Source organism: Herbaspirillum sp. Her4 (assembly GCF_057961335.1).
In genome coordinates this window covers 114,329-171,311 of record NZ_CM176330.1, presented here as the reverse complement: position 1 = coordinate 171,311, position 56,983 = coordinate 114,329, and the positions used below count along the sequence as shown (strand labels likewise).

General features: G+C 62.1%; 52 protein-coding genes and 1 pseudogene (2 of these 53 cut by a window edge). 27 read left to right on the top strand and 26 right to left on the bottom strand.

Features of this window, described 5'->3' with window-relative positions:
- Positions 1-655, bottom strand: a protein-coding gene (locus ACWFUC_RS00775; protein WP_489623220.1) for an IS3 family transposase whose coding sequence is annotated in 2 segments (ribosomal slippage) — positions 1-403 and positions 403-655 — 1,089 coding nt in all; it reaches 433 nt to the left of the window's first position. Because the reading frame shifts where the segments join, the coding sequence is not laid out codon by codon here.
- 41 nt (positions 656-696) lie between these two features.
- Between ACWFUC_RS00775 and ACWFUC_RS00770 the strand changes: the two genes are divergently transcribed.
- Both ACWFUC_RS00770 and tssA read left to right on the top strand, forming a co-directional pair.
- The gene (locus tag ACWFUC_RS00770; protein WP_489623840.1) at positions 697-996 is read left to right on the top strand and encodes a DUF6708 domain-containing protein; all 300 of its coding nucleotides are present in this window, start codon (positions 697-699) and stop codon (positions 994-996) included.
- A 392-nt stretch (positions 997-1,388) separates the two neighbouring features.
- On the top strand, positions 1,389-2,516 hold the full coding sequence (tssA, locus tag ACWFUC_RS00765; protein ID WP_121045733.1) for a type VI secretion system protein TssA: 1,128 nt from the start codon (positions 1,389-1,391) through the stop codon (positions 2,514-2,516).
- A 92-nt stretch (positions 2,517-2,608) separates the two neighbouring features.
- On the opposite strand, the gene ACWFUC_RS00760 is transcribed toward tssA, so the two are convergent.
- The 6 genes from ACWFUC_RS00760 to ACWFUC_RS00735 form a co-directional block, all read right to left on the bottom strand.
- On the bottom strand, positions 2,609-3,415 hold the full coding sequence (locus ACWFUC_RS00760) for an OmpA family protein (RefSeq protein ID WP_489623839.1): 807 nt from the start codon (positions 3,413-3,415) through the stop codon (positions 2,609-2,611).
- Positions 3,416-3,418: 3 nt separating this feature from the next.
- The gene (tagF, locus tag ACWFUC_RS00755; RefSeq protein ID WP_489623838.1) at positions 3,419-4,405 is read right to left on the bottom strand and encodes a type VI secretion system-associated protein TagF; all 987 of its coding nucleotides are present in this window, start codon (positions 4,403-4,405) and stop codon (positions 3,419-3,421) included.
- On the bottom strand, positions 4,402-8,265 hold the full coding sequence (gene tssM, locus ACWFUC_RS00750) for a type VI secretion system membrane subunit TssM (RefSeq protein WP_134223442.1): 3,864 nt from the start codon (positions 8,263-8,265) through the stop codon (positions 4,402-4,404). The genes tagF and tssM overlap by 4 nt, the downstream gene beginning before the upstream one ends.
- A gap of 29 nt (positions 8,266-8,294) precedes the next feature.
- Positions 8,295-9,842, bottom strand: a complete 1,548-nt coding sequence (locus ACWFUC_RS00745) for a hypothetical protein (protein ID WP_489623836.1) — start codon at positions 9,840-9,842, stop codon at positions 8,295-8,297.
- A gap of 67 nt (positions 9,843-9,909) precedes the next feature.
- Positions 9,910-10,167, bottom strand: a complete 258-nt coding sequence (locus ACWFUC_RS00740; RefSeq protein ID WP_034334647.1) for a PAAR domain-containing protein — start codon at positions 10,165-10,167, stop codon at positions 9,910-9,912.
- Between the two features lie 68 nt (positions 10,168-10,235).
- Complete coding sequence (locus tag ACWFUC_RS00735) at positions 10,236-11,075, bottom strand: M15 family metallopeptidase (RefSeq protein WP_489623835.1); 840 nt, start codon at positions 11,073-11,075, stop codon at positions 10,236-10,238.
- 220 nt (positions 11,076-11,295) lie between these two features.
- Between ACWFUC_RS00735 and ACWFUC_RS00730 the strand changes: the two genes are divergently transcribed.
- The 7 genes from ACWFUC_RS00730 (at position 11,296) to ACWFUC_RS00700 (ending at position 20,504) form a co-directional block, all read left to right on the top strand.
- Positions 11,296-12,210, top strand: a complete 915-nt coding sequence (locus tag ACWFUC_RS00730; RefSeq protein WP_489623834.1) for a hypothetical protein — start codon at positions 11,296-11,298, stop codon at positions 12,208-12,210.
- 78 nt (positions 12,211-12,288) lie between these two features.
- Positions 12,289-15,234 (top strand): type VI secretion system Vgr family protein, encoded by a 2,946-nt coding sequence (locus ACWFUC_RS00725; protein ID WP_489623833.1) that lies wholly within the window; start codon positions 12,289-12,291, stop codon positions 15,232-15,234.
- Positions 15,231-16,160 carry a DUF4123 domain-containing protein gene (locus ACWFUC_RS00720; RefSeq protein ID WP_489623832.1) on the top strand — a complete coding sequence of 310 codons (930 nt, stop codon included), beginning with the start codon at positions 15,231-15,233 and terminating at the stop codon, positions 16,158-16,160. The genes ACWFUC_RS00725 and ACWFUC_RS00720 overlap by 4 nt, the downstream gene beginning before the upstream one ends.
- Positions 16,150-16,593 carry a hypothetical protein gene (locus ACWFUC_RS00715; RefSeq protein ID WP_286869164.1) on the top strand — a complete coding sequence of 148 codons (444 nt, stop codon included), beginning with the start codon at positions 16,150-16,152 and terminating at the stop codon, positions 16,591-16,593. The genes ACWFUC_RS00720 and ACWFUC_RS00715 overlap by 11 nt, the downstream gene beginning before the upstream one ends.
- A 74-nt stretch (positions 16,594-16,667) precedes the next feature.
- Positions 16,668-17,159 carry a DUF3304 domain-containing protein gene (locus ACWFUC_RS00710; RefSeq protein ID WP_489623831.1) on the top strand — a complete coding sequence of 164 codons (492 nt, stop codon included), beginning with the start codon at positions 16,668-16,670 and terminating at the stop codon, positions 17,157-17,159.
- A 16-nt stretch (positions 17,160-17,175) separates the two neighbouring features.
- Positions 17,176-19,341: a T6SS phospholipase effector Tle1-like catalytic domain-containing protein gene (locus ACWFUC_RS00705; RefSeq protein ID WP_489637420.1), complete on the top strand. Its 2,166-nt coding sequence runs from the start codon at positions 17,176-17,178 to the stop codon at positions 19,339-19,341.
- A 68-nt stretch (positions 19,342-19,409) separates the two neighbouring features.
- Complete coding sequence (locus ACWFUC_RS00700) at positions 19,410-20,504, top strand: T6SS immunity protein Tli4 family protein (RefSeq protein ID WP_489625583.1); 1,095 nt, start codon at positions 19,410-19,412, stop codon at positions 20,502-20,504.
- Here the strand turns inward: ACWFUC_RS00700 and ACWFUC_RS00695 are convergent.
- Positions 20,502-20,845: pseudogene (locus tag ACWFUC_RS00695) on the bottom strand (methyl-accepting chemotaxis protein); the annotation flags it as partial. The gene ACWFUC_RS00700 and the pseudogene ACWFUC_RS00695 sit on opposite strands and share 3 nt — an antisense overlap.
- Between ACWFUC_RS00695 and ACWFUC_RS00690 the strand changes: the two are divergent.
- From ACWFUC_RS00690 to ACWFUC_RS00670, 5 genes are all read left to right on the top strand, one after another.
- Entirely contained in the window at positions 20,732-21,502 is a 771-nt protein-coding gene (locus ACWFUC_RS00690) for a contractile injection system protein, VgrG/Pvc8 family (RefSeq protein WP_489623829.1), read from the top strand. The pseudogene ACWFUC_RS00695 and the gene ACWFUC_RS00690 overlap by 114 nt on opposite strands.
- A gap of 49 nt (positions 21,503-21,551) precedes the next feature.
- Positions 21,552-21,935: a hypothetical protein gene (locus tag ACWFUC_RS00685; RefSeq protein ID WP_489623828.1), complete on the top strand. Its 384-nt coding sequence runs from the start codon at positions 21,552-21,554 to the stop codon at positions 21,933-21,935.
- Between the two features lie 63 nt (positions 21,936-21,998).
- Positions 21,999-22,487, top strand: coding sequence for a DUF3304 domain-containing protein (locus ACWFUC_RS00680; protein ID WP_489623827.1), 489 nt, complete (start codon positions 21,999-22,001; stop codon positions 22,485-22,487).
- Positions 22,488-22,503: 16 nt separating this feature from the next.
- Positions 22,504-23,340: a hypothetical protein gene (locus ACWFUC_RS00675; RefSeq protein ID WP_489623826.1), complete on the top strand. Its 837-nt coding sequence runs from the start codon at positions 22,504-22,506 to the stop codon at positions 23,338-23,340.
- The gene (locus ACWFUC_RS00670; RefSeq protein ID WP_489623825.1) at positions 23,331-24,155 is read left to right on the top strand and encodes a hypothetical protein; all 825 of its coding nucleotides are present in this window, start codon (positions 23,331-23,333) and stop codon (positions 24,153-24,155) included. The genes ACWFUC_RS00675 and ACWFUC_RS00670 overlap by 10 nt, the downstream gene beginning before the upstream one ends.
- 93 nt (positions 24,156-24,248) lie before the next feature.
- Here ACWFUC_RS00670 and ACWFUC_RS00665 read toward each other — a convergent pair whose 3' ends face one another.
- Positions 24,249-25,772 carry a methyl-accepting chemotaxis protein gene (locus ACWFUC_RS00665; protein ID WP_489623824.1) on the bottom strand — a complete coding sequence of 508 codons (1,524 nt, stop codon included), beginning with the start codon at positions 25,770-25,772 and terminating at the stop codon, positions 24,249-24,251.
- A 286-nt stretch (positions 25,773-26,058) separates the two neighbouring features.
- Here ACWFUC_RS00665 and ACWFUC_RS00660 point away from each other — a divergent pair, with 286 nt between their 5' ends.
- Positions 26,059-26,322, top strand: a complete 264-nt coding sequence (locus tag ACWFUC_RS00660) for a DUF4148 domain-containing protein (protein ID WP_204727124.1) — start codon at positions 26,059-26,061, stop codon at positions 26,320-26,322.
- A 21-nt stretch (positions 26,323-26,343) separates the two neighbouring features.
- Here the strand turns inward: ACWFUC_RS00660 and ACWFUC_RS00655 are convergent, their stop codons facing one another.
- The 14 genes from ACWFUC_RS00655 to ACWFUC_RS00590 form a co-directional block, all read right to left on the bottom strand.
- Complete coding sequence (locus ACWFUC_RS00655; protein WP_034334628.1) at positions 26,344-26,829, bottom strand: MarR family winged helix-turn-helix transcriptional regulator; 486 nt, start codon at positions 26,827-26,829, stop codon at positions 26,344-26,346.
- Positions 26,807-28,582 carry an acyl-CoA dehydrogenase gene (locus tag ACWFUC_RS00650; RefSeq protein WP_489623823.1) on the bottom strand — a complete coding sequence of 592 codons (1,776 nt, stop codon included), beginning with the start codon at positions 28,580-28,582 and terminating at the stop codon, positions 26,807-26,809. Before ACWFUC_RS00650 ends, ACWFUC_RS00655 begins: the two co-directional genes overlap by 23 nt.
- Positions 28,583-28,596: 14 nt before the next feature.
- Positions 28,597-29,148 carry a DUF3237 domain-containing protein gene (locus ACWFUC_RS00645; protein WP_134134490.1) on the bottom strand — a complete coding sequence of 184 codons (552 nt, stop codon included), beginning with the start codon at positions 29,146-29,148 and terminating at the stop codon, positions 28,597-28,599.
- Between the two features lie 214 nt (positions 29,149-29,362).
- On the bottom strand, positions 29,363-30,118 hold the full coding sequence (locus ACWFUC_RS00640; protein ID WP_121045751.1) for an ABC transporter ATP-binding protein: 756 nt from the start codon (positions 30,116-30,118) through the stop codon (positions 29,363-29,365).
- Positions 30,115-31,908, bottom strand: coding sequence for a branched-chain amino acid ABC transporter ATP-binding protein/permease (locus ACWFUC_RS00635; RefSeq protein ID WP_489623822.1), 1,794 nt, complete (start codon positions 31,906-31,908; stop codon positions 30,115-30,117). Before ACWFUC_RS00635 ends, ACWFUC_RS00640 begins: the two co-directional genes overlap by 4 nt.
- A complete protein-coding gene (locus ACWFUC_RS00630; RefSeq protein ID WP_034334616.1) occupies positions 31,905-32,945 on the bottom strand; it encodes a branched-chain amino acid ABC transporter permease in 1,041 nt (346 codons plus the stop codon). Before ACWFUC_RS00630 ends, ACWFUC_RS00635 begins: the two co-directional genes overlap by 4 nt.
- Before the next feature lie 88 nt (positions 32,946-33,033).
- Positions 33,034-34,179, bottom strand: coding sequence for an ABC transporter substrate-binding protein (locus ACWFUC_RS00625; RefSeq protein ID WP_121045754.1), 1,146 nt, complete (start codon positions 34,177-34,179; stop codon positions 33,034-33,036).
- Between the two features lie 84 nt (positions 34,180-34,263).
- Positions 34,264-34,683 (bottom strand): acyl-CoA thioesterase, encoded by a 420-nt coding sequence (locus ACWFUC_RS00620; RefSeq protein ID WP_489623821.1) that lies wholly within the window; start codon positions 34,681-34,683, stop codon positions 34,264-34,266.
- 16 nt (positions 34,684-34,699) lie between these two features.
- Positions 34,700-35,464: an SDR family NAD(P)-dependent oxidoreductase gene (locus ACWFUC_RS00615; RefSeq protein WP_034333388.1), complete on the bottom strand. Its 765-nt coding sequence runs from the start codon at positions 35,462-35,464 to the stop codon at positions 34,700-34,702.
- A gap of 27 nt (positions 35,465-35,491) precedes the next feature.
- Complete coding sequence (locus ACWFUC_RS00610; protein WP_489623820.1) at positions 35,492-36,745, bottom strand: thiolase family protein; 1,254 nt, start codon at positions 36,743-36,745, stop codon at positions 35,492-35,494.
- A gap of 13 nt (positions 36,746-36,758) precedes the next feature.
- Complete coding sequence (locus tag ACWFUC_RS00605; protein ID WP_121045757.1) at positions 36,759-38,621, bottom strand: feruloyl-CoA synthase; 1,863 nt, start codon at positions 38,619-38,621, stop codon at positions 36,759-36,761.
- 154 nt (positions 38,622-38,775) lie between these two features.
- Complete coding sequence (locus ACWFUC_RS00600) at positions 38,776-39,555, bottom strand: crotonase/enoyl-CoA hydratase family protein (protein ID WP_121045758.1); 780 nt, start codon at positions 39,553-39,555, stop codon at positions 38,776-38,778.
- A gap of 304 nt (positions 39,556-39,859) precedes the next feature.
- Positions 39,860-41,035, bottom strand: coding sequence for an ABC transporter substrate-binding protein (locus ACWFUC_RS00595; RefSeq protein ID WP_489623819.1), 1,176 nt, complete (start codon positions 41,033-41,035; stop codon positions 39,860-39,862).
- A 271-nt stretch (positions 41,036-41,306) separates the two neighbouring features.
- Positions 41,307-41,564: a hypothetical protein gene (locus ACWFUC_RS00590; protein WP_489623818.1), complete on the bottom strand. Its 258-nt coding sequence runs from the start codon at positions 41,562-41,564 to the stop codon at positions 41,307-41,309.
- A 32-nt stretch (positions 41,565-41,596) separates the two neighbouring features.
- On the opposite strand from ACWFUC_RS00590, the gene ACWFUC_RS00585 reads away from it, so the two are divergent.
- Complete coding sequence (locus ACWFUC_RS00585) at positions 41,597-42,712, top strand: porin (RefSeq protein ID WP_489623817.1); 1,116 nt, start codon at positions 41,597-41,599, stop codon at positions 42,710-42,712.
- A 194-nt stretch (positions 42,713-42,906) separates the two neighbouring features.
- Here ACWFUC_RS00585 and ACWFUC_RS00580 read toward each other — a convergent pair whose 3' ends face one another.
- A complete protein-coding gene (locus tag ACWFUC_RS00580; protein WP_489623816.1) occupies positions 42,907-43,848 on the bottom strand; it encodes an IclR family transcriptional regulator domain-containing protein in 942 nt (313 codons plus the stop codon).
- Positions 43,849-44,208: 360 nt separating this feature from the next.
- On the opposite strand from ACWFUC_RS00580, the gene ACWFUC_RS00575 reads away from it, so the two are divergent.
- The 7 genes from ACWFUC_RS00575 (at position 44,209) to ACWFUC_RS00545 (ending at position 50,345) form a co-directional block, all read left to right on the top strand.
- Positions 44,209-44,883, top strand: a complete 675-nt coding sequence (locus tag ACWFUC_RS00575) for a 3-oxoacid CoA-transferase subunit A (RefSeq protein WP_489623815.1) — start codon at positions 44,209-44,211, stop codon at positions 44,881-44,883.
- Positions 44,880-45,521, top strand: coding sequence for a CoA transferase subunit B (locus ACWFUC_RS00570; RefSeq protein WP_088756063.1), 642 nt, complete (start codon positions 44,880-44,882; stop codon positions 45,519-45,521). The genes ACWFUC_RS00575 and ACWFUC_RS00570 overlap by 4 nt, the downstream gene beginning before the upstream one ends.
- 40 nt (positions 45,522-45,561) lie before the next feature.
- On the top strand, positions 45,562-46,764 hold the full coding sequence (pcaF, locus tag ACWFUC_RS00565; RefSeq protein ID WP_121045763.1) for a 3-oxoadipyl-CoA thiolase: 1,203 nt from the start codon (positions 45,562-45,564) through the stop codon (positions 46,762-46,764).
- A 252-nt stretch (positions 46,765-47,016) separates the two neighbouring features.
- On the top strand, positions 47,017-47,883 hold the full coding sequence (locus tag ACWFUC_RS00560) for a branched-chain amino acid ABC transporter permease (RefSeq protein WP_276838490.1): 867 nt from the start codon (positions 47,017-47,019) through the stop codon (positions 47,881-47,883).
- Positions 47,880-48,887, top strand: a complete 1,008-nt coding sequence (locus ACWFUC_RS00555) for a branched-chain amino acid ABC transporter permease (protein WP_489623814.1) — start codon at positions 47,880-47,882, stop codon at positions 48,885-48,887. Before ACWFUC_RS00560 ends, ACWFUC_RS00555 begins: the two co-directional genes overlap by 4 nt.
- The gene (locus tag ACWFUC_RS00550; protein ID WP_134134499.1) at positions 48,884-49,651 is read left to right on the top strand and encodes an ABC transporter ATP-binding protein; all 768 of its coding nucleotides are present in this window, start codon (positions 48,884-48,886) and stop codon (positions 49,649-49,651) included. The genes ACWFUC_RS00555 and ACWFUC_RS00550 overlap by 4 nt, the downstream gene beginning before the upstream one ends.
- Positions 49,644-50,345: an ABC transporter ATP-binding protein gene (locus tag ACWFUC_RS00545; RefSeq protein ID WP_252696382.1), complete on the top strand. Its 702-nt coding sequence runs from the start codon at positions 49,644-49,646 to the stop codon at positions 50,343-50,345. Before ACWFUC_RS00550 ends, ACWFUC_RS00545 begins: the two co-directional genes overlap by 8 nt.
- A gap of 12 nt (positions 50,346-50,357) precedes the next feature.
- Here the strand turns inward: ACWFUC_RS00545 and ACWFUC_RS00540 are convergent, their stop codons facing one another.
- Positions 50,358-50,867, bottom strand: a complete 510-nt coding sequence (locus ACWFUC_RS00540; RefSeq protein ID WP_134134500.1) for a MarR family winged helix-turn-helix transcriptional regulator — start codon at positions 50,865-50,867, stop codon at positions 50,358-50,360.
- 326 nt (positions 50,868-51,193) lie between these two features.
- Between ACWFUC_RS00540 and ACWFUC_RS00535 the strand changes: the two genes are divergently transcribed.
- From ACWFUC_RS00535 to ACWFUC_RS00520, 4 genes are all read left to right on the top strand, one after another.
- Positions 51,194-52,243 carry an aromatic ring-hydroxylating dioxygenase subunit alpha gene (locus ACWFUC_RS00535; protein WP_134223421.1) on the top strand — a complete coding sequence of 350 codons (1,050 nt, stop codon included), beginning with the start codon at positions 51,194-51,196 and terminating at the stop codon, positions 52,241-52,243.
- A gap of 9 nt (positions 52,244-52,252) precedes the next feature.
- On the top strand, positions 52,253-53,209 hold the full coding sequence (locus ACWFUC_RS00530) for a PDR/VanB family oxidoreductase (RefSeq protein ID WP_489623813.1): 957 nt from the start codon (positions 52,253-52,255) through the stop codon (positions 53,207-53,209).
- Between the two features lie 62 nt (positions 53,210-53,271).
- Entirely contained in the window at positions 53,272-54,459 is a 1,188-nt protein-coding gene (locus ACWFUC_RS00525; protein ID WP_489623812.1) for an ABC transporter substrate-binding protein, read from the top strand.
- 426 nt (positions 54,460-54,885) lie between these two features.
- Complete coding sequence (locus ACWFUC_RS00520) at positions 54,886-55,506, top strand: HD domain-containing protein (RefSeq protein WP_489623811.1); 621 nt, start codon at positions 54,886-54,888, stop codon at positions 55,504-55,506.
- Positions 55,507-55,874: 368 nt separating this feature from the next.
- Here the strand turns inward: ACWFUC_RS00520 and pcaCD are convergent, their stop codons facing one another.
- Positions 55,875-56,983 carry the 3' portion of a bifunctional 4-carboxymuconolactone decarboxylase/3-oxoadipate enol-lactonase PcaCD gene (pcaCD, locus tag ACWFUC_RS00515; RefSeq protein WP_489623810.1) on the bottom strand. Its footprint extends 154 nt past the window's final position, so the window shows 1,109 of its 1,263 coding nt (coding positions 155-1,263); its start codon lies off the right edge, out of view; it ends in the stop codon at positions 55,875-55,877.

Sequence of the window (56,983 nt, the reverse complement as noted above, 5' to 3'; positions counted from 1 at the left end):
GCAAGCTGGTCGTGCATGAAGTCCATCGACCAGGTCTGGTTGCAGCCACTAGGTACAGCAAGCGGCCTAGGTACTGCGCGGACCAACCGCTTGCGCGGTTTGATACGCAGGTTCAACTCCTGTTCGCGATAGATACGGTAGACGCGCTTATGATTCCAGCCAAAGCCACGGACGTTGCGCAGATACAGGAAACACAGACCAAAGCCCCAACTGCGGTGGTTATCGGTCAGTCGGTGCAACCAGTTTGCGATCTCTTCATTCTCTGGCTTACGCTTGCTGATATAGCGATAACAGGTTTCGCTTACCTTAAACGCCTGACAGGCAAGCTTGATCGGCACACCACGTTCTTCAACAACGCGCTTGGCCATCTCGCTGCGACGAGATGGCCTTACCAGTTTTTTTCGAGCGCCTCTGCCACAATCTCGGCCTTGAGCTTTTCCTCGATGTACATTTTGCGCAGCCGGGCGTTCTCCGCTTCGAGCTCCTTCATGCGCGCCATCATCGATACATCCATGCCGCCGTACTTCGAGCGCCATTTATAGAACGTCGCTGTGCTGATGCCTAGTTCGCGGCAGATGTCCGGAACACCAAGGCCTGCTTCAACACGCTTGATCGCCTCGATAATCTGGCTGTCTGTGAACTTCGATCTCTTCATTTGTAGAACTCCTCTGTGAGAATATTCTACTTCTGGCGGCGTTGGTTTTAAGGGAGGATTACTGGCCTGACGCCCTCCCGGGACTGGAAAGCAAAACCCGTGAGACAGGTTTCTTGTACAGCCTTTTTTCTTACATGCCTTATCTCTTGCCTGGCCCGACGGGACGGCGTTATCGCCAGATGATGCGCTGGTATGACTATCTGCTGGCGTTCATCTCGGTTTGGTTTTTCTGGATTTGGTTGCCTCTTGGTATTTGCCATTACGTCGCAGTGACATGTGCTCCGGAGCCTAAATGGCCTGCCGAGATCGATGCAGAAAGCCGATCACTTCGGTTGACATGACATGGTGCTATTGGCTCTCATCTGCTCGATGCAGAAAGTCGTCGGAGCTCAGTTCGCTATCAGAGAGAGAATATTAAACGAAGTAGAGAATGACCGAAGAAGGGCATTGTGAACGCATTTTCAAATATTAAAAAAATGACTACGGAAAACTGCGAAGTGAAGATCAATGAATGAATCCGTGTAGAAGCAGTTTTTGGCAAATTTTAAGCACCGAATACCTCGCGCATTGACTCATCGCCCCGCACAATTTTTCGTTTATTGCCTCGTCCGCGCGAACACCCGCCCCCAACCCTTGTCCAACCCCCTCCAAGGCCCGTCACTTCCAGCACGCGCATGCTGAAACAACGGGGATCATCATGACAAGAAAATAACTGATCGGGATCGCATCGACCATGAAACTGCCCACCCTGAAATCCTTGCTCGGCGTCAAGCCACCCACCTCTGCCGTCGACCCGCTGCTCAAGCCCATCAATGACAACCATCCCGGTGGCGAAGACCTCTCCTTCACCGCCGACCTGGACGCCATTGCCGAGGCGCGCCGCTTTGATGATCCGACCCTGGACCAGGGCGAATGGGTCACCGACATCAAGGAAGCCGACTGGATCTTCGTCGAGCAGCGCTGCGCCCAGCTCATCGAAACCCGCAGCAAGGACCTGCGCCTGGCCGTCTGGTACAGCGAAGCCGCCTGCAAGACGCGCGGCCTGCGCGGTCTGGGGGATGGGTTCCTGCTCGTGGCCGGGCTGTTCGACCAGTTCTGGGATCATCTCTATCCGCTGTCGGAAGACGGCGACCACGACCGCCGTGTCGGCAACCTGACCTGGCTGCTGTCGCGCTCGGTGCAGATGTCGCGCGAAATACCCCTGACCGAAGGCCGTGGCAGCGCCTTCTCCCTGCTCGACTTCGACGCCGCCCGCACCCGCGCGGCCAATGCTGAACGGATCGCCAACGAAGGCGGCCAGCCGGAAGAGGGCATCAAGCTGGCCGTCATGGAATCGGCCCGCAAGCGCAGCTCACATGCCTTCTATGAAGCCATGCTGGCCGATACCCAGTACTGCCTGCAATGCCTCGAACAACTGGAAAAATCCGTGGATCAGCGCCTCGGTGTCGATGGTCCCGGCTTCTCCTCCGCCCGCGAGGCGATCACCCTGGTTCACGACACCATCGCCCGCTTCGCAGCAGATACCGGCCTGCGTTCGGTAGCTCCTGCAGAGATCGCCGTGGCCGATGAAAATACGGCTGCAGTGGCCGCGCAATTGAGTGAGCAAGGCAGCCCTGTTGCAGCGCCGGTCCAGCATCAGGGACCGATCCGCACGCGTGCCGAAGCCATTGCCCAACTGCGCGCCGTGGCAGAGTTCTTCCGCCGCACCGAGCCCCACAGCCCGGTCGCGCACCTGGCCGACAAGGCCGCACAATGGGGTGAGATGCCCTTGCACGCCTGGCTCAAAACCGTCATCAAGGACAACGCCGCACTGTCCCACGTCGAAGAACTGCTGGGATTGCAACCGCCGCCACAAGACTGAACATCGCCTGGCGACGCGCCCAAGGAAAAAAGGAACCGCAAAACAAGCGGTTCCTTTTTTTCATGCCGGGCGAGATTCGCCCGCGTCTTGTCTTACTTGGCAATACGGAATTCGATCCGTCGATTCTTGGCACGCCCTTCAGCCGTATTGTTGGAAGCGACCGGACGATCCGGACCCTGGCCCGAGGTCGTCAGCAGACTTTCATCGACCCCCTTGGCACTCAGGTAGGCCTTGACCGCATCAGCCCGTGCCAGTGACAGCGAGATGTTGCTGGCGCGCAGGCCTTCATTGTCGGTGTTGCCGATGATTTCCACGTGCCGGCCCTTGAGCTTGAGCATGGTCGCAGCGATCTCATCGAGGATGCGTTTGCCTTCGGGCGTCAGGGTGGCCTGTCCGCTTTCGAAGGCCACCACCCGGTTGGCCAGTGCGTTGTCCAGCAGACCCTGTTCCGAAGTGGAGACCCGCAAGCCATTGTTCACGGTATAGGAAGAATTGAGGCTGCTGGCCATGTCGCTGGCGATCTGCTGACGCTGCGCCTCATTGGACACTTCGCCCGAAATGCTGACGCTGGTGCCATCGATCTTCAGCTGGCCACGGCTGACGGCCTTGAGGTTGGGCGAAATCAGCTTCTGCACGTGATTGTTCCAGTTGGCCGGCAACACCACCTGGCCGACCGCAATCTGGTCGACCACGCGGTCGGCGCCATAGACTTCGCGCAGGCGCGCCAGCGCGGCCGCCTTGCTGGCTTCATCGGGGACGGTGCCGGTCACCAGTACCTGGCCCGGTGCAGGCGTGGCGACCGGCGGCGCAACGTTCTGTGCATGAGCGACCGAGCAGGCGAGCCAGGCCGCGCTCAACAGTGCCAGCCGGCGGGTTTGGGAAAAAATGTTCGTCTTCAAGATTCAGGCTCCGATGAAAGCTTCGCGGAATGAGGCCAGGGCCGAGGTCAGCGAGAGGTCGGGATGGGCCAGGTAGCTGGATAGTTTCTGGATGCCGTAGTCGCTGCCCACATGTTCTTCCACCCAGTCCGCATCGTCGAAGGGGATGTTGTGCTCGGCACCGGCCTGGATGTCCATCACCGAATGCAAGGTGCGCGGCGAAGCGCCCGAAAAGCCGAGGAACATGGCCGGCTGATCATCCAGCCGCGTCAGGAACAGCGCCAGCTCGAAATCGGCCCGGGTGAGGAAGGGCGTGATCAGGTGCATCCAGAAACTGGCCACCAGGCTGCGATACATCGGGTCGCGCGGCAGCGGCAGGATCAGGTTCTTGTCCAGACGACTGGAGGTGCTGGCCATGACCGGCTGCAGCAGCAGCCCCAGCGCCAGCAACAACTGGCGCAGATTGCCGGTGAAGCCGGCCTCGGCCAGCATCTGTTGCAGCGAGCCCGTGGTCTGCAGATCCAGGAAGTCGGCAAAGGCCGCCGCGTAGCCGGCGCTGTTGATGTCCAGTTCCAGCGTGGTCGACGCCAGGGTCTGCAGCGGCTGGGCCGGATCGGGTGCCGTCAGCACGCCTTGCGTGAGCGATTCCAGCCGCGACCAGAGACGCGAGAGGATCAGCGGACTGTTGCTGACGAAAGCGACCGGATCCTCGATATCGAAGGCGCTCATCGAGATGAACGGGAAGCGTCGCTGCGACTGGTCGCCGCTGGCACGCAGGTGGCCCGCCACGGCACGCCGGCTGCGTGGTCCCATGACCACGAAGTGCAGCGGCTTGACGCCGTCGTAGATGATCTTCCAGCGCGCATCGCGCGACAGCAGCTCCATGGTCTGCGCCAGCCAGTTGTCCAGCAGCGTGATCAGGGCGGCGTTGTCAGTGGCCTTGATGAAATCCCCGCGCGCCGGAATCTTGCCGAAATAGCCGATCTTGATGGGGGTGCCGGTTGCACTCATTGCTTAGCCCCTGTAGTCATGGATTGAGTTTGCGATTGCACTTGCGCTGCCGGTGCGCCAGCGGGCGCAGTGGCCGGCGCTGGCGTCGGCACCTGCGCCGGGGCAGGCGTCGGCGCTTCCGGTGCGCCGCCAGCGATGGTTTCCGGCAGCTTCAGGCCACGCAGAGCGGCCGTGCCGCGGGCGGCACCGTTGCTGTTGCCGGAGACTTCGGCGCTGCTGATGATCTTGAGGTTCACCACCACCGTCACACCGTCATTGGTCCACGACAGTTCGAAGGCACCGTTGTCCTTGCGCTTGCGCTGGGCCGTGTTGATCAGGCGTTCCAGGCCGAAGCGTCCGGGCTGGTTGGCCACTTCCACCGTGCGGCCGTCATAGGTCACGGCCGTCACCTTGGCACCCGGAGCGCCTTGCGGATTGGGCCACACGAAGTTGGTCCACTGCGCCTGGGTGTTGCGGTAGCGCAGTTGCTGGCCATCGATCTCAATGGTGTATTCCAGCGCGCCCGGTGCCGGCTGGGGCTGGATCTGGAACACCGTCTGCGCTTCTGCAGCACCGCCGCCCGCACCAGCACCGCCCGGGGCGCTGATCCAGTCGGCGAAGCTGGTGGTGATGGCCGGCGACAGGGTGATGCCCATGTCGGCCCACTTGCGCGGCGACAGCGTGTCGCCCCGGCGCACCACCAGCGGACCCATGGCCGTGGTCACGAACTTGGAGATCGCACCGTTCTCGCCAAACACGGTTCCGATCTCGCCGCTGTTGGCTTCGATCTTGGAATTGGGCGAGAACGGATACTTGGCGGCCAGGTTGTTCTGGAACGGTTCGTACACCTGAGCACGCCAGATCTTGTTGACTTCGCCTTCGGTCGGACGCACCAGTGCATTGAAGCCCTGCACCAGCGGACGGACCAGCAACGGGCGCAGCGTGGTCTTCTGCTGGTCGTTCAGGCCGGGCAGCATCTCTTCATCGACGAACTTGAGCGAGTCCGACAGTTCCGAGCCATTTCCTTCCAGCGTCTGCTGCATCAGCTGCTTGGCGCCGGGGCCGGTGTCGCCCTGGTTCTTGATGGTGTTCAGGCGGGTACGCAGCTTGGAGAGATTCTCCATGTAGCCGCGCATGAGTGAATTGCCCTTGTCCTTGCTCACCACCAGGCGTGCCACGCCGGCGAATTCGCGCCCCACCGGTCCCATCGGGATGGCGGTGCTGCCGTCGGTATTGAGCTGGGTCGGTACCGGGGCCGGCGAGCGGCGCAGGATGGTTTCCTTGAACCAGCCCATGAAGCCCTTGCTGGCGTTGGCCAGACCGGCATCGACCAGGGACGGGTTGTCCCACGAGGTTTCGTCGTAGACGGTGTTGATCACCTTGTTGAGCGGCGAGGTCAGCGGGTCGCCCAGACGGTTCATGGCATTGGTGGCGTCGTCCAGGTTGCGCAGTTCGACGATGCTCACGCCCTGCAGGAATTTCTGCCACTCGCGTGCATATTCGGTCTTGTACTGCGACACCAGCGCCTTCTGGATCTGCTCGGGACTGCCTTCCAGCGTCAGGTCATCCTTGGTGGAGGTCTTGAGCACCCAGTCGGCGCTCTGCAGTTCCTTGTTGGCGGCTTCCTTGAAGGCATCCTGCACGAACTTCTCCCATGCATCGCGGGTGAAGGTGCCGGGGATGGCGTAGCTGCCCATGACCAGTTCCTTGTCCTTGTCGCCGACGATGCGGGCCACGGTCATGGAAGCGAAGCGGGTGGCGGCGCGTGCCTTCACATCGGCATACACGCGTTCACGCGCCGGCATGCCACGCACCACGCGGCGCAGGTTCTCTCGGGTCTGGTCGACCAGGGTCAGCTTGCTTTCCACGGTCGGCCAGGACGGATCATTGATCTGCTCCAGCGAGAAGCTGATCAGGCGTTCAGCGCTGCGGATCATCTGCTCGCGCGGCATGGTGCCGCGGTTGGTCTCCAGCCAGCCGCGCCAGAAGCGGGTGATCTGGTCGCTCAGATGGCTGGATTCGGCACGCGACTTGTCAGACAGCATCAGGTAGGTCTTGAGCGCGTTGTAGGCATCTTCCACACTGGTGGCCGAGCTGTCCTTGTAGGTGCGCAGGGCGTTGGCCGCCTGGGCCGCATTGTCGGCCACCGTCGTCACGCCTCCGGCTTGTGGCGGCTTGGCCATCGGTTCCAGTTTGCCGGAATTGGCGTTGACTTCCATCAGGTAGGTTTCGATGTTGGAGGACACCGGCTTCAACATGATTTCCTTGATGCCGGCAAAGTATTCCTCACGCAGCTTGCGCTCCAGCAGATCGCCCTGGTACAGCCCCAGGCCCACCGAGATCGGGCGGCTGGAACGATAGCGATCCAGCTGCTCGATGCGATCCTGCAGGATCTCCAGCGCTTCGAAGCGCGATTGCAGGTCCAGGCGCTTTTCCTGCAGCTTGACGGCCTTGTCCATGTCGGCCTGCACATTGGCCACCAGCTGGCGATTGCCCATGTAGGACCAGCTCCAGCCGCCCAGCAATGCCCCCAATACGGTCACCGCCGCGAAGAAGGTGACGTAGCGCATGCGGATCTTGTTGCGGCTGGTGTACTGCGCCACCAGCTGCTTGTCCGCGAAGATCACCTGCTTGAACAGGTTGTGCAGGAAGAAACCGTGCTGGGAGAAGATCTCGCGCTGCGGCTTGTGTTCGAGGGTCAGGCCGAAGCGATCGGCGATGCGCTGCGAAGAGGCGCTGACGGTCGCGCCTTCCTGCAGCGCGCTGGTGAAGTAGAAGCCGCGGAAGACCGGCTTGAACTGGAAGGGATTCTCCTCGAACAGCGTGGTCACGAAGGAACGCAGCACACCCTTGATGGACGAGAACTCCAGCGGGAAGGTCAGTACGCCCGGTGCCAGGTTTTCGCCGCGCTTGACGGACATGTTGGCCAGGCTCATTTCCTTGAGGCCGGCGTAGAGCTCGTCGAAGCGCTCGTCAAAGAAGCTGCTGACCTCCTGTCCGCTGCGCTTGCGGTCATAGGCGAGCGTCGCGCCCCAGACGCGATCGCGTTCGCCGCGTTCGGTGTCGAGGAAGAATTCGTTGAAGCCGGTGATCAGGTCGGCCTTGGTGAAGACCACATAGACCGGCGCAAACACTTCCAGCTTCTCGGTCAGCTCCTGCACGCGCTGGCGCAGGTTCTTGGCCAGGTTGATGGCGAATTCCGGACGGTTGCCGGTCAGCTCTGCGATGCTCACCGCGATGATGATGCCGTTGATGGGTGCCTGCTTGCGATAGCGCTTGAGCAGGCCGAGGAAGCTGAACCATTCATTTCGGTCTTCTTCGTACACCGAGTAACGGCCCGCGGTATCGAGCAGGATACCGTCGGTGGTGAAGAACCAGTCACAATTGCGTGTACCCCCCACCCCATGGACGATCTTGCCGCCCTTGTCCGCAAAGGGGAACTGCAGGCCGGAGTTGGCGATGGCGGTACTCTTGCCGGCCGCCGGGTTGCCGATGACCATGTACCAGGGCAATTCATACAGTGCGGCGGCACCGGATTTCTGTCCCAGCTTGGACGTCTTGATGGTGTTGATCGCGTCCAGCATGCGCTGGCGCAGTGCATTCACGTCGTCACGCCGCGCACCGTCGCTGCTGGCGGGGGCGGCTTGCGAGGCTTGCTGTTCCAGCACGTTTTCCAGCTTGCCGGCGGCGCGCCGGACTTTCCAGCGCTTGTAGAGCCAGAACCCCAGCCAGACCAGCAACAGCAGGCCGAGCAGGGCTGCCGCCCAGATCAGGGCCACTTCGAGCTGGTCGGCACCGATGAAGAGGAAGGCCGCCAGGGCGGCGAAGCCGAGGAGGATGAGGACGCGCGTGTCGCTGAGGATGTGCCAGAGTCGTTGCATGATGTGAGCGCTTTGGTGTGGAGTTCTTGTTATACGGTCGCTGAAGCAGTGACGGGAGATGCCGGGGTTGCGGTGGATGCAGCTGAATCGGAAACGGGGGCCGGTGCCGCCGCAATCGCGGGTGCACGGCTGAGGGCGACTACGGCACGCTGATGGGCGTCCTCGTTGCAGACGCACAGGCTGGGCTGATCGCTGTCGTCGGTGGCGGCGTGCGCCAGCACCAGTGCCGACAGCGCCGTGGCCAGGCCGGCCGAACCGCAGCTGGCACCCAGCTTCACGCACTGGCTGCCGAGGTCGAGTTCGGGCAGCACGGCGTAACCCAGCTTCATGATTTCATCGGTGCGGCTGGCTCGGTAATCGCCATCGCTGACCAGCAGGGCGAGTTGATCGGGCACGATCGCCGCATCGCGCAGCGCGCCCTGCGCCAGCTGGATCAGCAGGTCGCCCGGTACGCGGCGTGCCTGGTCGACGGACTGTTCGTGACGGCCCAGGCTGGCCCGGTGCAGCAGTACCGGATCAGCAGTACCCATGGCCAGTGCTTGGGTGGTATCGGCCAGGATCAGTCCGGCTGCAGCTTCTGCCGGGGATTTGCCGATGCTCTGTGCGCCTTGCAGCAATTGCTTGTCCTGCTGCCACGCTTGCACGATGTCCGGATCCAGATTGGACTGGGCCGCAATGACCATGGCGAGGTAGGACGAGGCGAGGTAAGGGGAGGGCTGTTGCGTACGCGGATCGCGGCTGGTCGCCACCAGCCGGTCCAGGTGCAGCAGGGGATGTGCATTTTCACCGGCGGCGGCCGGCAGGACGTTGAGCTTTTCCGGTGGCCAGCCTTGCTGGCAGACTTGTTCACCCAGCCAGCGGGCGGCCTGCATGCGTTGCTCGCTGCTCCAGGTGGGGGGCAGCAGCACCAGCAGATGCAGATGCGGCAAGCCGACTTCCTCCTGACGATGGCGCGGCGCGTCTTGATATTCTTCCAGCAGGGGATGCCACTGCAGCCGATCGCCCAGCTCGCGGGCGATGTCTGCGGCCAGCGCCAGGCTGCGCCAGTGTGCATTGTCCTGTGGTGTCAGCGCCTGCTCGGGGAAACGCTGCTGCTGCCAGGCCTGGTAGATTTCGCGTGTTTCTTCACCTTGAACATCGGAAATGCGCCCGGCGAGTATGGGCATGCCCTGATCGTTCACCAATTCGCCATCCAGGGGCAGGCGCAGCGATTGCGACTTGATCTGTTCGAGCAGGTCGGCGGCATCGGCGCCGAAGGGCGAGCGCAGGGCGGTGGCCACGATGGCCAGGGTCCATTTGCGTTCGGGGGAATGGCCGGGTTCGGTCACGGCTGCTGCCGGGGGCGGTGCGGCGGCTGCAGCGGCGGCCTTGGCAGCAGCGGCTGCGGCCATGGCGCTTCTGCCCTTGGCAATGCTCCATACCAGCAACAGGAAGACGGCCGGCAGCACCAGCAGATAGAGAATGACGTCACCGCCATCCGGCATGTGGTTGGCACCGGACCAATAGGTGATGAACATCACCCAGGTGACCAAGAAGACTGCGACGGTCAACAGACCCCGCTTTATCCATGTGCTCATCAGCGTTCGCTTTCCGGATTCTTTTTGTTGTAGTAAGCCCTGCCCCTGTCGTGATGGGTGGTGTCGCTCAGAGTGTCGTGGTGGCCTGGCCGGCAATGAGCACTGCGCCGCACGCGGTCTTGTCGCCGTCGCGCGCCACCGGTGCGCCATCCACCACCATGGTGGGATCGCCGCTGACGATGGTGGTGGTGCCATGGCGGGGACAACTGACCTTGTCGCCGATGCGCGCCACCAGCTTGTTGCCGACCAGGGTCTGGCCGGAACCTTCGATGACGCTGCCACCGTGCGAGGTCTTGTCTCCAAGGACGATGATCGGCTTGCTCATGGTGTATCCCCTTGTATTTCTACGATCTGTCTTTCGTCGGACGGCGACGTACAGGGCCGCGTCCAGCTCTATTTCTTCATCACGCCCGGCATGCGGTATTCGGTGTGGCCGAAATCCATCAGCTTCCAGCGGCCGCCCCAGGTCAGACCCACCGACTCGGCGACCTCGCCATAGAGGCGATAGCCTTCCATGGCCCATGGATCCTTTTCGCTGATCACCAGCTTGCCATTGCGCACAAAGGCGCAGTCGCCGGCCAGGCCGTACTGGTGATAACTCTGGAACGCGGCTGCATTGGTGACGTTGCTGCCCATCCCCGCCAGCATGGTCTGGCGCTCCGGACTGCGATAACCCTCGATGAGTGCCATCTCGTAACCATGCTTTTCCTTCATGATCTTGAAGACCAGGAGCAGGCGTTGGGCGTATTCAGGATTGAGCAGTTGCCAGTTGCGGCTGGCGTTGACCAGCATCGGACGGACCTGGATCACCTCAGCAGTGGTAAACATGTCCGGCGGCAAGGGCGGCGGTGGTACGAGTTGCTCACCTTTTAAAAGTTCCGCGATTTGAGAATTGGTTACGCGCTGGGTGTCGTCAAAACCCTGCAGCATCGATTTGCCGCTTAATAGAAATGCAACGATGGCTGGACCAATCAGCAAGACAGCAATCGTTGACACAATTACGTAATTATTGCGCACGTAGTCGACACTCGCTGTCAGGGAACTCCGGACGCTGGATGTGGTCCCTGCAATCACCTCATCGCCTCTTCTGTTCCAGCGTTCCCAGCGGGATCGCAGGCCGGCAAACCGGGCGTTCAGGAAGCGTAATGTCAGCACTCTGCCGGATGGAAACAGCAGCAGCCACATGGCGAAGCCGGTGACCAGCAGATAGGCGGCGATGAGAAGGAACAGCACGACGAATCCCCTTTTTATTCTGGCCGGCGCTGGGTGGCACTGCGGTGCGGACGCCGACACGTTTCTGGAATTGAGCCGGCGCGTCAGCGAGACCGAGAGCGACTGGCAGGAAACGGAAAATTAATAAAAATCAAACAACTTGTTTCAAGTTGCACAACACAGGAGTACGGCCTTGCAGCCTCCGAACCAAGAGAAACCTGCATCCAGAAGACCGAGCTTGATGCCTGCATCCGACACTTCGTCTGCGGATGAAGTTCGCATACTCAATTCGATTTCGGATGGAAAGACCAAAGCCCGCAGCAGCAGCGGGGAAGCGCGCAAGCCGCGCCGTGTGCTGTTGATCGTGCTGCTGCTGTTGCTGCTGGCAGGTGGCGTCACACTGGCGGCCCTGCGCATGAACAGCCATGACGCCGCGAGCACCCCCGTGCAGGCTGCGGCGGCACCGCCGGTGCCGCCTCTGGCTTCTGCCGCGCCGACCACCACCCCGGCACCGGGTGCCGTTGCGGAGCCCGCCACCGGTGCCGCCGCCGCACCGGCTGCGGCACCCGCCGATACCGCGGTCATCAATGACACCAACGCCCCCGCGCCCGAGGCGGCGTCATCTTCCGCAACCGCAGCGCGTGGACCGGACCAGTTGACTTCGGCTCTGGAGGATGGCGTCAAGCCACCGCCGGCGACGCTGAAGAACGCGCTGGAAGCCAAGCCCGAGAAATCCGACAAGCCCGCCAAGCCGGCCGCCCAGCACGAGGACAAAAAGAAGAAGCCGGCCAAGGCAGAGAACCGCAACGACAGTGATGTCGATCTGATCAAGGCGCTGGTCGCCCGCTCCGGCGAGGTCGAGAAGAAGCGCAACGCCAATGGCAGCAACAATGGCGGCACTGCCGCCAACGCTGGCAATGGCACCAGTGCAGATGGCAGTTCGCAGAAGTCCGCCCAGGCGCACGCCAACAACACCAAGTCCAAGGAAGCCCGCAACGTCGACGTGGTGGAGCGCAAAAATGGCGAAAGCACCGCCTCGCTGCTGCAGCGCTGCCATGCGCTGGGCTTCGTGGAAGGAGAATTCTGCCGCTGGCGCATCTGTTCGGGCCGTTGGGATAGTGATCCCGCCTGCAAAGTGCCGCAGGCCGATAACTGAACCGGGCTCAGCTTGCGTTGCGCAGTGTGGCCCCTCCCGATCTGAAACGTGTTCCTTATTCTGACCAACCGGTGACCGATGTCTGAGCTGCTGAACCAGCTGGTGCAATTCACCAGCGAGACCCGTCTCTACCGCCTCTCCCTGGGAGAGGGCGTCGCTGTCGGCGACCTGCTGGTGGAGGCCTTCGCCGCCTCGGAAGGCTTGCACGCCGTCGGGGTACGCGAGGTGATCGTCCTGAGCCTGAATGCCGGACTGTCGCTCAACACCCTGATCGGTCAGCGCGCCAGCTTGCAGGTGAGCCTCTCGGATGGCTCCAGCGCCAGTTTCTCGGGGCTGGTGAACGAAGCCGCCAAGCTCGGCAGTGAGGGCGGGTTTGCCCGTTACCGGCTGCGGCTGGTGCCGTGGATCTGGCTTCTCAGCCAATCACGCAACAGCCGCGTGTGGCAGGACAAGAGTGTTGTCGAGATCATCGAGGATGTCTTCGCTGCTTATACCCCGCATGCCGACTGGCATTGGTCGGACGACGTGATGCCCTTCCTGCAGGACCTGCCGCCGCGCAGCTACACGGTGCAGTACCGTGAGAGCGATCTCGACTTCGTGAGCCGCGTGCTGGCGGCCGAGGGTTTGTCGTGGCGTGTCGAGGAATCCGGCGAGGCCAGCGCCGGCCATCGTCTGGTGCTGTTTGCGGATTCGTCACGCAATACTGCTTTCCCTGAAGACGCCAGCAGTGCTGCCGGCCTTGGCGGGCAGGGTATCCGTTTCCACGCCGGCGGCGCACGCGAGGAGCAGGACAGCATCCAGGCACTGGCCGCGCGCCGCGCCTTGCAACCGGCGTCCTTCACCTTGCTCTCCTACGATGACAAGAGCAAGCAGGCGGTCGCCACCAGCATGCCGACCCGCCATGCGTTCGGCCACCAGGATGCGCCGCGCCTGGAGAGCTATGACAGCCCTGGTCTGTATGCCTATCGCAATGCCGCGGAAGCGGATCGCTACGCCCAGTTGCATCTGGAAGCCAGTGAGGCCCGCAACAAACTGTGGCAGGCACGCAGCACGGTGCGCACGCTGCGTCCCGGCACCCGCTTCACGCTGACGCAGGGGCCGCTGGGCTTGTCTGCAGCGGCCGGCAAAGCACCTGAATACGCCGTATTGTCGGTGGTGAGTGCAGGCGTAAATAATTTACCCAAGGATGCACAGGAAGGGCTGGCCGAATTGTTCGGCCCGCTGCCGCCGCTGCTGGAAGAATGCCTGGCGGCATGCCAGTCCCTGCAACAAACCGTCCAGGGCAGTTTCCAGCCTGATTCAGTGGCCGTGAGTGAGCGTGCCGATCTCGATGCCGTGATCGCCCAGGCCCGCAAGCTCGGCTATGCCAATGCCTTCGAGGCGATCCGTGCCGACGTGGTGTGGCGTCCGGTGCTGGCGGATGGCACCGGCCTGTATCGTCACGCGGGTGCCACCGCGCGAGGCAGCCAGAGTGCCATCGTGGTCGGATCCAACGGCGAGAGCACCGCCAACGGTGCCGATGAAATCCATTGCGACCGCCTGGGCCGGGTTCGCATCCGTTTCCACTGGCAGGGCCGCAACAACGATGCCGCCGCGACCTGCTGGGTGCGCGTGGCGCAGCGCTCGGCCGGTGGCGGCAATGGCATGCAGTTCCTGCCGCGTATCGGACAGGAGGTACTGGTGCAGTTTCTGGAAGACGACATCGATCGGCCGGTCATTCTGGGCGCGCTCTACAACGGCCAGGGTGAAGGTTCTGCCGCACCCACGCCCGCAGGCGAAGCCGCGCAGGGTGGCGAGCAGGAGCGCAACAAGGTCTTCACCAGTGCCAGTGATCTTTCTCCCAGTGGCCAGGGCAATCTGGCCGGCGGCAATGCGCCGACCTGGCACGGCGGCAGTCAGGATGGCGAAGGCCATCGCAATGCCGCTGCGCAATGGGGCATCCGTTCCAAGGAATTTGGCGGCGCCGGCTACAACCAGTTGCTGTTCGACGATACCGATGCCCAGGGCCGCATCCAGCTCAAGACTTCGCAGGCGGCCTCCGAACTCAATCTCGGTCACCTGATCCATGCGGCGGACAATTATCGCGGCAGCTTCCGTGGTACGGGGGCGGAACTGCGTACCGATGCGTATGGCGCACTACGTGCGGGCAGCGGCATCCTGTTTTCCAGCTACCGGATCGAACATGCTGCGACCAGCCGCGATCCGGCGGGCGACAATGCCGGCGGCATGGCCCTGCTGAAGCAGGCCACGTTGTTGGGCAAGACTTTCAACCAGGCGGCGGTGACCCACCAGACCGTCGCCATGGCCAGCCATGTCGGCCCGGCGCAGGCCAATGCCAGCGTCATCAATGACAGTGCTGCACCCCTTGACGCCATGCGCACGGCGGCCGCCGGCATGGTCGATGTCGCGCCAGACAAGAGCGGCGAGGATGTGGCCGCCGTCAACACGCAGACGGGCGAGGGCAAAGTGCCCCAGAGCACCTCGGCGCTGATCGGCATCGCCGCGAAGGACGGCATGGGCGTGGTCGCGGGCCAGCATCTGCAACTGGCCAATGGCGAGACGGTGAGCCTGCTTTCAGGGCAGGACAGCCAGCATGTCAGTGGCAATCAATTGCGCCTGCGCAGCGGACAGGCCTTGGGTGTGCTGGCCGGGGCCGTTGCGGCGGGCGAGGGCGGGCAGGGTTTGCAGATGATTGCCGCGCAAAAGAATATTGATGTGCAGGCACAAGCCGATACGCTGGCGGTGCAGGCGCGTGATCAGGTGAGCGTGGTGAGTGCCAATGCCAGTGTGGATTGGGCGGCGGCCAAGAAAATTACCCTGTCTACGGCGGGTGGGGCCAACATCACGATCGAGGGCGGCAATATTACCGTGCAGTGTCCGGGGAAGCTCACCATTCATGCTGCGCAGAAGCTGTTCCAGGGGCCGGTGCGGCAGGAGGTACCGATGCCGGCCATGCCCAATAGCGTTTGCAAGGACTGCATCCTCAATGCAATGAAACAAGGCGCACCGGGAGTGATGGTATGAGTGATGTGCATGACGATCCGCTGGCGCTGTTGCAGTGGGCGCAGGCATGTCGTGAACGCGGCCGCCATGCCTTCCTTCTGCTCGATACGGCGCAGGCCGAGGCGAGCCATCTCAAGCTGCAGTCCATGCACGTCCCTTATGCCTCGCTGTTCGAGGGCAAGCGCGAAGAAGCCCTGCCTGAGATTGCGCCTCTGCTGCTTCCCCTCTCCGGACTGGATGAGCAGCGCGCGCTTGTGCTTGTGCGCTGGGTTTCGCAGCTGGGCTTTGCCGCACCCTGCCTGAGCTGGTATGAAAGTACGCTTGGCCTGCATGACTTTGCAGCGCATCTGCGCAACTTCCATCACGCGGGCCTGAGCGATGGACAGGCCATGATGATGCGCTGGTATGACACGCGTATCCTGCCGATCTGGATACAGGCGTTGACCAAAGATCAACTGGCGCTCTTTACCGGCGGCATGCTCAGCCTGGCTTTCGTGGACCGTTTCGGCGAAGCCCGGACGCTCTATCAGAGCGAGCAGGTGCAGCCGCCCAGCCGGGCTTTGCCGTTGGACGCACCGCTGGTGACGCTGGATGACCGTCAGTTCGGTCTGCTGGTGGATGCCGGAGATCTCGATGCCCTGCTCACGCATTTGCGTTTCGTGATCCCTGATGAGACGAATGCATTGCCGCCGCGCACGCTGGTGGAATTCGTCGCCGCCTATCAGCAGCGTGCGCGCGAAGCTGGCGTGGATGATATCGATCGGCAGACGCAGTACGTATTGCTGGCGCTCTACACCAGCGGCGCTGGCGTTGAGCATCCGGCCGTGAAGGCCTTGATGCAGAATCCGCCTGATTCCCTGGCAGGCTATTTCGATGCCTTGCAGGCTATGCCTGAGGAAGTCTGGGAAGCAGGGCCACCTCTTTGGGAGAATGAGCATGTCGCATGAGCACTGGCAGAAGCGGATTGTTTTTCCGCAGTGGGCACTGGTACTGGGAATGGTGTTCCTGCTCGCCATGTCCTGCCCGCGCGCGCATGCCCAGACCAATGACGATCTGAAGGCCCTGGTGGCCCATCTGAAGTTCGTCATTCCCGATGAAACGGCATTGGTCGAACCGAAAAAACTGGAACGCTTCGTCGCGCAGTATCAGAAGCGGGCGGTTTCTGCAGGCCTGAAGGATATCGATCGCCAGACCGCCTACGTGCTGCTGGCCTTGTACACCTCGGGCAAGGGTCTCGAACAGCCCGAGTTCAAGCAGGTGATGGCGCATCCGCCGGCTTCGTCGGATGCATTCAGCGATGCTCTCATCGGGCTTCCGCAACGTGTGTACGATAGCGGGCAGCCGTTGTGGGAGAACGCGGTCAATGGCGGCAGCCGTTAGCCCTTCGAGGAACGCTGCCAGAGCGTGGAGCCTCGCATCGTCCGATAGACTTGTCGTTACTTTGAAATATATCCATGGAATACATCACCAAGATGGCCGGAAAGTCCCTGCTCCACATGTTGCTGCTGTCTCTGCTCATCATGTTGGGCGGATGTGAGGCGAAGGCAGAGCCCGAGCTGGGGATGGAGCTGGTCGGCTATAACCATACTGTTTTTGGCATATCGGACTTTGATGTCACCGTCATACCGGGAAAACGCACCGCGGGTGGCTACATCGCAGCCGGACAGGGGGGAGGGGGCTATATCTGCTGTATCAGCGTCCCGAAGAATTGGCGTGCGGGACTGATGGCGAACGTCAATGTCCGCACCGTGAATGGTGCGGGGCAGCCGATTGAACGTTCCTGGTCAGTGCCGGTGCCGCAATATGCATCGGAACAGGCGGGCCATTTCTCGGTGCATTTCTTGCGGGACGGGCAGGTGAAAGTATTCGCTACGAACCTTGCGCTCTGGCACCCTGACTACCCGTTGAAAGGGCCAGAGGCTGAATTGAAGCCAGGATCAAACTAGTTGCGGGAGTCTGAGCATGAGTATGCTTTACACGGGCCGTGCGGTACCGAGCGATGGGCGTCGAAAATTTTCTGCCAGGGAGGCAAGCCAGCGCGCCAAGGCTCTGGCTTGCCTGCGTTCCCGGGGAAGTACTGAATGCAAAGGACAGGTCTTCGTCGGCATGTTCTTTGACGGAACCGGCAACAATGACAAGTGGGTAGAGGAAAAACAGACGGCGACACAGCGGCAGCGGAACAAGCACAGCAATGTCGCGCGACTGTACGATGCCTATCTCGATGAGCCCAAAAATGGATTCTTCAAATCTTACATGCAGGGTGTGGGAACACCTTTTGCAGAGATTGGTGACAACAGCAAATTGGGAACCGACATCGGCGGAAATGCGTTTGGCTTCATGGGAGCGGATCGCATCAATTGGGGCATCACCTTTCTGCTCGATGCCGTCTACACATATCTGACAGGAACGGGTCTTTTTGGTGACCTTGTGCAACGACGCCAACTCGTCAACTTCATGAGTTCTTCCATGCTGGCGGGGGGTAACGCCTATGCAGCGACGGCGGACATGAAAGTCGGACAGTGGAACGTGCCCGGCTATTTGCTGAACGCACCGGAGCAGATGCGCCGCGCCGACATCTACAAACAGTTCATCGACAAGCTGACGGCCGCTGTCAAATCCAGCCAGCGCAAGATCGTGCAGATCAACGTTTCGGTATTCGGTTTTTCCCGCGGAGCTGCTGAGGCTCGCGCGTTCACGCATTGGCTGCACGAACTCTTTACGCCTTCCGGCGGCGCTTTCGAAATCGCCGGTGTGCCAATTCGCATCGGTTTCCTCGGTATCTTCGATACGGTCGCCTCGGTCGGCATCGGAGATGTAACGCCGATCACCTTCGGCCACATGGCTTGGGCGCACAATACCCAATCCATTCTGCCGGCGGTTGAAGAGTGCGCGCATTTCGTGGCGCTGCACGAACAACGCGCCAGTTTTCCGCTGGAGTCCTCTACAGGGTGGAAGAATGTCGGCTATCCCGGCATGCACTCTGACGTGGGTGGCGGCTATCTGCCGGGAGAGCAGGGCAAATCCATGCCTGACTGGGGCTTGTCACCGCAGCTTTCGCAGATTCCCCTTATTGACATGCACTTTGCCGCACTCAAGGGCGGTGTACCGCTCCTGACCTTGGCCGAGCTGGCGAAAGATTCTGCCAGCGCCAAGGGTTTTGCCACTGACGCGCGTTTGGTCAAGGCCTACAACGACTGGCTGGCAGGTAACGGCATCAAGGCCGGCAGCATTCGCGAATTTACGCAGGCCCATACCCGTCAGTATCTTCGGTGGAGAGGATCTCTGCATGAGGGGAAGGGCGGCTTGCTGTTGAGCAAGCGCTTCTATCGGGATGCCGGGACCTCCGACAAGAAGGATCTGCTGGAGGCCGATGTCGAACTTGGGAAAATGATCCGTGACTGGCGTGAGCGTGGCAATCTGGATCTGGATCAGCGCATGGGGCAGATGGCCCGGAAGTATGTGCGCCGGGTCTCGCCGCTGGCGGGCGTCCTGACGGATGCGGCCAAGGAGCGCCTGACTGCGGAAGAGAAAAAATTCTACGACATCATGTGCGCAGGCCCGGTGCCGCCGGCCGCGTCGGTAACGCTCTTCGATGACTATATCCATGATTCCCGCGCCGGCTTCCGGGTGGCGGGCAAGCACGAACCGATTTTCATCACCGGTGGCTATGCCCGCTTCCGTCAGGTATTTCTGCAGGGCGAGGGCGACTCAGCCACGCGCAAGATCGGGGAACTGGTCGAGCGCAAGGTGGGAGAACGTGCTGCGGATATGGCTGAAGACGCGCGTGACATCAAGGATTACACGGTGCGTACCTATGATCGCGCCCGCGATCGCATCGTCAGCGGTTACCATGCCGTCGAGGATGCGGCCGTGCGCGCCAAACGCGAAGTTGAGGACAAGGCGCAAGCTGCCAAGCGGGAGATTCAGGAACAGGCTGAAGCGGCCAGGAAGAAATTGCAGGCTGCTGCCGAGGCGGCGAGAGACCAGGCCAGCGCATTGAAAAAGAAAACCATGGCCGAGATCAAGCGCGAAGCCGACGAGGCACAGCGTATCTATGACGCCGCCCAGCGCCACGTCATGAAGAAGTATGAGGAGCTAGGCGCGATGTGGCACAGCATCGTGGATTGACCAGACTCGATCTCCAATTGATCGCCTTTGGAGGCCGCCTGCCTCGCGCAGGCTCTTTCAGGTTTTCTATGCGACTTTGCCTGTTTTCTGTTTTAAGTGTGACGGTCTTCATGATGTGTCATGGGGCCGCCCTCGCTTCTGATGAAACTCCGTGGAGCAGGGATTGCGTTGGCCATCTGGAAATTTCCTTGCCGGAAAAGGCCGATGTTGCGGCGACCGCATTCGAGCAGCTGTTTCAGGCAAGACGTACGCTGTATAGTGAATTTGAAGATGGCCAAGTTGCAGCATATAGCAAGTATGAATATGCAGGAACGATGGAAGTGACGCGCCGTCTGTCTGCCGACGAGAACAGGCGTTTCTTGTCCGATATACGTAAAACCAGAATGCGACTTAAGGAGGATGCTGAAGGCTACAGGAAGTTGAATGCAGATGCGCCGGAAGCCGAGTACGAGGAGTACAAGCTCCATGCGGAGGATGGGCTTGGAATGCGGCGTTTTAAATTCCTTTATGCTGCCAAAAGCATGGGCCTTCATGCGGTAAGTTGGGGCTTGAATTCGCCCGATGACCGTATTCCCGAGTTCGTTCAATTCATGAACAAACTGATCAACGCGGTCGAAATGCGTGATAATTTCACCGAGCCGTCAGCTCCCGGACTTTGCATGCCTCATGTGTTCATTCCCATTGATGGTGCCGAGATTTATGGCCATTCAATTGCCACCACGTATCGCCTGAAGAGCCATCCCGACGTCACCGTGTTGCTGGAAGATACCAGCGCCAGACGTCCTTACCCATCACAAGACCCCGCGAAACTGACGGCAGTCTACAAGTCCAATTTCTTCTGGACCCAGGACTACCGAAGCTATGATTCGATCAAGAATCTGCTGACCTTGCGCCGTCACAACACGATTGAGTTTGCCGGGCAGAAAGGTGTGGAGTCCATGGTAAGCATGATTCGCAAGGACAAAGTAACAGAAGACTATGGATATCTGGTTGTCACTGACGGCGATCCAAACGCCGGAAATCAGAAGCCCGAACTGATGCTGTACGTGATCCGCGACGCCAAGAACGCTGAGAAGCGCGGTATGAAACCGATCGGAAAGGATGAGTTTTTCAAACTGGCCCGAGAGATTGCGGCTTCGGTCAAGCTGCGTTCCTTACCCTGATCGCTGGGCCAGGCTGAGCACTTCCGATGCACCACCGCAAAGCCGCGTCCCTTTTCACCTGCACGCGCGGCTTCCACCACCGCATTGAGCGCGAGAATGTTGGTCTGGAAGGCGATGCCATCGATCACGCTGATGATGTCCGCAATCTCGCGCGCCGAGGCCTGGATCTCTTCCATGGTGCTCACCACATCCGACACCGAAGCCGCCATCGCATTGGCCTCGCGTGCGTGATCGGCATTACGGCGCACGGTGGAGGTGATCTGTCCCATCGCCGCCGCCGTCTCTTCCAGCGAACTGGCATATTGCACCATGCGCGCCGACAAGTCGAGGTTGCCACCGGCCGCAACGCGGCGGAGGCAGATCGCTACGCCGAGTTGCACCTGGAAGCCAGCGAGGCTCGCAACAAACTGTGGCAGGCACGCAGCACGGTGCGCACGCTGCGTCCGGGCACCCGCTTCACGCTGATGCAGGGGCCGCTGGGCTTGTCTGCAGCGTCCGGCAAAGCACCTGAATACGCCGTATTGTCGGTGGTGAGTGCAGGCGTAAATAATTTACCCAGGGATGCACAGGAAGGGCAGGCCGAATTGTTCGGCCTGCAGCCGTCGCTGCTGGAAGAATGCCTGGCAGCATGGCAGTCCCTGCAACAAACCGTCCAGGGCAGTTTCCAGCCTGATTCAGTGGCCGTGAGTGAGCGTGCCGATCTCGATGCCGTGATCGCCCAGGCCCGCAAGCTCGGCTATGCCAATACGCTGGTGGAATTCGTCGCCGCCTATCAGCAGCGTGCGCGTGAAGCTGGCCTGGATGATATCGATCGGCAGACGCAGTACGTATTGCTGGCGCTCTACACCAGCGGCGCTGGCGTTGAGCATCCGGCCGCGACGGCTTTGATGCAGAATCCGCCTGCTTCCCTGACAGGCTATTTCGATGCCTTGCAGGCCATGCCTGAGGAAGTCTGGGAAGCAGGGCCACCTCTTTGGGAGAATGAGCATGTCGCATGAGCACTGGCAGAAGAAGATTTTTTTTCCGCAGTGGGCACTGGTACTGGGAATGGTGTTCCTGCTCGCCATGTCCTGCCCGCGCGCGCATGCCCAGACCAATGACGATCTGAAGGCCCTGGTGGCCCATCTTAAGTTCGTCATTCCCGATGAAACGGCATTGGTGGAACCGAAAAAACTGGAACGCTTCGTCGCGCAATACCAGAAGCGGGCGGTTTCTGCAGGCCTGAAGGATATCGATCGCCAGACCGCCTACGTGCTGCTGGCCTTGTACACCTCGGGCAAGGGTCTCGAACAGCCCGAGTTCAAGCAGGTGATGGCGCATCCGCCGGCTTCCTCGGATGCATTCAGCGATGCTCTCATCGGGCTTCCGCAACGTGTGTACGATAGCGGGCAGCCGTTGTGGGAGAACGCTGCGGATGCGCGGGCTCGATGAAGATTGACTGCGAACGTCTTTTGCATGAGCCGTGAATTACTTGGATATTGATAAATAATTTAAATGAAATATCTTTTCAGAATGCCCGTGGGCTCTTTTGTACGCCCCATGTTCCTTGCTCTGCTGCTTCTTCTCAATGGATGCGGAGAGCCGCCGGAACGTACAGAGGCGATGGATATGCAGGCCTTCAACCATACCGCTCACGGAATTGAAGACTTTGATGTCACCGTCATCCCCGGGATGCGTTCTGGTGGCGGTTATATTGCTGCCGGATCAGGTGGCGGTGCAGTTTGCTGCATCAGTGTGCCGCATGACTGGAAGCCGGGTCTCATGGCCACCATCCATGTCCGCACTTACAACAGTGCCGGAGAAAAGCAGGAGCCGTCCTGGACTGTGCCGGTCCCGCAATACACACCGGAGAATGCCGGTCACTTTGCGGTGCATTTTCTTCGGAGCGGGCAGGTCAAGGTCTTCGTGACGAATTTGGCCCCATGGCATCCCGACTATCCCCTCAAGGGCGAAGAGGCCCAAATGAAGCCCGCGACCAGCTAGTCCAAGGAAACTGATCATGAGCATGCTGTACACAGGAAAGGCCGTGCCATCGGATGGCAAACGCAAATTCTCCGCCAGGGAGGCTTCGCAGCGTGCCAAGGCACTGGCCTGTTTGCGTGCGCCAGGTAGCACCGCGTGCAAGGGACAGGTATTCGTCGGTTTGTTCTTCGATGGCACCGGCAATAACGACAAGTGGGTCGAAGACAAGCAGACCAAGACGCAGCGAGAGCGCAACAAGCACAGCAATGTCGCGCGCCTCTATGACGCTTACATCGGTGATACCAGCAACGGCTTTTACAAGATCTACATGCAAGGCGTCGGAACCCCGTTTGCAGAGATCGGCGATGCCAGCAAGTTGGGAACGGATATCGGCGGGAACGCATTTGGCTTCATGGGCGCTGACCGTATCAATTGGGGCGTCACTTATCTGCTTGATGCAATCCACAACTATCTGACAGGAAGCGGTCTCTTCAGCGGTAACGGGCAACGACGCGAACTCGTCAACTTCATGAGTTCTTCCATGCTGGCGGGTGGCAACGCCTATGCAGCGACGGTGGACATGAAAGTCGGACAGTGGAATGTCCCCGGCTATCTGCTGAACGCACCGGAGCAGATGCGTCGCGCCGACATCTACAAGCAGATCATCGACAAGCTGGTGGCCGCGGTCAAATCAAAGATCCTGCCAGCGCCCGGGGCTTCGCCACCGATGCGCGCCTGGTCAAGGCCTACAACGACTGGCTGGCAGGTAACGGCATCAAGGCCGGCAGCATTCGCGAATTTACGCAGGCCCATACCCGTCAGTATCTTCGGTGGAGAGGATCTCTGCATGAGGGGAAGGGCGGCTTGCTGTTGAGCAAGCGCTTCTATCGGGATGCCGGGACCTCCGACAAGAAGGATCTGCTGGAGGCCGATGTCGAACTCGGGAAAATGATCCGTGACTGGCGTGAGCGTGGCAATCTGGATCTGGATCAGCGCATGGGGCAGATGGCCCGGAAGTATGTGCGCCGTGTTTCGCCGCTGGCGGGCGTCCTGACGGATGCGGCCAAGGAGCGCCTGACTGCGGAAGAGAAAAAATTCTACGACATCATGTGCGCAGGCCCGGTGCCGCCGGCCGCGTCGGTAACGCTCTTCGATGACTATATCCATGATTCCCGCGCCGGCTTCCGGGTGGCGGGCAAGCACGAACCGATTTTCATCACCGGTGGCTATGCCCGCTTCCGTCAGGTGTTTCTGCAGGGCGAGGGCGACTCAGCCACGCGCAAGATCGGGGAACTGGTCGAGCGCAAGGTGGGGGAGCGTGCTGCGGACATGGCTGAAGACGCGCGTGACATCAAGGATTACACCGTCCGTACCTATGATCGCGCCCGCGATCGCATTGTCAGCGGTTACCATGCCGTCGAGGATGCCGCCGCGCGTGCCAAACGCGAGGTTGAGGATAAGGCGCAAGCGGCCAAGCGGGAGATCCAGGAACAGGCTGAAGCGGCCAGGAAGAAATTGCAGGCTGCTGCCGAGGCGGCAAGAGACCAGGCCAGCGCATTGAAAAAGAAAACCATGGCCGAGATCAAGCGCGAAGCTGACGAGGCACAGCGTATCTATGACGCCGCCCAGCGCCACGTCATGAAGAAGTATGAGGAGCTGGGCGCGATGTGGCACAGCATCATGGATTGAGCAGCGCGGAGGTCGGATTGATTGCCTTCAAGCGCCTGAAAGCGAACCCGTGCCAGGTCACCATCGATAGTTGCACGGTGCATCTTTCTCCCTTCAAGCCATCCTCCCCACCCCCAACCGAAACACGCTCACCGACTCCGCCAGCCTGCGCGCCTGTTCCTTGAGCGCCTCGGTGGCCGCCGCGGCTTCTTCCACCAGCGCCGCATTCTGCTGCGTCACCGTATCCATCTGGGCAATGGCCTGGTTGACCTGTTCGATCCCGGCTTCCTGTTCGCCGCTGGCGGCCGAGATCTCGCTCATGATCTGCGTCACGCTGCGCACGCTCACCACCAGTTCCTCGATGGTCGCGCCGGCATTCCTGACCAGCTGGCTGCCCGCTTCCACTTTCTCCACCGAGTTGCCGATCAGATCCTTGATCTCCTTGGCCGCCGTCGCCGAACGCTGGGCCAGGCTGCGCACTTCCGACGCTACCACCGCAAAGCCGCGCCCCTGCTCGCCGGCACGCGCCGCTTCCACCGCCGCATTGAGCGCGAGGATATTGGTCTGGAAGGCGATGCCGTCGATCACGCTGATGATGTCCGCAATCTCGCGAGCAGAAGCCTGGATCTCTTCCATGGTGCTCACCACGTCCGATACCACCAGCCCGCTGCGCGAGGCCACTTCCGACACCGAGCCCGCCATCGCATTGGCCTGGCGCGCATGATCGGCATTGCGGCGCACGGTGGAGGTGATCTGTTCCATCGCTGCCGCCGTCTCTTCCAGCGAACTGGCCTGTTGTTCCGTGCGCGCCGACAGGTCGAGGTTGCCGCCAGCGATCTGGGTCGAGGCCGTCACGATGGTATCGCTGCCGGTGCGCACGCCGCCGACCACGCGCTGCAGGCTGCTGTTCATGTCCTTCAAGGCCTGCAGCAGCTCGCCGGTCTCATCCTTGCGCGTGACCTCGATGCGGCTGCCCAGGTCGCCTGCCGCCACCGTCTTGGCGATGCTCACCGCTTCGCCGATGGGGCGCGTAATCGAGCGGGTGGCGAGCAGCGCCAGCAGCGCGGCCAGCACCACCACCACCGCGCCTACGCCCAACTCGATCACTTCGCCGTTGCGGATGGCGCCGGAGATTTCCTGGCCAGTGCCATTGGCGTTCTCGCGCGCAATCGCCAGCAGGCCCGCGAAACCTGCTCCCAGAACCTTGTCTGCACCACTGATGGACGCATCGATCTCGTTGACCGAGGCCCCGGCCGCCTTCATCCCCTGCGCCTTGGCCACGGCTTCACGGTAATTGCGTTCGCCCGTGCTGATCTTCTGCAGCAGCTCTTCTTCCTTGGGGTTGTCCACGCCCAGCTTGCGGTAGTCGCTCATGAGGCGGGCAATGGCATCCATATCCGCCAGGAAGTGCTTGTCATAGTCCTTGCCGCGCACCACGTAGTTCTTGAAGTTCTGTACGCCCTCGCCCAGCTTGATGTAGCCCTGGGTGGCGTAGTCCTGCTTGGTCAGCACCGTGCCGGAAAAATCACCCCAGTGCTGGCCGATCCGGGTCAGCGTGAGCAGAGACGCCGTAATGAGTAAGCAAGCCAGCAACGTGACCAGCAGGAAGGAGCCACCAAGACGGGTACCGATTTTCATGCCTGTTCCCTGAAAATTATTTATAAGATTTACCAATTCTGAGGGTGGCTGGTCGCGGGGAAAGCCCGATGGAGGCGGGTAAAAGCCGTGCAACTCATCATTTGTCATACCAGTGCTGGCAAATCGGCAAGATGCCTGAAAGCATTCTTTCAGCGGCCGCAACAGAGCATTGCCGGATCACCGGTTTTTCCATCGGAATGGAAACAATAGAATGTCTGCATGGGAATGAAGCATCCATAAGCGATACGCATCGTGCAGCATCCGCTTGCATTCCAGGGAGCAGAACATGAACAAGATCTTCACACGCCAACGCGTCCTGGCCGCCACACTGGCCGTAGCCGCCATCTCGGCACAGGCAGCCTATGCCGCCGAACCGGCCAAGGCCGAGCCCGCCTCGACCATCAGCATTCCGGCGCAGCAAACGCGCACCGCCGCTGCCGATCAGCAGCAACATCAAGGCCTGACCCGCGCCCAGGTCATCGAAGACCTCAAGCAATACCAGCGCGCGCACGCCAACCCCAGCTACGCCGAGCTGGTGTTCCTGCGTTGAGAATGGAATCAGAAATGCCGCTTACTGCGGCAGGAACATCTTCTGCAACAAGCCGATGAGCTGAGCGCGTTCGCCGTCCGAAAGCATCTCGGTGGCTTTGAGCTCCAGCTCGATGGCGGTCTGTTCGGCCTTGGTGCACATGCGCATGCCCGCTGGCGTGAGCGCCAGCACCTGTGAACGGCGATCCTGCGGATTGCGCTGGCGTACTACCAGGCCGCGCTGCTCCAGCTTGTCCAGCAAGGTCGCCAGGTTGGGCGGGGAGACGTTGATCGCCTTGGACAGGCGCTTCTGGTTGATGTTGGGATTGGCCTTCAGCAGGCTCAGCACCGTGAAATCCACTGGCCGCAATTCGAACTTCGCCATCCGTTTTTCGAACAAGGGCATGATGGTGATGTAGGCACGGCGGCAGTTGTAGCCGACCAGGCTCAGCAGCAGTTGCTGGTCCAGCGGCGCGCTTGGCGCTGCATCGTCGTCGGAATCGAAATCAGCCGGCTTCTTGGGCAGCATGGTGGTCCAGGTCGGTAGGAAGGGGCGGCAGCCCGGTCGCCAGGCAGCCTTCGATCACGCTGGACAACTGGTGGACTTCCGCAAACACAAAGGCGAAATGATAGCACGCGGCATCCCGCTTGCCGCCGTACCAGGCCGCGTCCGAGGCCATGGCCGAGAGCGCCCGGCGGCCGGCGCGCAGCCACATCCAGCCCAGCGCCACATGGCCGGTGAGGCGCAGCATTTCATCGGCCACGTAGTAGGGCAGTGAGGGTGATTGCACCGCCGCCGTGGCGATGCGCCGGGCGAATCCTTTTAATTTATCCACAGCATTTGCCAGCAATCGGGCCTGATCGCCAAGCAGGGTTCCCTCCTCGATGTCCGCATGCACCAGCGTGAGGAAATCATCCAGCCGCCTCCCTTCATCGCCCAGCACCTTGCGCATCAGGAAGTCGATCGCCTGTATTTCGTTGGTCCCCTCATAGATCATGGTGATGCGGGCATCGCGCATGAATTGTTCGATGCCGGTTTCGACCACATAGCCGTGTCCGCCGAAGACCTGCAGCGCACGGCTGGCGCACTGGAATCCCTGGTCGGTGAGGAAGGCCTTGATGACCGGCGTGATGAATTCCAGCCGTTCATGATGACGGCGGCGCTGGGCCGCATCGGCATCATGCTCGGCCAGATCCAGCAAGAGCCCGGCCCAGCAAGTCAGCAGCCGCGCCCCCTCGATGCGGCAGCGCTGTTCCATCAACAGCTTCTGCACGGCAGGATGGCGCACGATCAGGTCGTTGCCGGATGAGCCCGGTGCGCGCGACTGGCGACGTTCGCGCGCATAAGCGCTGGCGCGCTGCCAGGCCGCTTCAGCCAGCCCCAGCCCCTGCGCGCCCACATGCAGGCGCGCCGCATTCATCATCACGAACATCGCCGCCAGTCCGCGTCCCGCTTCACCTACCAGCCACGCCTGCGCCTGCTCGAAATGCAGACTGCACGTGGCGCTGCCATGAATGCCCATCTTGTGTTCGATGCCGGTGCAGTGCACGCCGTTGCGGCTGCCATCGTCCAGCACGCGCGGCGCCAGGAACAGCGACAGCCCCTTGCTGCCCGGCAGCGCATCCGGCAATCGGGCCAGTACCAGGTGAATGATGTTGGGCGTCAGGTCGTGTTCGCCCCCTGAGATGAAAATCTTGTCGCCGCTGAGGCGATAGCTGCCGTCCTCCTGCGGCACGGCGCGTGTGCGCAACTGCCCCAGGTCGCTGCCGGCCTGCGCTTCCGTCAGGCACATGGTGGCCAGCCATTGGCCGCTGGCGATCTTTTCCAGATAGCGCGCCTGCAGCTCAGGCGAGCCGTGCGCCGCCAGGCAGGCATAGGCCCCGTGCAGCAAGCCGGGATACATGGTCCAGCCATGATTGGCCGCGCTCAGCATTTCATGGAGCGCGCAGTCCAGCACATGCGGCAAGCCCTGGCCGCCGTGCTCGGGCGCACAGGCCAGGGCCGGCCAGCCGCCCGCGCTGAATTGCGCATAGGCGCGCTCGAATCCGGGGGGCGTTGTGACCGTTCCATTTTCGAGACGGCAGCCCTCGCGATCGCCGATACCGTTCAAGGGCGCGACCACGTCAGCGGCGAAGCGTCCGGCTTCTTCCAGTACCTGCATCATCAGTTCGCCATCGATCTCGGCGTGCGCAGGCAAGGCCCGCAAGACCTGCGGGGCCTGCAGCACTTCATCGAGGACAAAGGCGAAGTCGCGCAGCGGGGGCGTGTAGTGCATCGTCATCGGCTCCGTCCATCTCAATTGAGCAGGTAGGCGTCATACACCACCGCATTGCCCAAGCGCATGGCGTAGCCCACACCCATGGCGCGGTTGAGCCAGTCGTACTTCTTGGAGGAGGTCTCGAAGTTCATGAACAGGCGGAAGGTATAGCGCGAAGGATCGACCGGCTTGCCCTTGGCGACCTCGGCCATCACTTCCGGCGGACCGTAGCGCACGCCACGGGTTTGCAGGTAGACCAGCTCGCCGTCATCGAGCTTGAGCAGGTAGCGGGTATCGATGATGGCCAGGCCATCGGCGGTCACGGTCTGCCAGTCGGCACCGTTGTTGAGGATCTCGCCATTGATGAGCGGTCCCTTGAAGCTGCCGCCGGTGATCGGGATGATGCGGCGGCGGCCCAGGTCGGAGGTCTTGCCCAGTTCCCAGATCGGCGCCACCAGATCCACCGAGAAGCGCGCCAGGAAGGCCAGCTTCGGTTGCGGCGGCACCAGCGTGGTGTTGTCGGCGTCACTGGCCGCATGCACCTGGAAGGACAGCGTCAGGGCCGCCAGCAGCAGGAAAATCTTTTTCATGTTCGTCTCCTCTGTATCGTCATTGTTTTGAAAGACATCAGATCCCCGTTCGGACTGAGTAGCGGCAACGCCGCGTATCGAAGGCGTGGCACCCTTTGGGCAGCGGTGTGTCTTCGATACGGCCCTGCGGGCCTACTCAGTCCGAACGGTTCAATTCAAGCAGATATGGCCATCATGTCTTTTATGCATACCGTGGTGCAGAAAACGTCAAGCTTCAGGAAGCCGCCACCACCTCGGCTTCCGCCTTCTTGCCAAATCCCAGGTAGGCCTGGATCACCTGCGGATCGCCCGCCAGTTTCGCGGACTCGCCCTGCATGGTGACCTTGCCCAGTTCCAGCACATAGCCATAGTCGGCCGTCTGCAAGGCCGCGCGCGCATTCTGTTCCACCAGCAGCACCGAGATGCCGGCCGTGCGCAGTTCGGAAACGATATGCAGGATTTCCTTGACGATGCGCGGCGCCAGGCCGAGGCTGGGTTCATCCAGCATCAGCAGTTCCGGCTTGGCCATCATGGCGCGGCCGATGGCCAGCATCTGGCGCTCGCCGCCCGAGAGCGTACCGGCCTGCTGGGCGCGGCGTTCCTTCAATCGCGGGAACAGCTCGAAGACGGTCGCCAGCTGATCCAGCGGCTGTGCCTGCCGCAAGCGCAGACGGCGAAATCCCCCCAGCAGCAGGTTGTCTTCCACGCTCATGGTGGAGAACAGTTCGCGCCGCTCCGGTACCAGGGCGATGCCCGCCATCACGCGTTGTTCGAGGCTCCAGCGTTCCACCGGCTTGCCTTGATAACGCACCGTGCCCTGCGCCGGCAGCACGCCCATGATGGCGTTGAGCAGTGTGGACTTGCCCGCGCCGTTGGGGCCGATCACGGTGGCGATGCTGCCGCGTTCCAGCTTCAGGTTGATGTCGTGCAGCGCCTGCACCTTGCCATAGCTTGCGCGCAGTTGCGCAACGTCGAGGACCAGTTCACTCATTCGATTCCACCCAGGTAGGCTTCGATCACGGCGGGATGCCGCTGGATCTCTTGCGGTGTGCCTTCGGCAATCTTGGTGCCGAATTCCATCACCACGATGTGGTCGGTCAGTTCCATGACGAATTCCATGTCATGTTCCACCAGCAGGATGCTCATGCCATCGGCGCGCAGTTCCTGCAATACCTTGGAGAGCGCCTGCTTTTCCAGATGGCGCAGGCCTGCGGCCGGTTCATCGAGCAACAGCAGCAGCGGATCACAGCACAGGGCGCGGGCGATCTCCAGGATGCGTTGCTGGCCCAGCGCCAGGTTGCCCGCCTGCTCATGCATGAGGTGCTGCAGGCCGACGCGATGCAGGGCGCGCGCGGCTTCATCGAGCAGCGCCTGCTCTTCGGCGCGTTCCAGATGCAGCATGGCATTGACCGTATTGCTGAGGAAGCTTTGCCGGCTGCGCATGTGCGCACCCAGGGCCACGTTCTCCAGCACCGTCATGCCCGGCAGCAGGCGCACGTGCTGGAAGGTGCGGGCAATGCCCAGCCGTGCGATGGCACGCGCCGGCAGGCCGGCGATGTCGCGCCCGTTGAAGCTGACGCGTCCGCCGCTGGCATGCAGCAGGCCCGTGACCAGATTGAAGGTGGTGGACTTGCCCGCGCCATTGGGACCGATCAGGCCGACGATCTCACCGGCCTTGACCTTGAAGGACACGTCATTGACCGCCACCAGTCCGCCGAAGCGCTTGTTGATCTGGTCCACTTCCAGCAGCGGTGCACCACGCGCCGGACCGTTGCGCTTGTCCATCGGCGCGGCGGTCGCCACGCGCAGCGGTGCCGGGACGGCCGGGAAGGCACGCAGCCACAGCGCGCGTACCCATGGCCACAGGCCGCCGCGTGCGTATTTGAGCAACAGGATCAGGATCAGGCCGAAGACGATGCTTTCATAACTGCCACCATCGCCCAGCAGTGCTGGCAGCAGCACCTGCAACTGGTCCGACAGCAGTTTCAGTACACCCGCGCCCAGCAGCGCACCCCAGATATGGGCAATGCCGCCGACCACCACGATGAAGAGATATTCGATGCCCATCGCCAGGCTGAAGGGTGAGGGATTGACGGTGCGCTGCATGTGCGCAAAGAGCCATCCCGACACCGAGGCCAGCAGCGCGGCAAAGACGAAGATGAGGATCTTGTAGCGCCCCGTATCCACGCCCATGGCCTCGGCCATCGAACGGCCGCCCTTGAGGGCACGGATGGCGCGTCCCGCGCGCGAATCCAGCAGGTTCAGCGAGACCCATGCGGCGGCCAGCACGATGGCCCAGATCAGGTAATACAGGTGGCGTTCCTTGGCCAGGTCCAGCCCCGCCAGTTGCAGCGCGGGGATGCCGGAGATGCCGTCATACTTGCCGAGGAAGTCCACCTTGCCGAACAGGAAGTACAGGCTGATGCCCCAGGCAATGGTGGCCAGCGGCAGGTAGTGGCCGGACATGCGCAGCGTGATGCGGCCCAGCACATAGGCCGAGACCCCCGTGATGAAGAGGCCGATCGGCAGCGTCAGCCAAGGGGACACGCCATGCACGGTGGTCAGATACGAGGTGGTGTAGGCACCCATGCCGACGAAGGCCGCCTGCCCGAACGAGGTCATGCCGCCGATGCCGGTCAGCAGCACCAGGCCGATGGCCACCAGCGCATACAGGCCGATGTAGTTGGCCTGGATCACCCAGAACTGCGGCGTGGGCAGGATCGGGAACAGCGCCAGCACGACCAGCAGCGCGTAGAGAGGGAGTCGTTTGCTCATCATCATTCCTCGTCCTCGTCATGCGCGGGTGTGACCAGCGAGCGCCACAGCAGGATCGGCAACAGCGCCAGGAACACGATCACCTCCTTGAAGTCACTGGCCCAGAAGGAGCTGAAGGATTCCAGCAGGCCCACCAGCAGCGCGCCCCCTGCGGCGGCGGGGAAGCTCGCCAGCGCACCGATGGTGGCGGCGACGAAACCCTTCAAACCGATCAGGAAACCCGAGTCATAAAAAATGGTGCTCATCGGGCCGATCAATACGCCCGACAGAGCACCGATAAACGCCGCGACGGCAAACGACAACTTGCCCGCCAGCGTCGTGGAGATTCCCATCAGCCGTGCGCCCAGGCGATTGACCGCCGTGGCGCGCAGCGCCTTGCCATACAGCGTGCGCCCGGAGAACAGCCACAGCGCCACCAGCAGCGCGGCAGCGGCCACCACCACCACCACGGTCTGGGCACTCAAGGTGAGCGCTGCCAGGTTCCAGCGTTCATCCCAGAAGGCCGGGGTACGGAAGCCTTCGGCCCCGAAGAACACCAGCCCCAGTCCGGTCATGGCCAGGTGGATGCCGACCGAGACGATCAGCAGTTGCAGCACGCTGGCATCGGCCATCGATTCATAGACCACCTGGTACATCAGCGGTCCGAGTGCGGTAATGAGCAGCAGGGTCAGCAGCACCTGCACCGGCAGCGCGAATTGCTGGGGCGCGGCCCACCAGACGAGGGCGGCAATGGCCAGCGGCACGCCCAGCGTGCCCAGCAGGGTGCGCGGCAACAGCGCAGCCTGGCCTGCGCGCAAGAGCTGCGCAGCCTGCATGCCGGCCGCGCACACGGCCAGCACCAGCAGCAGCCACAGCGGACCGGGGCGCTGGCCTTGTTGCAGCATGGCCAGGGTGAGCGCGCCATAGGCGACGAATTCTCCCTGCGGGATGAAGAGGATGCGGGTGACCGTGAAGACCAGCACCAGGGCAATGGCGATCAAGCCATAGACGATGCCGTTGGTCAGGCCATCCAGGGTCAGGATGGCGGCAATGGAGGAGTCCATGTTTCGGGTGTGGTGCAGAAAACGTCAGGCTGGAAAACGGCGGCGCAAGCTGGAGACCTCGCGCCGCCGCGCGGACAGGACAGGCGGATTACGGATTGACCGCCTTCCAGTTGCCGTTCTGGATGGTCAGCATGATGCGCGCATCGTCACCCAGGCCGAAGTGATCCTTGGCCGAGTAGTTCAGCGTGCCCTGCGAGATCTGGATCGGGCCGGAGGTTTCCAGCGCCTCCTTCAAGGCGGCGCGGAAGGCGGGGGTGCCGGGTTTGGCTTTCTTCAGCGCTTCCGGGACCACCTTCTGCAGCACCAGCTGCGCGTCATAGGTATGGGCCGCGAAGAGGTTGCGGGTACCTGCGCCAAACTGCTTCTCGTAGCGCGTGACGAAATCCATGGCCAGTTTCTTGGAAGGATTGCTGTCAGGCAGCGCCTCCGGCACCACGGCCGGGCCGGAGATGACGTAGGAACCTTCCACATCCTTGCCGCCCAGACGGATCAGGTCGCGCGAGGCGGCACTGTGGGTCTGGAAGATCTTGCCCTTGTAGCCGCGCTCGATGAGCGCCTTGTGCGGCATGGCCGCACCGCTGCCGGAGGCCACCACCAGCACCGCATCCGGATTGGAACTGACCACGCGCAGGGCTTGCGCCGTCACGCTGGTGTCGGCCCGCGAGAAGCGCTCCACCGTGCCCATCTTCATGCCGGCGGCGGTGGCCAGGCGCTGCACTTCCTTGAGCCAGTTTTCACCGTAGGAGTCGGAGTAGCCGAGGAAGCCGATGGTCTTCACGCCCATCTTCTTCATCTGCTCCACCACGCCACCGGCCATGACGGCCGTGGATTGCGGCAGGCGGAAGGTCCAGGCGTCTTTTCCTTCAGCGGTCTCGATAGGGGAGATGGCCAGCTGCACCGTCTGCGATTCCAGCGCCACGTCGGCTACGGCCAGCGTGGGCGGCACCGCGGCCGAACCGATGAGCAGGTCGACCTTGTCCTCGGCCACCAGGCGGCGCGCATTCTTGCTGGCCTGGGTGGGATCGGTGGCATCGTCGAGGATGATCAGCTTGACCTTCTCGCCGCCGATGGTCTCCGGCCACAGGGCAAAGCCGTTCTTGGCCGGAATGCCCAGGCCCGAGCCCGGACCGGTCAGCGACATCACCACGCCGATGGTCAGCTCGGCCTGGGCGGCTCCTGCACAGGCCAGCATCGCTGCCAGTACCCCTGCCTTGATTGCCAGTTTGGTTTTCATCTCCGTCTCCTTTGTAGTTATGGTTCGAATGCTCGATGTGGGCGGATGCGGCTTGTTGCCGCCTCTCGCTTGCTGCCGTATTGCTTAACTGCACATCTCCCTGATGTCTTCCGGAATGGGGATGGCCTTGATGCGCGCCGGATCCTCCGGATGGCGAATGGCGAAGACGCGCACGTCGCGGCCTTCGCACAGCAGTTCGCCATCGCGCTTGATCTCGTGCTTCATGACGAAGGTCTTGTCATTCCATTCGACGATGCTGGAATGCACTTCGATGCGGTCGCCATAGGTGGCTGGGCGCACGAAGCGCGAACTGATGTCCACCACGGGCGTGCCGATGATGCCGCGTGTCTTTTCCGTATCACGCCAGGGCGGCACGCCGCATTCATGGAAGAAGTTGCGCGAGGCCGCGTCATACCAGCGGAAGAAATTGGGGAAATACACGATGCCGGCCGGATCGCAATCGCCGAATTCCACGCGCACCGGATGAATGATGGTCTTGCTCATGCGTTCTCCTCGGTGCTCAGCGCGGTGCCAGGCGCAATGCGCCATCGAGCCGGATCACTTCGCCGTTCAGCGAAAGATTGGTGGCGATATGCAAGGCCAGCTGCGCATATTCCTCGGCCTTGCCCAGTCGCTTGGGGAAGGGGATGGACGAGGCCAGCGATTGCTGCACTTCTTCCGGCAGCTTGTAGAGCAGGGGCGTGAGGAACAGCCCCGGTGCAATGGTCACCACGCGGATGCCGTGTTGCGCCAGATCACGTGCCAGCGGCAGGGTCATGGAGGTGATGCCGCCCTTGGACGCCGCATAGCCGGCTTGCCCGACTTGTCCGTCGAAGGCGGCTACCGAGGCGGTCGCCACGATCACGCCGCGCTCGCCCTCGGCCAGCGGCTCGGCAGCGGCCATACGCGCGGCAGTCAGACGGATGACATTGAAGGTACCGATCAGGTTGACGTTGACGATGCGGCTGAAATCTTCGAGCGGCATCGGGCTGCCATCTTTGCCGACCATGCGCTTGGCACCGCCGATGCCGGCGCAGTTGATGAGGATGCGTGGTGCGCCGTTGGCTTCCTGTGCGGCATCGAGGGCTGCTGTCACCGACGCGCTGTCGGTGATGTCGCAGCGTGCGGCGTGGCAGCGCAGTTCATCGGCCAAAGCCTGGGCAGCTTCCATGTTGACGTCCAGGATGGAAACGCGGGCCCCGGCCTGGACCAGCTGGCGCGCGGTCTCGGCACCGAGTCCGGAGGCGCCGCCCGTCACGAGGGCGGCTTGTCCTTGCAGTTGCATGAGATGTGTCCTTGTCGAATGAGCGGATCAGTGGGAGGCCGAAGGATTTTCCAGCAGCAGGGCGATGCCCTGGCCGCCGCCGATGCAGGCCGATGCCACGCAGTAGCGCGCACCCCGGCGATTCATCTCGCGCGCGGCCGTGATCGACAGGCGCACACCGGTCGCGGCCAGCGGATGGCCCAGGGCGATGGCACCGCCGTTGACGTTGAGCTTGTCGCGGTCGATCCCCAGCTCACGTTCCACCGCCACGATCTGTGCACCTTGCGCCTCGTTGATCTCGAAGCAGCCGATGTCGGCCACCGTCAGGCCATTGCGTTCCAGCAGGGTACGGATGGCCGGCACCGGGCCGATGCCCATGATCTCCGGCGGCACCCCGGCCACAGCGGCGGCGACGACGCGCGCCAGCGGCTGCTTGTCATGGCGGCGTACGTAATCGCCCGAGGCGACGATGGTGGCGGCCGCTGCATCGACCAGCGCCGAGGAGTTGCCACCGGTCTGTACGCCATCCGGGTAGAGCGTGCGCAGCTTGGCCAGCACCTCCACCGGCGACGGACGCGGATGGGTGTCGGTGGCGGCTTCGCTGGTCTTGCCCTGCAGCTTGATGTGACGATCGTTGTAGCCATCCAGGCGGAAGGTCTCGTTGACGACCGGAACGATCTCGCCTGCGTGGAAGCCGGCCGCCTGTGCCTTGAGCGCGCGCTCGAAGGAATACGCGGCGTATTCATCGACCTCGGCGCGGGTGATGCCATATTTTTTCGCCAGGTTCTCGGCGGTCTGCGGCATGGTGATGCCGGGGGCCGGATCGACCAGCGCTTCCCACATGTAGTCCTGGAATTCCACCGGTGCGCCCAGCTTGAAACCGGTGCGATGGCCGAAGGCGGCAATCGGATTGCGCGTCATCGATTCGCTGCCCACGATCAGCGCGGTCTCGGTGTAGCCGCGCTCGATCTGGTCACCGGCCTGGCGGATCAGTTCGAAGCCAGTGCCGCAGATGCGCTGGACCATGATGGCCGGCGTAGTGATCGGCACGCCCGCATACAGGCCGATGTGACGCGGCAGCATGTACTGGTAGGCATCGCCCGGCGCCATGTTGCCGGCTACCACCGAGCCGATGTCGGTGGCGGCGATGCCGGTACGGGCCAGTACTTCGCGCGCCACCTTGATGCCCATGTCGGTGGGCGAGAGCTGGCTGAAACTGGTGCAGTAATCCACCATGGGCGTACGCACGCCGCCGACGAGCCAGATGTCCTTGAAGCCGGAATAGAACGCTGCTTGTGCCATGTCTGTTGCTTCCTCAGTGAGCGGGGGAGAGCGCGGCCTGTGCGGTCAGCACGGCCGGGTCGGTGCCGGCGTAGAGCGCTTCCACCAGGGCGGCGCGGTGAGTCAGCACCGCACGTTGATTGATCGAACCCTTGTCGGTGATTTCGCCACGGTCGAAGGACGGTGGATCGATCAGGACCAGCGCGCGCGCCACGCGGGTTGAACTGCCGGTGGCATGGGTTTGCAGGCGCTCCAGCAGGCCCTGGAAGAAGTCGCGTACCGGTGCCGCATTGAGCACATCGGCACGCGAGGCCTCCGCAGGCAGGCGCGCCAGCTGGCGGCAGCGCTCGATGTTGGGCACGATCAGCATGCCCACTTCATTGCGGTCCTGGCCGGTGATGACGGCATCCTGCAGGTAGGGTGCACCTTCATGCGCAATCAGCGCGCGCAGCGGACCGACGCTGACCCAGGTGCCGGTGTAGAGCTTGAAGTCCTCGGCCACACGGCCATCGAACATGAAGCCGCGATCCGGATGCGCCGGGTCCAGCCAGCGCACCGCATCACCCGAGCGGAAGTAGCCCTCTTCATCGAAGGCCTCGGCCGTCTGTTCCGGCGCGCGCCAGTAACCCGGGGTAACGTTGGGGCCTCGATAGCGGATCTCGATCTTGTCGCCATTGGGGACCAGCTTGATTTCCATGCCCGGCGTGGGGATGCCGATCTGCCCGGCCTGCACTTCCAGGTCGGCCACGAAGAGCGCCGAAGGTGAGGTCTCGGTCATGCCCAGGCCGCAACACATCACGATGCGCTCGCCACAGGTGGCTTCGGCGGTGGCGTGCAGCTTGTCCCACACCGGTTGCGCCAGGGCGGCACCGGCATAGAACTGCATGCGCAGGCGACTGTAGAATTTTTCGCGCAGGGCCTGGTCTTTCTCCAGCGCGTGCGCGATGCCTTCCCAGCCCACCGGCACGTTGAAATACACGGTCGGCGAAATCTCGTGCAGGTTGGCCAGGGTGGTGGCCAGGCCTTGCGGCGTGGGCTTGCCCTCGTCGATGTACATGGTGCCGCCGTTGTAGATCACGATGCCCACGTTGTGGTTGGCACCGAAAGTGTGGTTCCAGGGCAGCCAGTCGATCAGGATGGGCGGCTCTTCGGCCAGGAAGGGGAAGGTCTGCACGATCATCTGCAGGTTGCTGCACATCATGCGCTGGGTGTTGACGACCGCCTTGGGCATCTTGGTCGAGCCCGAGGTGAAGAGAAACTTGACGATGGTGTCCGGACCGGTGGCGGCGTAGGCACGCTCGACTTCATCGCCTGCGCGGGTGGCTTCCAGTTCCGCATACAGCGTGCATTCGCGTCCGGCAGGCGGTGCTTCGGTGACCACGAATTCGATATCGGGTGCCACCGCATTGACGGCCGCGGCAAACTTCTCGCCATGGGCGGCGAAGATCAGGCCGGGCGTGAGCAACTGCACCGCATGGCGCAGCTTGGCGTAATCCTTGGAGAGCAGCGAATAGGCCGACGATACCGGCGCATAAGGCACGCCTGCATAGTGGCAGCCCAGCACCAGCATGGCGTGTTCGAGGTCGTTCTCGGACAGGATCAGCAGCGGGCGCTCGGCCGAGAGTCCGCGCTGCAGCAGCGCCTGGCCGATGCGGCGTGCGCTTTGCAGGGCCTGGCCATAGCTGATGCGGCGCCATTGGCCATCCTTGTCGCGGCGGGCCATGTAGGTGCGGTCGGGATCGACGGTGGCCCAGTGGATCAGCTTGTCGGTCAGGCGCGCAGGATAGTCGCCCAGCGGCTGCCGGGTCTTGACGATGGAGATGCCCTCAGCACCCGGCACGACGTCAACGCCGCCGATGCCGAACCTGAAGCTGCGATAGCGAGGAGGAGTGTTCATACATGTCTCTGTTGTGTCACCTGCCCGGTCGTGGCCGGGCAGGTGTGTTGTTGTGGTCTTGCGCTGTATTACTGACTTGCTGGCCGCTGTGGTGGCTCTTGTCCGGCCATGCAGGGCCGATTCTTCTGCGATGCTTTGTTCGTTGCGGTCGTGCTCAGGTCGGCTTGACCTTGTTCTGCTTGTGATCGAGGAAAGCCGCCAGGCGGCCCTTGGTATCGGGATCGCTGCCGGCCACGGCGGCCATGAGCGATTCGGTCATCAGCCCATCCTGGATCGACTGGTCATGGATGCGCGGCAGCACGTGCATGATCCCGTAGTTGGTCATGGGCGCATTGCGGGCGATGCGTTCGGCCAGCTCACGGGCCTTGTCCAGACCGGTGCCGGCGGCCACGCTGTATTGCGAGATGCCGGCCTGGTGGCCTTCTTCGGCCGTCAGCACGCGGCCGGTCAGCATCATGTCGGCCATGCGGGCCACGCCGATCAGGCGCGAGATGCGCACCGATCCGCCACCACCGACGAAGAGGCCGCGCTGTCCTTCCGGCAAGCCGTAGAAGGCGCTCGGTTCGGCCACGCGAATGTGGGCCGCCGAGGCCAGCTCCAGTCCGCCGCCGATGACTGCGCCATGCAGTACCGCGATCACCGGCACGCGGCCGAAGGCGATCTGCTCGAAGGCCGCATGCCACATGCGTGAGTGATGCAGGGATTCGGTGGTGTCGCGCTCGCGCAGTTCGGAGAGGTCAAGGCCGGCGCAGAAGTGTTCGCCGATGCCGTGGATGATGGCTACCTTCACGCCCTCCGGCAGATCCTGGAAGCAGTCGCGGATGGCGCGCACCAGCGGATCGTTGAGGGCATTGCGTTTGGCGGCGCGGTTGAGCGCGATCTCGGCGATCGCGCCATGTACTTGGATGTCGAGGAGGTCGCTGGGCTGGTTCATGCTGTCTCTGGTCATGCCGTGGTCGGCGTTTGAATTAGTTATAAGTTATAACGTTTATTCAGTATAAGTAAAGTGGAGGTAAACGCAAGCCCCATGTGACTTTCGTGTTGTGCGAAAAAAGTAAAAGCGGGCGATTAACGAACGAAAAATGTGTCGAGGCATGCAGCAGGAATTGCTGCATCGCGTCGCAACGATGACGTGTCGGTGACTGATGGCGCGCCAACCTGCATGGCTGCGGGCGGCCCAAAGAAAAACGCCGGTGTGCACTGCATCACCGGCGTTTCCATGGAGTATCGACAGGCGATTATTTGCCGGTGTCCTTCATGTTTTCGAACTTGTCGAATTCGACGTTGTAGACCTCGCTGCCGACCTTCTCCACCTTGCGGACGTAGACCGTCTGCACGATATCGCGGGTGGCCGGGTCGATGGCGATGGGGCCGCGCGGGCTGGTGAACTTCATGGTTTTGAGGATGGCCATGGCACGGTCGCCATCGATCTTGCCGTTCAGCTTTTTGCTGACCTCGTAGATGGCGTTCATGCCGTCGTAGGCCGCGATGGCCATGAAGTTGGGACGGCCCGCCCCCGGATTGGCGGCAGCAAAGCTCTTGAGGAAGGCCTTGTTTTCCGGCGAATCATGCGCGGCCGAATAGTGGAAGGTGGTGATCACGCCCAGCGTCGAGTCGCCCATGGCGGGCAGCACGTGGTCGTCGGTCAGGTCGCCGGTGGCGATGACCTTGATGCCGGCCTCGGCCAGTCCGCGTTCGCGATAGCCCTTCATGAAGGCAATGCCCTGTTCGCCCGCCGGCACGAAGATGAAGACGGCCTCCGGTTTGGCATCCTTGATGCGCTGGATGTAGGGGGCGAACTCAGGATTGCGCAGCGGCACCCGGATCGATTCCAGTACCTGGCCACCACCGCCCAGCAGGTTGGTCTTGAAGGCGGTCTCGGCATCGATGCCCGGGCCGTAATCGGCCACCAGCGTGACTACGCGCTTGATGCCGTTCTTCAGCGCCCAGGTCGCCATGGGGCCCGAGACCTGCGGCAGCGTCATCGAAAAGCGCGCGATGTAGCTGGACTTGGTGGTGATGACGGAGCTGGCCGCGTTCATGACGATCATCGGCTTCTTGGCTTGTTCAGCGATGGGCGCTACCGCCAGCGCCTCGGGCGTAAGGCCGAAGCCGGCCAGGAAATCCACCTTGTCGCGCACCACCAGTTCCTGTGCCAGGCGCTTGGCGATCTCGGGCGAGGGACCGGTGGTGTCCTTGATGATGACCTGGATTTTCTTGCCGGCGACCGTGTCGCCATGCTGCGCCATGTAGGCCTTGATGCCGCCTTCCATCTGCTTGCCGTAATCGGCGAAGGGGCCGGAGAAGGCGGCGATCAGGCCGACCTTGATGGTTTCCTGAGCGTGCGCCAGCGATGTCAGCAAGCTGACGGAGGCCGTGATCACGGCCAATCCTGCGAGTTTTTTCAACCTCATTTTTCAGTCTCCTTTGTGATTGTAGTGAGCGATGCTGCGCGGGCGGTTCTGCTGCCGTCCTGATTGTCGCATCGCCGGTCCGACTGTTGCGGACGGACGACGTATCGTTTTCCCTTCCTTGGCTCGCCTTGTTGACAAAGCGTCGGTGCCGACAATAGTATCGCACCATCCGTTCGGTAAACAAACCGATGTGCGGTAAACGAACGGCTAATAAAAGTTATAAAAAATAAGAAACAAGCCAGAGACGAGACGCTTCATTCTGCGATGTCCGCTAGTCGGCATCGACCAACTCGCATTTACAAAGTGGCGTGGAAAACGTCGCAGCAACACGCATGCCGATGGCGCTGACCATGGGGCAGGGGGCTTTTTTGCCCGCGCTTCGGGAAGGTGCCGCGTCGGCGACGGGAATTCGCAACAGGCAGTTGAAGTAATCGAAGGGACTGACATCAAGGGAAGTCACCCGGCCGGCGAGCAGCGAATCGCTGGCGTGCGCCTGGAGGAGGGCGTGCGCCGGCAGCGAGCCGGCCATTCACCATTCAATGAAATCAGGAGGAGATGGCAATGACAAGAACAACCACCCTGCGTGCAGTGGCCCTGGCCGCTGCCGCATGTGCAATGACCGCGGGTGCGGCGGGCTCGGCCATGGCGCAGAGTTCGGTGACCATTTACGGCATCATCGATACCGGCGTGGTCTACACCACCAACGCCAATGCCAACGGCAATTCGGTCTTCAAGATGCCGTCGCTGACGGGCAGCTTCCCGTCGCGCATCGGCTTCCGTGGTGCGGAAGATCTGGGCGGCGGACTGCAGGCAATATTCGTGCTGGAAAGCGGCTTTGCTCCCGACACCGGCGCCATGGGACAGGGCAACCGCATCTTCGGGCGCCAGTCGTATGTGGGTCTGAAGAGCGATTGGGGCCAGGTCACGCTGGGCCGCCAGATCAACATGACCTACATCTCGCAGCTCAAGACGGACGTGATGGGTCCCAACATCTTCGCCATCGGCAGCATCGACCCGTATCTGCCCAATGCCCGCAGCGACAATTCCATCGGCTACCTCGGCAGCTTCAGCGGCTTCACGCTGGGCGCGACCTACAGCTTCGGACGCGATACCTCGGCCACCGGCGGTCCGGCCGCCACCAACTGTGCCGGCGAAGTGGCCGGCAACAGCAAGGCCTGCCGCCAGGTTACGGGCTTGCTGGGCTACGATGGCAAGGGCTGGGGCGTGACTTCCTCCTATGACATCCTGTATGGCAACACCGGCGCCTCCGGTGGCCTCACCAGCAGCGACAACAGCGATCAGCGCATCACCTTGAACGGTTACTTCATGATCGGTGATGTCAAGATCGGCGGCGGCGTGGTCGATCGCCGTACCCGCGCAGCCAACAACACCAATACCGATTCCGATCTCTACTACCTGGGTGTGAGCTATCCGTTGACCACCGCACTGGTGCTGGATGCGCAGGTCTCGCGCCTGGACGTGAAGAACAGCCCGAACGATGTCACCCTCTCGGTGGCACGCCTGACCTACAACCTGTCCAAGCGTACGGCGCTCTACACTTCGCTGGGCTACATCAAGAACGGCGGTACGTCGGCCGTGGCCGTCGATGCCGGCGGGTCGGTGGGTGCGGGCAAGAACCAGCTGGGTGTGATGTCGGGCATTCGTCACACCTTCTGATTCTGATCGGTGATGGAAAAGCAGTCTTGAGGAGGATGGCGCACCCGGATGCTAGGGCCTGTTCACATTTAATCTGCATCTCGCAGATTAAATGTGAACAGGCCCTAGGGTGCGCCGACATCCGCAGCATGGCAAAGGCAGGGTCTGTTTTTGTCTTCGGTCCGCCTCCCCGGTGGGGAGTGCGGACCTGTTTTTTACGGCAGCAGCACGGACAATTCCTGTGCGCCACGCAGCAGCACCGGCAGGATCTCTTCTTCCATCTGTGCCACCGACACGCGCGCGGCCTGTGCACCCACGTTCAGTGCGGCCAGCACATTGCCGGAGGCGCCGCGTACCGGTACGGCGATGGAGCGCAGGCCGACTTCCAGTTCTTCATCGATGACCGCATAGCCCTGCGCACGCACACCGGCCAGGATGTCGCGCAGACGCTTTTGCGACACCACGGTCTTGTCGGTCAGGGCGCGCAGCTTGACCTTCTCGAAGTAGGCTTTGAGCTGATCATCCGGCAGGTGCGCCAGCATGGCGCGGCCCAGCGAAGTGCAATAGGCGGGCAGGCGGCTGCCGGTATTGAGTGCCACCGACATCACGCGCGAAGTGGCCGAGCGTGCGACGTAGAGCACTTCATTGTCGTCCAGCACGGCCAGCGAGCAGGACTCGCCGAGCGTGCGGCTGATGTTGTTCAGGTAGGGCTGTGCAGAAACGGTCAGCGGGGTGGACGACAAATAGGAGTAGCCCAGCGTCAGGATCTTGGGGCGCAGCGCGAAATTGTTGACGTCCGAATCGGCATAGCCGAGTTGCTTCAGGGTATGCAGGCAGCGCCGCACGGCCGCGCGCGGGATGCCGGTCTTCTGGCTGATCTGGGCGATGGTCAGGCTGCGGCGCGAATCGCTGAAGGCGCGGATCACCGCCAGGCCCCGGGCCAGCGAGGTCATGAAGCTGGGGTCGGTGAGGGCATCGATTTCTTCGGCGATGGTCAGCTCGCGTTCAGCCTCGGGCGCGCTGGCGGCTTGCTCCGGGTCCCGCACCTTGCTGCGCCGGCTCGCGGCCGGGGCGGATTTGAGCGGCTTGGCGTCCTTGACGGCAGCGGTGCTCTTGGCGGCGGTCTTGCGGGTCTTGGCAGCAGGGGCGGTGGACATGGGCGCGAATGGACTCTCTGGTCGGATGGTTCAGGACGATGCATCAGCGGGGCAGCTCGGATTTCCCGCCATACCTCAGTGCGTCAGGATTTTAACGTTTTGTGCGGCAAGCGAACACATCCTGCGGGTTTTTCTTGACGGCCGTCAAGCCGGATCGCTAAACTCTTTTTGTGCGAAAATCAAACATTAGTTCGGTGATCGAACATTCTGGTGCAGAAAACGTCACGCTGCAAATACCTCCGGAATGCCCGTCCACACCGGCAGAGACGAGTCCCAACCGCCTGGCTGAACGGCAAGACCAAGGTCAGCGAGGCAATCCGCAGGCGCAGCTGGAAGCGCCGCATCTACAGTGAGAGCAACGTGATCAATAAAATTTCTGACTCTTTTGAGCAGGCGGTGGCTGACATCCATGATGGCGCCACCATCATGATCGGTGGTTTCGGCAATGCCGGCATGCCCTCGGCCCTGATCGATGCGCTCATCGCCCAGGGCGCGCGCGACCTGACCATCGTCAACAACAATGCCGGCAACGGCGATACGGGTCTGGCGGCGCTGCTCAAGACCAAGCGCGTCAAGAAGATCATCTGTTCCTTCCCGCGCCAGACTGATTCCCACGTCTTCGATGCGCTCTATCGCGCCGGTGAAATCGAACTGGAACTGACTCCGCAAGGCAACCTGGCCGAGCGCATCCGCGCCGCCGGTGCCGGCATCGGCGGTTTCTTCAGCCCGACCGGCTACGGCACCATGCTGGCCGAAGGCAAGGAAACCCGCCTCATCGATGGCAAGCACTACGTGCTGGAGTCGCCCATCCATGCCGACTTCGCGCTCATCAAGGCGCTGCGCGGCGACCGCTGGGGCAACCTGGTGTATCGCAAGACGGCGCGCAACTTCGGTCCCATCATGGCGATGGCGGCCAAGGTCACCATTGCGCAAGTCACCGAGGTGGTGGAACTGGGCCAGCTCGATCCGGAAAACATCATCACGCCCGGCATCTTCGTGCAGCGGATCGTGCAAACCAAGGAGGCACAGCAATGAAGCGCTTTACCCGTGAAGAGATCGCCGCCCGCGTGGCGCAGGACATCCCCGAGGGCGCCTACGTGAACCTGGGTATCGGCCTGCCGACCAAGGTCGCCAACTACCTGCCGGCGGACAAGGAAATTTTCCTGCACAGCGAAAACGGCGTGCTGGGCATGGGCCCGGCCCCGGCCCCCGGCGAAGAAGACGAAGACCTCATCAATGCCGGCAAGCAGCCGGTGACGCTCCTGACCGGCGGTTCCTACTTCCATCACGCGGATTCGTTCTCGATGATGCGCGGCGGCCATCTGGACATCTGCGTGCTGGGCGCCTTCCAGGTCTCGGCCAAGGGTGACCTGGCCAACTGGCACACCGGCGCACCGGATGCCATCCCCGCCGTGGGCGGTGCGATGGACCTGGCCATCGGCGCCAAGCAAGTCTTCGTCATGATGGACCACCAGACCAAGACCGGCGAAAGCAAGCTGGTGGAGGCCTGCTCCTATCCGCTCACCGGCATCGGCTGCGTCAACCGCATCTACACCGACCTGGCCGTCATCGACGTGACCCCGCAAGGCCTGCAGGTGCGCGAGATTGTCGAGGGCCTGTCCTTTGCGCAATTGCAGGAACTGACCGGCGCACCGCTGCGCCCGGCCGCCTGATTCCGCTTAACTTGTTTGCAGTTTTCGCTGTGAGGAATGCATGAAAGACGTATTTATCTGTGACGCCATCCGCACCCCCATCGGCCGCTATGGCGGCGCGCTCAAGGACGTGCGCGCCGACGACCTGGGTGCAGTGCCGCTGCGCGCGCTCATGGAGCGCAACCCGCAGGTGGACTGGAAGGCGGTCGATGACGTGATCTATGGCTGCGCCAACCAGGCCGGCGAAGACAACCGCAATGTGGCACGCATGTCGCTGCTGCTGGCGGGCCTGCCGCAGGAAGTGCCGGGCAGCACCATCAACCGCCTGTGCGGCTCCGGCATGGATGCGCTGGGTACGGCTGCGCGCGCCATCAAGTCCGGTGAAACGCAGTTGATGATTGCCGGTGGCGTCGAATCGATGACCCGCGCGCCCTTCGTGATGGGCAAGGCCGACAGCGCGTTCTCGCGCCAGGCGGCGATCCAGGACACCACCATCGGCTGGCGTTTCGTCAATGCGCTGATGAAGCAGAAGTATGGCGTGGATGCCATGCCCGAGACCGCCGAGAATGTCGCCGTCGATTTCAAGGTCAGCCGCGAAGACCAGGATCAGTTCGCCGTACGCAGCCAGGCCAAGGCAGCCGCCGCGCAAGCCAATGGCAACCTGGCACAGGAAATCGTGCCGGTGGTGATCCCGCAGAAGAAGGGCGACCCGATCACCGTTAGCCAGGATGAACATCCGCGTGCGACCAGCATGGAAGCGCTGGCCCGGCTGAAGGGCGTGGTCAGGCCCGACGGCACGGTCACGGCCGGCAATGCGTCCGGCGTCAACGATGGCGCCTGCGCCTTGCTGCTGGCCAGTGCCGATGCCGTCGAGAAGTACCAGCTCAAGCCGCGCGCCCGCATCCTGGGCATGGCCACGGCCGGTGTCGCACCGCGCATCATGGGCATGGGCCCGGCCCCGGCCAGCAAGAAAGTGCTGGCGCAACTGGGCATGACGATTGATCAGATGGACGTGATCGAACTCAACGAAGCCTTCGCCTCGCAAGGGCTGGCCGTGTTGCGCGAACTGGGCGTGGCCGATGATGACGCACGCGTCAATCCGAACGGCGGTGCCATCGCCCTCGGCCATCCGCTGGGCATGAGCGGTGCGCGCCTGGTGACCACTGCCACCTACCAGCTGGAACGCACTGGCGGCCGCTATGCGCTGTGCACCATGTGCATCGGCGTGGGGCAGGGTATCGCGATGGTGATCGAGCGCGTGTGATGCGTTCGGGATGGCGCGGTCGGGCAACCGTGTCGCGCCATCCATGAAGATCGCAAGGGTCTTCGTGAAAATTGATCAAGCATGAATTGAGGCAGGCGCAGCACAATAGAAAAATAATTTATATCGATTCCCAAGCGGCCACAAAAAACAGAGCCGCAGGCCAGAAGAGGAGACCAACCGCATCATGCATTCGCATCATGACTGCGCGCCGCGTTCGGCTGCGCCCGCTCGTCCTTGCCGGGGAGGAGTGCCATGCTAGGCAACTTCCTTGGCGTGCTCTTCGATGGCATTGCCTACGGCAGCCTCCTGTTTCTCATCAGCGTGGGCCTGTCGGTGACGATGGGGATGATGAACTTCATCAACCTCGCGCATGGTGCCTTCGCCATGCTGGGCGGCTACGTCTGCGTGACGCTGCTCAATCGCATCGGCGTTCCCTTCCTGGCGACCTTGCCGCTGGCCTTCATCGCGGCCGCCGTGGTCGGTCTGATCCTCGAACGTTCCCTTTATCGCCGTCTCTACAAGGCCAGCCACCTGGACCAGGTGCTGTTTTCCATCGGCCTGACCTTCATGGCCGTGGCCGGCGCGACCTGGCAATGGGGGCCAACCCAGCAGCCTGTGGTGCTGCCGGATTGGCTGCGCGGACAGATCTCGCTGCTGGGGCTGGATGTCGGGGCGTATCGCGTTTTCCTGATCGGCGTGGTGGTGATCGTGACGGTGGCGCTGGGCCTCTTGATCGAGCGCACCCGCTTCGGTGCGCAGATCCGCGCCTCGGTCGACAACCAGGTGGCGGCAGCGGGGCTGGGCATCAACGTCAGCCGCGTGTTCAGCCTGACCTTTGCACTGGGGTCGGGTCTCGCCGGTCTCGGTGGCGGCCTGGGTATTGACGTGCTGGGATTGGACCCGACCTTCCCGGTCAAGTACATGGTCTACTTCCTGCTGGTGGTGGCCGTGGGCGGGGCCGGCACCATCAAGGGGCCGCTGCTGGCCGCGCTGATCCTGGGCGTGTTCGACGTCGCCGGAAAATATTATGTGCCGGAGATCGGCGCCTTCGTCATCTATGGCCTGATGGTGGTGCTGCTGATCCTGTTCCCGGCCGGACTGATGCGGAGGCGCGGATGAGCAGCACCAGCACTTCAACCCGAGCGGCCGCCAAGCTGGTCCTGCACCTGCCCAATGATCGCTGGACTCCCTTGGAGATCCTCTTCTGGCTGCTGCCGGTGGCGGCCTATTTCCTTTTCCCCGATTACCTGGTGCTGATCAGCCAGATCATGATCGTGGGCCTGTTCGCCGTCTCGCTGGATCTGATCCTGGGCTATGCCGGCATCGTCTCGCTGGGGCATGCCGCCTTCTTTGGTCTGGGGGCCTACACGGCCGGGCTGCTGGCCGTGCATGGCTGGGGCGAGCCGATCACGGGGCTCGTGCTGGCCGCCATCGTGGCGGCCGTCGCCGGGTTCCTGGTGAGCTTCCTGGTGGTACGCGGAGCGGACCTCACGCGCCTGATGGTCACGCTGGGCATCGGCCTGATGCTGTTCGAGGCGGCCAACAAGGCGGCCTTCATCACCGGTGGTGTGGATGGCTTGTCCGGCATGGTGATGGGCAAGATCTTCGGTGTCTTCGAGTTCGACCTCAACGGACGCGTGGCCTATGGCTACAGTTTCGCGGTGCTGTTGCTGCTGTTCGTGGTGCTGCGGCGGATGGTGAATTCACCCTTCGGGCTGGGCTTGCGCGGCATCCGCGAAGGTGGCCGCCGCATGCCGGCCATCGGCGCCGATGTCAACCGCCGCCTCGTCGTCATCTTCACCGTGGCCGCTGCGGTGGCCGGTGTGGCCGGTGCCCTGCTGGCGCAGACCACGCAGTTCGTCGGGCTGGATGTGCTGGGTTTCCCGCGGTCGGCAGAGCTGCTCATCATCCTGGTGCTGGGCGGTACCGGCCGCCTCTATGGCGGACTGGTCGGTGCGCTGGTCTACATGCTGGCGCAGGATTACCTGTCCGGACTCAATCCGGCCTACTGGCAATTCTGGATCGGCCTGCTGCTGATCGTCATCGTTCTCTTTGCGCGCGGTGGCCTGCTCGGCGGGCTGGCGGTGCTGCGTGACAAGTTCTTCAAGGGAGGCCGCGCATGAGCCCGCATCCAGCCGATACCACCCTGCGCACCGAAGGCCTGAGCAAACGCTGGGGCAGCTTCGTGGCCAACAGCGATATCTCGCTGACCTTCACACCCGGCGCGCGCCACGCCTTGATCGGCCCCAATGGCGCCGGCAAGACCACCTTCATCAATCTGCTCACGGGCGGCTTTGCGCCCAGCGGGGGCAAGGTATGGTTCGGTGGCGAGGATATCACCGCCTTGGCCCAGCATGAACGCGTCAAGCGCGGCATGACCCGTACCTTCCAGATCAATACGCTTTTTGCCGGGCTCACGGTTCTGGAGTCGGTGATCCTGGCGATCCAGGAGCGGCGCGGCCTGCAATACAAGTGGTACCAGACCGTGGCCAGCCAGACCGAGGTCGTGGATGAAGCCATGGCCTTGCTGACATCGCTCAAACTGGCGCAGGAAGCCAACAGCATCACGCGCAGCCTGGCCTATGGCAAGCAGCGGCTGGTGGAGATTGCATTGGCACTGGCGACTCAGCCCAAGGTGCTGTTGCTGGACGAGCCAGCCGCCGGCATTCCTTCGGCGGAGAGCCGTGAACTCTTCGAAGTGATTGCGCAGCTGCCGCGTGAAGTGACCATCGTCTTCATCGAACATGACATGGGGCTGGTGTTCCGCTTCGCCGAGCGCATCACGGTGCTGGTCGGCGGCAAGGTGCTGGTGGAGGGCACGCCGGCGGAGATTGCGGCTGACCAGCGCGTCAAGGAAGTCTATCTGGGGGAGGCCGAACATGCCTGATCTGCTGGCACTGGACAAGGTGAGCGCCGGTTATGGCGACTCCATCGTCCTGGAAGACGTGTCGTTCTCGATGCAGGAAGGCGAGAGCCTGGCCCTGCTGGGGCGCAATGGCGTGGGCAAGACCAGTCTGTTGATCACCCTCATGGGACTGACGCGCCTGCATGGCGGCAGCATTCACTGGCGTGGCAGCAACATTGCGCGCGTGCCGACCCACAAGCGCGCGCACGCCGGGCTGGGCTGGGTGCCGCAGGAGCGTTTCATGTTTCCTTCGCTGTCGGTGGAGGAACACCTGACGGTGGTGGAGCGTGGCGGCAAATGGAACTTGCAGAAGATTTATTCGATTTTTCCCCGCCTGCATGAGCGCCGCCACAACATGGGCAACCAGCTCTCCGGGGGCGAGCAGCAGATGCTGGCCATTGCGCGCGCGCTGATGGTGAGCCCCAGCATCCTCTTGCTGGATGAACCGATGGAAGGGCTGGCCCCGATCATCGTGCAGGAGCTGCTGAAGGTAATCCGCCGCCTGGTCAGCGAAGAAGGGATGTCGGTGATCGTGGTGGAGCAGCACGCGCGCATGGCGCTGTCGCTGACGCAGCGGGCCATCGTGCTCGATCGCGGCCGCATCGTGCATGCCTCGGACAGCCAGAGCCTGCTGGACGATGGCGAGACACTGGATCGCTTGGTGGCGGTGGCTTAGGAAGCCAGGGCCTCAGTCTTCCTGGCAATCCTGGTCGCGCAAGCGTGCGAGCGGCGCACGGCTCTGCGGATTGTTCTCATGCACCAGCTTGTCCAGCAGCAGCATGAACTGTTGCTGTTCGGCTTCATCGAGGGGCGCCAGGATGCGCTTGCGCAGGCGCTGCAGGCCGGGGATCAGTTCTTCCAGCAGGGCTTCGCCGGCCTGCGTGATGCGCAATGCGCGCTGGCGGCGGTTGTGCGGAATGACTTCGCGCACCAGCAATCCCTTTTCTTCCAGCCGTGCGCAGACCGTGGCACCAGTGGAAGTGTCGATGGCGACCAGTCCCGACAAGCTCACCTGGTCGATGCCGGGATGGTTCGACAGCATGCGCAGGATGGCGTATTGCACCGGGGTAATGATGCCGCCGGTTTCATCATGGAAGATCGACACCGAAATCTGCTGCGCCCGCCGCAACAGGTGGCCGGGGTGCTCGTAGAGATCGATGAGCTGGCTTTCGTCCTTGGGTGGCGTAGTCTCTGGCATGGCGGATGAGGTCGGATGCAATCGGGCAATGGATGAGCTGTAGGGTGAAGACAGCGATGCGGCAGTGTACGGTCCGCGACGTTTTCCCTCAATCAATTGATGCAACGCGCAACGAAAAAAGTCCGCCAGCGCGTTTACTTGCGCTGCGGATTGGCGGATACTTTTCTAACATTCAGTGTACTGAATATTAAAACAGATAAATGCGAGACCCGACAGGATCTGGATCAAGCCGCCTGCGGAAAAGAACAAGCTGGAGCAGTCCACCAAGAAGGGCACTGGCCTTGGAAGGCCGGTGCCGGTTGAGGAATTCACCCAAGGAGACCGTCATGTTCCCCAAGAATGCCTGGTACGTCGCCTGCACGCCCGACGAAATCGAAAGCAAGCCCCTGGGCCGCCAGATCTGCGGCGAGAAGATCGTGTTCTATCGTGGTGCCGAAGGCAAGGTCGCCGCCGTTGAGGATTTCTGTCCGCATCGCGGCGCACCGCTGTCGCTGGGTTTCGTGCGGGAAGGGCAGCTGGTATGCGGCTATCACGGCCTGGAGATGGGCTGCGATGGGCATACGCGCAGCATGCCGGGCCAGCGCGTGCGCGGCTTCCCCTGCATTCGCAGCTTCCCTGTAGTGGAGCGTTACGGTTTCATCTGGGTGTGGCCCGGTGACAAGGAGCAGGCCGATCCGGCGCAGATCCATCATCTGGAATGGGCTGAGAATCCCGAGTGGGCCTATGGCGGTGGCTTGTATCACATCAACTGCGACTACCGCCTGATGATCGACAACCTCATGGACCTCACGCACGAGACTTATGTGCACGCCTCCAGCATCGGCCAGAAGGAGATTGACGAAGCGCCGGTCAATACGCGGGTGGAGGGTGAACAGGTCATCACCAGCCGCTTCATGGAGAACATCATGCCGCCGCCGTTCTGGCGCATGGCCTTGCGAGGCAATGGATTGGCCGATGAGGTGCCGGTGGATCGCTGGCAGATCTGCCGCTTCTCGCCGCCCAGCCACGTGATGATCGAAGTGGGCGTGGCGCATGCAGGCAAGGGCGGTTACGAGGCCGGGCCGGAGCACAAGGCTTCCTCCATCGTGGTGGATTTCATCACGCCCGAGACTGAAACTTCTCACTGGTATTTCTGGGGCATGGCGCGTCATTTCCGTCCTGAGGACAAGGAGCTGACCAATACCATCCGCGAAGGGCAGGGCAAGATTTTCGGCGAGGACCGCGAGATGCTGGAGCTGCAGCAGGCCAATCTGCTGAAGTATCCCGAGCGCCGCCTGCTGGCGCTCAACATCGATGCCGGTGGGGTGCAGTCGCGCAAGGTGCTGGACAAGTGGCTGGCGCGCGAAGCCGAATCTGGCAAGGCTGCCGCGGCCTGAGGAGTGACGATGACGACATTGCAGGTCAAGGTCGCGGCGCGCCGCGAGGAAGCCGACGGAATCGTGGGATTGGAGCTGGTCTCGGTGGATGGTGCGCCCTTGCCGGGTTTTACCGCCGGTGCGCATATCGACGTGCATCTGCCGGGCGGCTTGCTGCGCCAGTATTCGCTGTGCAATGCGCCGCATGAGCAGCATCGCTACCAGATCGGTGTATTGCGCGATGCCAATTCGCGCGGTGGATCAGTGGCGGTGCATGAGGCGCTGAAGGTTGGTGATCTGCTCACCATCGGCGTGCCACGCAACCAGTTTGCATTGGTGTCGGCGCAGCACAGTCTGCTGCTGGCGGGTGGCATCGGTGTGACGCCCATTCTGTGCATGGCCGAGGCGCTGGCGGCCGCCGGAGCGTCTTTCGAGATGCATTATTGCGCCCGTTCGCCTGCACGCCAGGCGTTTCGCGAGCGCATTGCCGGGTCAGGATTTGCGGACCGCGTGGTGCATCACTATGACGATGGTGATGCCGCGCAGAGGCTTGATCTGGAGGCCTTGCTGTCACAGGCTGATCCGGCTACCCATCTTTACGTCTGCGGTCCTGCCGGCTTCATCGCGCATGTGGTGGAGACTGCCCGTGCACGCGGCTGGCCGGAGTCGCAGGTTCATTTCGAATACTTTGGTGCGGCGCCGGTAACAGCCGACGGCAATGGCGCGTTTGATGTGAAGCTGGCCAGCAGCGGTCAGGTCTATACCATTCCCGCCGACCGCACGGTGATCCAGGTTTTGTGCGAACACGGTGTGGATGTGCCGGTGTCCTGCGAGCAGGGCATCTGCGGTACCTGTCTCACGCGTGTGCTGGAGGGTGAGCCGGATCATCGTGATCAGTACCTGACCGATGAGGAAAGGGCGGCCAATGATCAGTTCACGCCTTGCTGTTCCCGGGCTCGCAGTTCGTTGCTGGTGCTGGATCTGTAATGTTCTGAAGCAGTATTGTCCTGCGTCGTAAATCATTTATACAAATTAAAACCTGAGGAGACATGATGAGCGAGATGATCGATACCCGGCGCCGCCACCTGGTGCTGGCCGGAACCGCGCTGGCTGCGATGGGCGCGCCCCTGGTGGCACGGGCAGCCGATGCACTGAAAGTCGGGCTGATCGTGCCGATGTCGGGGCCGTTTGCTTCGACCGGGCGGCAGATCGAGGCAGCGGTGAAGCTGTATCAGCAGAAGTTCGGTGACAGCGTGGCCGGGCGCAAGGTGGAGATCCTGTTGAAGGATGATGGCGGCGTTTCTCCGGATGTGACCAAGCGGCTGGCGCAGGAGCTGGTGGCGCGGGACAAGGCGCAGGTTCTGATGGGCTTCGGGTTGACGCCCCTGGCGCTGGCGGCAGCACCCATCGCCACACAGGCCAAGGTGCCGATGATCGTGACGGCAGCCGCAACGTCGATCATTCCGCAGCGCTCGCCTTATATCGTGCGCACCGGCTTTACGCTGGCGCAGGTGACTTCGCCGCTGGCCTCCTGGGCTGCGAAGAATGGGATCAAGAGTGTGGTGACCTTTGTTTCCGATTACGGGCCGGGGCTGGATGCTGAGAAAGTATTCGTGAAGACTTTTTCCGAGGCCGGTGGCAAGGTCGTGGAGAGCGTGCGCGTGCCCCTGCGCAATCCTGACTACGCACCCTTCCTGCAGCGGGTGAAGGACGCCAAGCCGCAGGCTTTGTTCGTTTTTGTACCTTCCGGGGAAGGCGCTGCCGTGTTGAAGCAGTTTACCGAGCGGGGATTGGCGGCGGCTGGGATTCGATTGATCTGTACCGGCGATGTGCTTGATGATGACCTGATGGCCGGGATCGGTGCAGCCGCCAAGGATGTGGTGAGCAGTCATCATTATTCGGCGGCGCATCCTTCTGCAGCCAACAAGGAATATGTCGATGCCATGGCCAAGGCCAACAAGGGAATGCGCGCCAACTTCCATTCCGTTGGAGCCTATGACGGGATGCATCTGCTCTATGAATCGCTCAAGAAGACCGGGGGCGATGCGGACGGTGAGAAGCTGCTGGCTGCCATGAAAGGGATGAGCTGGGAGAGCGTGCGGGGGCCGGTTTCCATCGATGCTTCTACTCGCGATATCGTGCAGAACGTTTATATGCGCAAGGCTGAGTTGCGCGGGGCTGAGTTCTATAACGTCGAGTTTGATCAGGTTGAGAAGGTGCGGGATCCTGGGGTTTGATTGGTTTTGGTTTTGGGGTAGTCTGCACGGAAATCTTTCCTGCGCTCTAGCTTAATTCTGTTCTCTCTCCGGTCGGGAGAACGCGCCGGGGGCGGCCCGGCAGCCGCTCACTTTTCTTGTCTCGCCAAGAAAAGTAAGCAAAAGAAGGCGACCCCAAAGAGCCAGCCCTCCTGCGGAGGGTCCCCCGCCGCAGCGAAGCGAAAAGTGGGAAGGATAGAGTCGCTTCGCTCCCACTATCCTTCTGATCCACTTTTCGCTCCGCTGCGGCGGCTGGCTCTATGGGGACGGCAACCCCAACGGGCTCGCCTTCGGCCTCGCGGGGTCTCCTACTCGCCTTCGGCTTTGGTCGGGTTGGTACGCTTCTCTCGCTTTGAGATGGATATCGACAGATAATCTTTCCTCCCCTCTTTTTCGAAAGACCCAATCATGACCCTGACCACCCAACGCTGGGATCTCACCTGGAAAAAATTGGGTCTGGTTTGCCCCGATACGCACTTGTTTGACTCGGTCCTCTCACACTACCGCGAACCCCATCGCCACTATCACACCCTTCAGCACCTCGATGAATGCTTTGCAAAGTGGGAAGAGTTGCACACCGAGTCCTCCCACCCTGGCGAAGTTGAACTGGCACTCTGGTTTCATGACGTCATCTATGACGTCAAACGTCATGACAACGAAGAGAAGAGCGCTGATTGGGCTCGGCGTTGTCTGATGGACGCGGGCGCATCGGAAGAGATTACGCAGCGCGTGCACGCACTGGTGATGGCAACCCGGCACCATCAGCCCAGCGTGGAGGGTGACGCGTCGTTATTGGTGGATGTGGACTTGTCGATATTGGCCGCGCCACCGGATCGTTTCGAAGAATACGAAAAGCAGATTCGTGCGGAATATGACTATGTTCCGCTATCGTTGTTCATGCAAGAGCGGAAGAAGATTCTGCAAGGTTTCTTGAATCGTCCGAGGATATACAGGACAAAGACATTTTTCGAAAGATACGAGGCAACTGCGAGAAAGAATTTGGAAAGGGCGATTGAGGCCAGTGCATGAATGAATGCAGCAAGAACCTACCAACCCGAAGCCGAAGGCGAGTAGTGTCCGTCGCGACGCCGAAGGCGAGCCGGACAGGCTGTCCGCATCTGCGCCGCCGCTTCAGTACCCAATAAATCGGATCAGAAAAATAACCGGAGCGAAGCGACTTTATTTTTCCCGTTTTATTGGGTACTGAAGCGGGGACCCTCCGAAGGAGGGCGGCGGAGTTGCGGTCGCCTTCTTTTGCTTACTTTTCTTGGCGAGACAAGAAAAGTGAGCGGCTGCCGGGCCGCTCCCGGCGCGTTCTTCCGACCGGAGAGAGATAAGAATTAAGCTAGAGCGCAGGAAGAAATTCCGTGCAGACTACGCCCAAAAACCTAACACCATCAAAGCCCGCCGATAAACCCAAGAACCAATTCAGCAAACGCAACAGGCTGCTCAACAGCACTGACATGAGAGGCATCGGCAATGACCTCAAGCCGAGAGCCAGCGATACCGTCCACCAATGCCTGAGCCATGGCAACCGGCGTCCCCTGATCCAGCTCTCCTGCGATCACCAGCGTAGGGACAAGAATGGCCCCCAACCGGGAAGAAGTATCAACAGTCCCGACAGCATGACAGCACCCCACATATCCCACCGCATCGGTAGTGACCAGCCGATGACGATAGCGCGCCACGGTAGCCGCCTGAGCCGACCGGAACCCCTCGTGGAAATACCGCCCCATGACCGCATCCGCAATCACCTCGATCCCTTGATCCCGCACGGTAGCAATGCGCTGCTGCCAAACCTCGCGCGCCGCCTCCGGATAGGCGGAGGTAGTGTTGGCCAGCACCAGTGCCCGCACCAGCCCCGGATGGCGCAAGGCCAGCTCCTGCCCCACCATGCCCCCCATGGACAAGCCCACCCACACCACCGGCCCGGTATCCAGCTCCCGCAACAAGCGCGCCGCATCATCAGCCAGGTCCGCCATGCTGTAGAGCCCGTCCACCTTCTCCGAACTGCCATGCCCGCGATGATCGTAAGCGATCACCCGGCAATCGGCCGCCAGCAGATTGGCCAGTCCGTCCCACATCATCAGGTCGGTCCCCAGCGCATGCGACAACACCACCGTATGCCGCGGCGCCTTGCCATTGCGCGGCTCCCGCAAGGTGTAATGCAACGCCGGTGAAGAAGAAGTGCGTCCCTCACGCCCCACCCCCGGATGCACGCTGGTAGCGGGCGCCTGCGGCACCACCGCGTAACCGATCTGCTCGCCCACTTCACGCAGGATCTTCTGCGCATGCGTGAACGCCGTATTGCCCGCCGGCACACCCGCATAGACGGAAGCCTGGATCATCACTTCCTTCATCTCATCCGGCGTCAACCGAGTAGCCGGATCAGCCGTCAGGCCGGCGCGCACGTGCAGTTCAAATTCTTCCCAGCGCCCCAGCGCAATGGTGATGGCCAGCACGATGATGCGCCGGGTCTTGTGGTCCAGCCCGGGACGGCCCCAGA

Coding starts and splice junctions, on each gene's coding strand:
- tssA (WP_121045733.1), top strand. CDS start 1,389: ATGAAACTGCCCACCCTGAAATCCTTGCTCGGCGTCAAGCCACCCACC.
- tagF (WP_489623838.1), bottom strand. CDS start 4,405: ATGAGTGCAACCGGCACCCCCATCAAGATCGGCTATTTCGGCAAGATT.
- tssM (WP_134223442.1), bottom strand. CDS start 8,265: ATGCAACGACTCTGGCACATCCTCAGCGACACGCGCGTCCTCATCCTC.
- ACWFUC_RS00745 (WP_489623836.1), bottom strand. CDS start 9,842: ATGAGCACATGGATAAAGCGGGGTCTGTTGACCGTCGCAGTCTTCTTG.
- ACWFUC_RS00740 (WP_034334647.1), bottom strand. CDS start 10,167: ATGAGCAAGCCGATCATCGTCCTTGGAGACAAGACCTCGCACGGTGGC.
- ACWFUC_RS00730 (WP_489623834.1), top strand. CDS start 11,296: ATGCCTGCATCCGACACTTCGTCTGCGGATGAAGTTCGCATACTCAAT.
- ACWFUC_RS00725 (WP_489623833.1), top strand. CDS start 12,289: ATGTCTGAGCTGCTGAACCAGCTGGTGCAATTCACCAGCGAGACCCGT.
- ACWFUC_RS00720 (WP_489623832.1), top strand. CDS start 15,231: ATGAGTGATGTGCATGACGATCCGCTGGCGCTGTTGCAGTGGGCGCAG.
- ACWFUC_RS00715 (WP_286869164.1), top strand. CDS start 16,150: ATGTCGCATGAGCACTGGCAGAAGCGGATTGTTTTTCCGCAGTGGGCA.
- ACWFUC_RS00710 (WP_489623831.1), top strand. CDS start 16,668: ATGGAATACATCACCAAGATGGCCGGAAAGTCCCTGCTCCACATGTTG.
- ACWFUC_RS00705 (WP_489637420.1), top strand. CDS start 17,176: ATGAGTATGCTTTACACGGGCCGTGCGGTACCGAGCGATGGGCGTCGA.
- ACWFUC_RS00700 (WP_489625583.1), top strand. CDS start 19,410: ATGCGACTTTGCCTGTTTTCTGTTTTAAGTGTGACGGTCTTCATGATG.
- ACWFUC_RS00685 (WP_489623828.1), top strand. CDS start 21,552: ATGGTGTTCCTGCTCGCCATGTCCTGCCCGCGCGCGCATGCCCAGACC.
- ACWFUC_RS00680 (WP_489623827.1), top strand. CDS start 21,999: ATGAAATATCTTTTCAGAATGCCCGTGGGCTCTTTTGTACGCCCCATG.
- ACWFUC_RS00675 (WP_489623826.1), top strand. CDS start 22,504: ATGAGCATGCTGTACACAGGAAAGGCCGTGCCATCGGATGGCAAACGC.
- ACWFUC_RS00665 (WP_489623824.1), bottom strand. CDS start 25,772: ATGAAAATCGGTACCCGTCTTGGTGGCTCCTTCCTGCTGGTCACGTTG.
- ACWFUC_RS00660 (WP_204727124.1), top strand. CDS start 26,059: ATGAACAAGATCTTCACACGCCAACGCGTCCTGGCCGCCACACTGGCC.
- ACWFUC_RS00655 (WP_034334628.1), bottom strand. CDS start 26,829: ATGCTGCCCAAGAAGCCGGCTGATTTCGATTCCGACGACGATGCAGCG.
- ACWFUC_RS00650 (WP_489623823.1), bottom strand. CDS start 28,582: ATGACGATGCACTACACGCCCCCGCTGCGCGACTTCGCCTTTGTCCTC.
- ACWFUC_RS00645 (WP_134134490.1), bottom strand. CDS start 29,148: ATGAAAAAGATTTTCCTGCTGCTGGCGGCCCTGACGCTGTCCTTCCAG.
- ACWFUC_RS00640 (WP_121045751.1), bottom strand. CDS start 30,118: ATGAGTGAACTGGTCCTCGACGTTGCGCAACTGCGCGCAAGCTATGGC.
- ACWFUC_RS00635 (WP_489623822.1), bottom strand. CDS start 31,908: ATGATGATGAGCAAACGACTCCCTCTCTACGCGCTGCTGGTCGTGCTG.
- ACWFUC_RS00630 (WP_034334616.1), bottom strand. CDS start 32,945: ATGGACTCCTCCATTGCCGCCATCCTGACCCTGGATGGCCTGACCAAC.
- ACWFUC_RS00625 (WP_121045754.1), bottom strand. CDS start 34,179: ATGAAAACCAAACTGGCAATCAAGGCAGGGGTACTGGCAGCGATGCTG.
- ACWFUC_RS00620 (WP_489623821.1), bottom strand. CDS start 34,683: ATGAGCAAGACCATCATTCATCCGGTGCGCGTGGAATTCGGCGATTGC.
- ACWFUC_RS00615 (WP_034333388.1), bottom strand. CDS start 35,464: ATGCAACTGCAAGGACAAGCCGCCCTCGTGACGGGCGGCGCCTCCGGA.
- ACWFUC_RS00610 (WP_489623820.1), bottom strand. CDS start 36,745: ATGGCACAAGCAGCGTTCTATTCCGGCTTCAAGGACATCTGGCTCGTC.
- ACWFUC_RS00605 (WP_121045757.1), bottom strand. CDS start 38,621: ATGAACACTCCTCCTCGCTATCGCAGCTTCAGGTTCGGCATCGGCGGC.
- ACWFUC_RS00600 (WP_121045758.1), bottom strand. CDS start 39,555: ATGAACCAGCCCAGCGACCTCCTCGACATCCAAGTACATGGCGCGATC.
- ACWFUC_RS00595 (WP_489623819.1), bottom strand. CDS start 41,035: ATGAGGTTGAAAAAACTCGCAGGATTGGCCGTGATCACGGCCTCCGTC.
- ACWFUC_RS00590 (WP_489623818.1), bottom strand. CDS start 41,564: ATGGCCGGCTCGCTGCCGGCGCACGCCCTCCTCCAGGCGCACGCCAGC.
- ACWFUC_RS00585 (WP_489623817.1), top strand. CDS start 41,597: ATGACAAGAACAACCACCCTGCGTGCAGTGGCCCTGGCCGCTGCCGCA.
- ACWFUC_RS00580 (WP_489623816.1), bottom strand. CDS start 43,848: ATGTCCACCGCCCCTGCTGCCAAGACCCGCAAGACCGCCGCCAAGAGC.
- ACWFUC_RS00570 (WP_088756063.1), top strand. CDS start 44,880: ATGAAGCGCTTTACCCGTGAAGAGATCGCCGCCCGCGTGGCGCAGGAC.
- pcaF (WP_121045763.1), top strand. CDS start 45,562: ATGAAAGACGTATTTATCTGTGACGCCATCCGCACCCCCATCGGCCGC.
- ACWFUC_RS00560 (WP_276838490.1), top strand. CDS start 47,017: ATGCTAGGCAACTTCCTTGGCGTGCTCTTCGATGGCATTGCCTACGGC.
- ACWFUC_RS00555 (WP_489623814.1), top strand. CDS start 47,880: ATGAGCAGCACCAGCACTTCAACCCGAGCGGCCGCCAAGCTGGTCCTG.
- ACWFUC_RS00550 (WP_134134499.1), top strand. CDS start 48,884: ATGAGCCCGCATCCAGCCGATACCACCCTGCGCACCGAAGGCCTGAGC.
- ACWFUC_RS00545 (WP_252696382.1), top strand. CDS start 49,644: ATGCCTGATCTGCTGGCACTGGACAAGGTGAGCGCCGGTTATGGCGAC.
- ACWFUC_RS00540 (WP_134134500.1), bottom strand. CDS start 50,867: ATGCCAGAGACTACGCCACCCAAGGACGAAAGCCAGCTCATCGATCTC.
- ACWFUC_RS00535 (WP_134223421.1), top strand. CDS start 51,194: ATGTTCCCCAAGAATGCCTGGTACGTCGCCTGCACGCCCGACGAAATC.
- ACWFUC_RS00530 (WP_489623813.1), top strand. CDS start 52,253: ATGACGACATTGCAGGTCAAGGTCGCGGCGCGCCGCGAGGAAGCCGAC.
- ACWFUC_RS00525 (WP_489623812.1), top strand. CDS start 53,272: ATGATGAGCGAGATGATCGATACCCGGCGCCGCCACCTGGTGCTGGCC.
- ACWFUC_RS00520 (WP_489623811.1), top strand. CDS start 54,886: ATGACCCTGACCACCCAACGCTGGGATCTCACCTGGAAAAAATTGGGT.